At 64.9% G+C, this 57671-nt stretch carries 49 protein-coding genes, 2 tRNA genes, 2 rRNA genes and 1 riboswitch (1 of these 54 running past the window's edge); of the genes, 18 read left to right on the top strand and 35 right to left on the bottom strand.

Translation table 11 applies throughout. From position 1 onward, the window contains the following. Positions 1-540: the 3' portion of an alpha/beta fold hydrolase gene (locus ARADN35_RS0100275; RefSeq protein ID WP_010457825.1), read on the top strand. It extends 468 nt beyond the left edge of the window; 540 of the gene's 1008 nt are visible here — the last part of the coding sequence; the start codon falls outside the window, past its left edge; the stop codon is at positions 538-540. Positions 541-660: 120 nt separating this feature from the next. Here the strand turns inward: ARADN35_RS0100275 and rnr are convergent, their stop codons facing one another. Beyond that, positions 661-2991, bottom strand: coding sequence for a ribonuclease R (gene rnr / locus ARADN35_RS0100270; protein WP_010457823.1), 2331 nt, complete (start codon positions 2989-2991; stop codon positions 661-663). A gap of 19 nt (positions 2992-3010) precedes the next feature. Here rnr and ARADN35_RS0100265 point away from each other — a divergent pair. Further along, a tRNA-Leu gene (locus tag ARADN35_RS0100265) sits at positions 3011-3095 on the top strand. Between the two features lie 187 nt (positions 3096-3282). Beyond that, positions 3283-3367, top strand: a tRNA-Leu gene (locus ARADN35_RS0100260). 151 nt (positions 3368-3518) lie between these two features. Here the strand turns inward: ARADN35_RS0100260 and ARADN35_RS0100255 are convergent. Then, entirely contained in the window at positions 3519-6281 is a 2763-nt protein-coding gene (locus tag ARADN35_RS0100255) for a DUF349 domain-containing protein (protein ID WP_010457820.1), read from the bottom strand. 947 nt (positions 6282-7228) lie between these two features. Here ARADN35_RS0100255 and ARADN35_RS0100250 point away from each other — a divergent pair. The 4 genes from ARADN35_RS0100250 to ARADN35_RS0100235 all read left to right on the top strand — a co-directional run bounded on the left by ARADN35_RS0100250 (position 7229) and on the right by ARADN35_RS0100235 (position 11260). Continuing rightward, on the top strand, positions 7229-8068 hold the full coding sequence (locus ARADN35_RS0100250; protein WP_029412723.1) for a lytic transglycosylase domain-containing protein: 840 nt from the start codon (positions 7229-7231) through the stop codon (positions 8066-8068). A 90-nt stretch (positions 8069-8158) separates the two neighbouring features. Continuing rightward, positions 8159-8314, top strand: a riboswitch (ZMP/ZTP riboswitch). Between the two features lie 35 nt (positions 8315-8349). After that, complete coding sequence (gene glyA, locus ARADN35_RS0100245; RefSeq protein WP_010457815.1) at positions 8350-9594, top strand: serine hydroxymethyltransferase; 1245 nt, start codon at positions 8350-8352, stop codon at positions 9592-9594. Positions 9595-9615: 21 nt separating this feature from the next. Beyond that, the gene (gene nrdR / locus ARADN35_RS0100240) at positions 9616-10065 is read left to right on the top strand and encodes a transcriptional regulator NrdR (protein WP_010457813.1); all 450 of its coding nucleotides are present in this window, start codon (positions 9616-9618) and stop codon (positions 10063-10065) included. A gap of 292 nt (positions 10066-10357) precedes the next feature. After that, entirely contained in the window at positions 10358-11260 is a 903-nt protein-coding gene (locus ARADN35_RS0100235; protein ID WP_010457811.1) for a DMT family transporter, read from the top strand. Positions 11261-11298: 38 nt separating this feature from the next. On the opposite strand, the gene ARADN35_RS0100230 is transcribed toward ARADN35_RS0100235, so the two are convergent. Next, positions 11299-13116, bottom strand: a complete 1818-nt coding sequence (locus ARADN35_RS0100230) for a bifunctional metallophosphatase/5'-nucleotidase (protein WP_010457808.1) — start codon at positions 13114-13116, stop codon at positions 11299-11301. 193 nt (positions 13117-13309) lie between these two features. Then, positions 13310-14407, bottom strand: a complete 1098-nt coding sequence (aroC, locus tag ARADN35_RS0100225; RefSeq protein ID WP_010457806.1) for a chorismate synthase — start codon at positions 14405-14407, stop codon at positions 13310-13312. A 168-nt stretch (positions 14408-14575) separates the two neighbouring features. Between aroC and ARADN35_RS0100220 the strand changes: the two genes are divergently transcribed. Next, positions 14576-16810 carry a sensor domain-containing protein gene (locus ARADN35_RS0100220; protein ID WP_081474529.1) on the top strand — a complete coding sequence of 745 codons (2235 nt, stop codon included), beginning with the start codon at positions 14576-14578 and terminating at the stop codon, positions 16808-16810. 32 nt (positions 16811-16842) lie between these two features. Here ARADN35_RS0100220 and ARADN35_RS0100215 read toward each other — a convergent pair whose 3' ends face one another. Then, on the bottom strand, positions 16843-17295 hold the full coding sequence (locus ARADN35_RS0100215; protein WP_010457802.1) for a CBS domain-containing protein: 453 nt from the start codon (positions 17293-17295) through the stop codon (positions 16843-16845). 110 nt (positions 17296-17405) lie between these two features. On the opposite strand from ARADN35_RS0100215, the gene ARADN35_RS0100210 reads away from it, so the two are divergent. Continuing rightward, a complete protein-coding gene (locus tag ARADN35_RS0100210) occupies positions 17406-18719 on the top strand; it encodes an O-acetylhomoserine aminocarboxypropyltransferase (protein WP_010457800.1) in 1314 nt (437 codons plus the stop codon). A gap of 85 nt (positions 18720-18804) precedes the next feature. Continuing rightward, positions 18805-19623, top strand: a complete 819-nt coding sequence (locus tag ARADN35_RS0100205; protein WP_010457798.1) for an alpha/beta fold hydrolase — start codon at positions 18805-18807, stop codon at positions 19621-19623. A gap of 43 nt (positions 19624-19666) precedes the next feature. Here the strand turns inward: ARADN35_RS0100205 and ARADN35_RS0100200 are convergent, their stop codons facing one another. Continuing rightward, the gene (locus tag ARADN35_RS0100200) at positions 19667-20917 is read right to left on the bottom strand and encodes a DUF418 domain-containing protein (RefSeq protein WP_010457796.1); all 1251 of its coding nucleotides are present in this window, start codon (positions 20915-20917) and stop codon (positions 19667-19669) included. 123 nt (positions 20918-21040) lie between these two features. Between ARADN35_RS0100200 and ARADN35_RS0100195 the strand changes: the two genes are divergently transcribed. After that, positions 21041-21376, top strand: a complete 336-nt coding sequence (locus ARADN35_RS0100195; protein ID WP_010457794.1) for an Mpo1-like protein — start codon at positions 21041-21043, stop codon at positions 21374-21376. A gap of 96 nt (positions 21377-21472) precedes the next feature. Here ARADN35_RS0100195 and ARADN35_RS25580 read toward each other — a convergent pair whose 3' ends face one another. Continuing rightward, positions 21473-22768 (bottom strand): YihY family inner membrane protein, encoded by a 1296-nt coding sequence (locus ARADN35_RS25580; RefSeq protein WP_035198662.1) that lies wholly within the window; start codon positions 22766-22768, stop codon positions 21473-21475. Between the two features lie 21 nt (positions 22769-22789). On the opposite strand from ARADN35_RS25580, the gene ARADN35_RS0100185 reads away from it, so the two are divergent. From ARADN35_RS0100185 to ARADN35_RS0100175, 3 genes are all read left to right on the top strand, one after another. Continuing rightward, positions 22790-23248, top strand: a complete 459-nt coding sequence (locus ARADN35_RS0100185; RefSeq protein ID WP_010457791.1) for a DUF2069 domain-containing protein — start codon at positions 22790-22792, stop codon at positions 23246-23248. A 99-nt stretch (positions 23249-23347) separates the two neighbouring features. Beyond that, positions 23348-24772, top strand: a complete 1425-nt coding sequence (locus ARADN35_RS0100180; protein ID WP_010457789.1) for an FAD-binding oxidoreductase — start codon at positions 23348-23350, stop codon at positions 24770-24772. A 93-nt stretch (positions 24773-24865) separates the two neighbouring features. Beyond that, positions 24866-25333, top strand: coding sequence for a GNAT family N-acetyltransferase (locus tag ARADN35_RS0100175; RefSeq protein ID WP_010457787.1), 468 nt, complete (start codon positions 24866-24868; stop codon positions 25331-25333). Between the two features lie 185 nt (positions 25334-25518). Here ARADN35_RS0100175 and ARADN35_RS0100170 read toward each other — a convergent pair whose 3' ends face one another. From ARADN35_RS0100170 to ARADN35_RS25575, 15 genes are all read right to left on the bottom strand, one after another. Next, on the bottom strand, positions 25519-26007 hold the full coding sequence (locus ARADN35_RS0100170) for a GNAT family N-acetyltransferase (protein ID WP_010457785.1): 489 nt from the start codon (positions 26005-26007) through the stop codon (positions 25519-25521). After that, entirely contained in the window at positions 26004-26282 is a 279-nt protein-coding gene (locus ARADN35_RS0100165; protein ID WP_010457783.1) for a hypothetical protein, read from the bottom strand. The genes ARADN35_RS0100170 and ARADN35_RS0100165 overlap by 4 nt, the downstream gene beginning before the upstream one ends. A gap of 72 nt (positions 26283-26354) precedes the next feature. Beyond that, the gene (locus ARADN35_RS0100160; RefSeq protein ID WP_010457781.1) at positions 26355-27392 is read right to left on the bottom strand and encodes a PfkB family carbohydrate kinase; all 1038 of its coding nucleotides are present in this window, start codon (positions 27390-27392) and stop codon (positions 26355-26357) included. 31 nt (positions 27393-27423) lie between these two features. Continuing rightward, on the bottom strand, positions 27424-28917 hold the full coding sequence (gene xylB, locus ARADN35_RS0100155) for a xylulokinase (protein ID WP_010457779.1): 1494 nt from the start codon (positions 28915-28917) through the stop codon (positions 27424-27426). Positions 28918-29064: 147 nt separating this feature from the next. Further along, positions 29065-30000, bottom strand: a complete 936-nt coding sequence (locus ARADN35_RS0100150) for an AraC family transcriptional regulator (RefSeq protein ID WP_010457778.1) — start codon at positions 29998-30000, stop codon at positions 29065-29067. A 41-nt stretch (positions 30001-30041) separates the two neighbouring features. Continuing rightward, positions 30042-31433, bottom strand: coding sequence for a D-arabinitol 4-dehydrogenase (gene dalD / locus ARADN35_RS0100145; protein WP_010457777.1), 1392 nt, complete (start codon positions 31431-31433; stop codon positions 30042-30044). 19 nt (positions 31434-31452) lie between these two features. After that, complete coding sequence (locus ARADN35_RS0100140; protein WP_010457776.1) at positions 31453-32187, bottom strand: SDR family oxidoreductase; 735 nt, start codon at positions 32185-32187, stop codon at positions 31453-31455. Beyond that, a complete protein-coding gene (locus ARADN35_RS0100135; protein ID WP_010457775.1) occupies positions 32184-33236 on the bottom strand; it encodes an ABC transporter ATP-binding protein in 1053 nt (350 codons plus the stop codon). The genes ARADN35_RS0100140 and ARADN35_RS0100135 overlap by 4 nt, the downstream gene beginning before the upstream one ends. Positions 33237-33285: 49 nt before the next feature. Continuing rightward, a complete protein-coding gene (locus ARADN35_RS0100130) occupies positions 33286-34134 on the bottom strand; it encodes a carbohydrate ABC transporter permease (protein ID WP_010457773.1) in 849 nt (282 codons plus the stop codon). 17 nt (positions 34135-34151) lie between these two features. After that, positions 34152-35015, bottom strand: a complete 864-nt coding sequence (locus ARADN35_RS0100125; RefSeq protein ID WP_010457771.1) for a carbohydrate ABC transporter permease — start codon at positions 35013-35015, stop codon at positions 34152-34154. 146 nt (positions 35016-35161) lie between these two features. Further along, positions 35162-36493 (bottom strand): ABC transporter substrate-binding protein, encoded by a 1332-nt coding sequence (locus ARADN35_RS0100120; protein ID WP_010457770.1) that lies wholly within the window; start codon positions 36491-36493, stop codon positions 35162-35164. A 301-nt stretch (positions 36494-36794) separates the two neighbouring features. Further along, complete coding sequence (locus ARADN35_RS0100115) at positions 36795-37808, bottom strand: FecR domain-containing protein (protein WP_010457767.1); 1014 nt, start codon at positions 37806-37808, stop codon at positions 36795-36797. Positions 37809-37846: 38 nt separating this feature from the next. Then, on the bottom strand, positions 37847-38365 hold the full coding sequence (locus ARADN35_RS0100110; RefSeq protein ID WP_010457766.1) for a sigma-70 family RNA polymerase sigma factor: 519 nt from the start codon (positions 38363-38365) through the stop codon (positions 37847-37849). Positions 38366-38544: 179 nt separating this feature from the next. After that, positions 38545-40896, bottom strand: coding sequence for a TonB-dependent receptor (locus ARADN35_RS0100105; RefSeq protein ID WP_139019139.1), 2352 nt, complete (start codon positions 40894-40896; stop codon positions 38545-38547). A gap of 250 nt (positions 40897-41146) precedes the next feature. Further along, complete coding sequence (locus tag ARADN35_RS25575) at positions 41147-41647, bottom strand: hypothetical protein (RefSeq protein ID WP_010457762.1); 501 nt, start codon at positions 41645-41647, stop codon at positions 41147-41149. A 119-nt stretch (positions 41648-41766) separates the two neighbouring features. Between ARADN35_RS25575 and ARADN35_RS0100095 the strand changes: the two genes are divergently transcribed. The 4 genes from ARADN35_RS0100095 to xth all read left to right on the top strand — a co-directional run bounded on the left by ARADN35_RS0100095 (position 41767) and on the right by xth (position 44679). Next, a complete protein-coding gene (locus ARADN35_RS0100095) occupies positions 41767-42606 on the top strand; it encodes a thymidylate synthase (RefSeq protein ID WP_010457760.1) in 840 nt (279 codons plus the stop codon). Positions 42607-42709: 103 nt separating this feature from the next. Next, a complete protein-coding gene (locus ARADN35_RS0100090; protein ID WP_010457758.1) occupies positions 42710-43321 on the top strand; it encodes a DUF4337 domain-containing protein in 612 nt (203 codons plus the stop codon). 17 nt (positions 43322-43338) lie between these two features. Next, a complete protein-coding gene (locus ARADN35_RS0100085) occupies positions 43339-43827 on the top strand; it encodes a dihydrofolate reductase (protein WP_010457756.1) in 489 nt (162 codons plus the stop codon). A 75-nt stretch (positions 43828-43902) separates the two neighbouring features. Next, entirely contained in the window at positions 43903-44679 is a 777-nt protein-coding gene (gene xth, locus ARADN35_RS0100080; protein ID WP_010457754.1) for an exodeoxyribonuclease III, read from the top strand. A gap of 205 nt (positions 44680-44884) precedes the next feature. Here the strand turns inward: xth and ARADN35_RS0100075 are convergent, their stop codons facing one another. From ARADN35_RS0100075 to ARADN35_RS0100015, 13 genes are all read right to left on the bottom strand, one after another. Continuing rightward, positions 44885-45823 (bottom strand): ferritin-like domain-containing protein, encoded by a 939-nt coding sequence (locus ARADN35_RS0100075; protein ID WP_010457752.1) that lies wholly within the window; start codon positions 45821-45823, stop codon positions 44885-44887. Between the two features lie 190 nt (positions 45824-46013). After that, positions 46014-47660 (bottom strand): nitrogen regulation protein NR(I), encoded by a 1647-nt coding sequence (gene ntrC, locus ARADN35_RS0100070; RefSeq protein ID WP_010457750.1) that lies wholly within the window; start codon positions 47658-47660, stop codon positions 46014-46016. Positions 47661-47983: 323 nt separating this feature from the next. Continuing rightward, positions 47984-49006 (bottom strand): nitrogen regulation protein NR(II), encoded by a 1023-nt coding sequence (gene glnL / locus ARADN35_RS0100065; RefSeq protein WP_010457747.1) that lies wholly within the window; start codon positions 49004-49006, stop codon positions 47984-47986. Positions 49007-49101: 95 nt separating this feature from the next. Continuing rightward, positions 49102-49608, bottom strand: a complete 507-nt coding sequence (locus ARADN35_RS0100060; RefSeq protein ID WP_010457745.1) for a hypothetical protein — start codon at positions 49606-49608, stop codon at positions 49102-49104. 212 nt (positions 49609-49820) lie between these two features. After that, the gene (glnA, locus tag ARADN35_RS0100055) at positions 49821-51236 is read right to left on the bottom strand and encodes a type I glutamate--ammonia ligase (protein ID WP_010457743.1); all 1416 of its coding nucleotides are present in this window, start codon (positions 51234-51236) and stop codon (positions 49821-49823) included. Between the two features lie 174 nt (positions 51237-51410). Continuing rightward, entirely contained in the window at positions 51411-52232 is an 822-nt protein-coding gene (locus tag ARADN35_RS0100050) for a competence/damage-inducible protein A (protein WP_010457741.1), read from the bottom strand. Then, on the bottom strand, positions 52229-53167 hold the full coding sequence (locus ARADN35_RS0100045; RefSeq protein WP_081474532.1) for an EI24 domain-containing protein: 939 nt from the start codon (positions 53165-53167) through the stop codon (positions 52229-52231). Before ARADN35_RS0100045 ends, ARADN35_RS0100050 begins: the two co-directional genes overlap by 4 nt. A 38-nt stretch (positions 53168-53205) precedes the next feature. Continuing rightward, on the bottom strand, positions 53206-54219 hold the full coding sequence (locus ARADN35_RS0100040; RefSeq protein ID WP_010457737.1) for a sterol desaturase family protein: 1014 nt from the start codon (positions 54217-54219) through the stop codon (positions 53206-53208). A 78-nt stretch (positions 54220-54297) separates the two neighbouring features. Next, a complete protein-coding gene (locus ARADN35_RS0100035; protein WP_050812409.1) occupies positions 54298-55128 on the bottom strand; it encodes a polysaccharide deacetylase family protein in 831 nt (276 codons plus the stop codon). Next, complete coding sequence (locus ARADN35_RS0100030) at positions 55128-56111, bottom strand: YncE family protein (protein WP_010457734.1); 984 nt, start codon at positions 56109-56111, stop codon at positions 55128-55130. The genes ARADN35_RS0100035 and ARADN35_RS0100030 overlap by 1 nt, the downstream gene beginning before the upstream one ends. Positions 56112-56353: 242 nt before the next feature. After that, a complete protein-coding gene (locus ARADN35_RS0100025; protein ID WP_010457732.1) occupies positions 56354-57106 on the bottom strand; it encodes a 16S rRNA pseudouridine(516) synthase in 753 nt (250 codons plus the stop codon). Between the two features lie 88 nt (positions 57107-57194). Next, positions 57195-57307: ribosomal RNA gene (gene rrf / locus ARADN35_RS0100020) — 5S ribosomal RNA — on the bottom strand. 143 nt (positions 57308-57450) lie between these two features. Beyond that, a 23S ribosomal RNA gene (locus tag ARADN35_RS0100015) occupies positions 57451-57671 on the bottom strand; the annotation flags it as partial.

Raw genomic sequence — 57671 nt, 5'->3', positions numbered from 1 at the left:
GCCCTGCAGCACCCCGAACGCGTGGCCAGCGTGGCTTTCATCGGCGCACCCCACGGCATCCGGTCACCCCAACCGAGCGCCATGGACCGACTCATCGACGCCGGGCAACGCCCGCTGGTGGCCCACGATGCCGCCGCCTTCGACGCCATGATGGCCCTGGTGTTTGAAAAGCGCCCCTTCCTGCCCCACCCCATCCTGTACGCGTCCGAACAGGATGCGCTGCGCAACGCCACCTCCAACACGCGCCTGTGGGACGCGCAGCTGAAAGACCGCTACCTGCTGGAGCAGCACCTGGGCAAGCTGCAGCACCATCCCACCTTGGTCCTGTGGGGCGAGAGCGACCGCGTGTTCGACCGCTCTGGGCTGTTGCCGCTGCAAAAGCTGTTGCCCCAAGCCCATGCCGAAGCACTGCCCGGCATCGGTCACCTGCCCATGATGGAGGCGCCTGCTGAGACGGCACAGCGGTACGCCCGCTTTTTAAGCCCCCTTGCCCAACCCGCGCAGCCGGACCACAAGGGCTCCAGGGCAAGTATTCAATAAAAATAGCTGCTAGCGCTTGTGTATCAAGCGCTAGCAGCTATCAATTAGTGAGCAATTAATCTTGCAAGCCTGCGCGTCGGCGAGCGCCTCTTCGTGGGCTTTGCCGTGGTTTCGTCCTGGTCAGCCCCGGCGAGGCTTGCGCGCCTTGCCCTTGCTGGACTTGCCTGCGACCGCCTTCTTGACGGACGCTTTCAGGGACTGAATCGGTGACCGCGCCGCCCGCTCACGCGAGAGACCCGCTTGCTCTGTGGCGGACGGGGCTGCGCCCTTGTCGGCCTTGCGTCCGCCGGACCGGCCACCCGCCTTGCGGGCGCCACCGCCTGCTCCGTCGGAGCCCACACCCTTGTCCTTGAGCGCGCGACCGAGCAGTTCCTCGCCCTCACGCACCAGGCGGAAGTCGATCTTGCGGCCATCCAGATCCACGCGGCTGACCTGCACCCGCACGCGCGCACCGATGGCATAGCGGATACCGGTACGCTCGCCACGCAGTTCCTGGCGTGCCTCATCGAACTTGAAGTACTCGCCGCCCAGCTCGGTGATGTGCACCAGCCCTTCCACATACATCGCGTCGAGCGTGACGAAGATGCCAAAGCTCGTCGCTGCGCTGACCACGCCGCTGTATTCCTCGCCCAGGTGCTCGCGCATGTACTTGCACTTGAGCCAGGCTTCCACGTCGCGGCTCGCCTCGTCGGCGCGGCGCTCGTTGGCACTGCAGTGCAGGCCTGCGGCCTCCCAGGCTTGGGTGTCGCGGCTGGGCGGTGCCACATCCTTGCGGGGCTTGGTGCCGGGCGCTGCCACGCGGGCCGCCAGCCGTTTGGCCAGCTTGGCATGGGCTTCGCCGGGTGTGGGCAAGGACGGCAGCGCGTACTTCGTCTTGCTCAGGATGGCCTTGATGACCCGATGCACCAGCAGGTCGGGGTAACGCCGGATCGGGCTGGTGAAGTGCGTGTAGGCATCGAACGCCAGGCCAAAGTGGCCACTGTTGACGGGCGTGTAGATAGCCTGCTGCATGGAGCGCAACAGCATGGTGTGGATCTGCTGCGCGTCAGGCCGCTCTTTGGTGGCCTGGGCAATCGCCTGGAACTCGGCGGGCTTGGGATCATCGCCAATCGTCATGCCGACGGCCATGGCCTTGAGGTAGTTGCGCAGGATCTCCTGCTTCTCGGGCGTGGGGCCTTCGTGGACGCGGAACAGGCCAGGCTGTCCGCCCTGGGCGATGAAGTCGGCACTGCACACGTTGGCGGCCAGCATGGCCTCTTCGATGAGCTTGTGCGCATCGTTGCGGGTGCGCGGCACGATTTTTTCGATGCGACCGTTTTCGTCGCAAACGATCTGTGTTTCGGTGGTTTCAAAGTCCACCGCCCCCCGCTGCTGACGCGCAATCAGGAGGGCTCGGTACACATCGTGCAGGTTGAGCAGGTCCTTGACGCGGTCCTTGCGCTTGCTGGCCTCGGGGCCGCGCGTATTGGCCAGGATGGCCGCCACTTCCGTGTACGTGAAACGCGCATGGCTGAACATCACGGCCGGGTAGAACTGGTAGGCGTGCACTTCGCCCTTGGCGGTGACCAGCATGTCACAAACCATGCACAGGCGCTCCACCTCGGGGTTGAGGGAACACAGGCCGTTGCTCAGCTTCTCGGGCAGCATGGGAATCACGCGGCGCGGAAAGTACACGCTGGTGGCGCGGTCGTACGCATCGATGTCGATGGCGCTGCCGGTCTCCACGTAGTGGCTCACATCGGCAATGGCCACCAGCAGGCGCCAGCCTTTGCTGCGGCCGACCTGGGCAGGCTCGCAGTAGACGGCATCGTCGAAGTCGCGCGCGTCTTCGCCGTCGATGGTGACCAGGGGCACGTCGGTCAGGTCCACGCGGCGCTTCTTGTCCTGCGCGCGCACCTTGTCGGGCAACTCCTTGGCCTGCGCCAGGCACTCGGCGGAGAACTCGTGCGGCACGCCGTACTTGCGCACGGCGATCTCGATCTCCATGCCGGGGTCGTCCACCTCGCCGAGCACTTCGGTGATGCGGCCCACGGGCTGGCCAAACAGTGCGGGGGGCTCGGTCAGTTCAACAACGACAACCTGCCCAGGTTTTGCGGCGCCGGTGGCGCCTTTGGGGATCAGTACATCCTGGCCGTAGCGCTTGTCTTCTGGCGCCACCAGCCACACACCGCTTTCCTGCAGCAGGCGGCCGATGATGGGTTGCGGCGGGCGTTCGATGATCTCGGCCACGCGGCCTTCGGGACGACCACGGCGGTCCTGGCGCACGATGCGCACACGCACGCGGTCCTTGTGCAGCACCGCGCGCATTTCATTGGGGGGGATATAGATGTCGCCTTCGCCATCGTCGCGGATAACGAAACCGTGTCCATCACGGTGCCCCTGCACGCTGCCTTCAATCTCGTCCGACAAATGCGCGGACTGCGCGCCGGGGGTGGTTTTTTTGATATACAATCTTAGACTTTCCTGAAATGCCCAGGTGGCGGAATTGGTAGACGCACTAGTTTCAGGTACTAGCGAGTAACATCGTGGAGGTTCGAGTCCTCTCCTGGGCACCAAGTTTAACGACAACCTGCGAAGGTTTTCAAAATATCGAAGCCGCTGCAAACACAGCGGCTTTTTTATTTTCTGCATGCAGTTGTCCAATCCGGCCCCAGGAAGCCGAACAGACACATTTTTGAAAATTCTTTGGCAACTTGCCAGAAGCCTCAATTACTTGTTCTATAATTCGAGGCTTATCTGAAAGCCCAGGTGGCGGAATTGGTAGACGCACTAGTTTCAGGTACTAGCGAGTAACATCGTGGAGGTTCGAGTCCTCTCCTGGGCACCAAACATATAAAAAGCCGTTGCAATCGCAACGGCTTTTTTGTTTTTGGAATTCCTTTGGCGGATAACTCCTCCAGCAATCCCACCTTCGCCAAGCACGGCAACCGCCGAGCCTCAAGGGCATGCGCGCAAAAGCGCGCACGCCCCCATTCACATCACTTGCGCAGCAACGTCTTCAGCACATTCTGCAAACGGCGTGCACTCACCGCATCACTGGCACTGGCCAGCACGCGCGCCGCATCCTGACCCCAAGTCTGGGCAGGCGCAGGATCATTGCGGCGCGTGAGCAATTGCAATTGCAGCATGCGCCGGGCAGCAATGTGCTCAGCTGGCGTGGGAGCCTCGGCTGCCATCTCCAGACGCAGCAGCGCCTCGGACGCATCTCCCTTGGGAGCAGACGACAGCGCTTGCGCCCAGGCGCTGCGCACCGATGCAGTCACACCCGAGCCCAGATCCTGCGTACCAGGCACAAGCGCTGCATCGCGCTTCTCCCATGCCGTCAGCAGCTGAGTCAGCGCCTCTCCATGTGCCTGCGCCGCCAGCTTCTTCAAAGCCAGCTGGGCGTGCTCCATGGCTTCGCGCTGGGCTCGGAACGCCGTGTCACCCAGGCGAGGGCCTCGGTCCTCGAACGCCGGGCGATCGCCAAAACGGCCACCACGGTCCGCGCGATCGCCCATGCGGCCATCGCTGCGAGGACCCCGGGCACCGTCGCGGTCGCCGGGACGGGCATCACGACGCTCACCCGGGCGACCTCCACGGCCAGGAGCTGCAGGCGCGTCCTTCTTCATGCCAGGACGGTCATCACCACGCACCGCCACCACGGGTCGCGCTGCGGGCTTGGGCGCTGCAGGTGCCGTTGCGGGGGCCTCGACTGCCGCACCGTCACCACCATCGGGCGTTTCCGCAGATTCAGCCGATCCGTTTTCGACAGCAACAGGGGCAGAATCCGCCTGCGCGTCTGCATGCGACTGTGCATCCTTGTGCGCCGTGGCAACGGCTTCCGCCGCCTGCGCCTGACCGCGCAGCGCGGCCTCCAGCGCCTGCATGGCCGAACGGATCTGTTGTGCATCGCCGCTGGCGTTGGCGGCCTCCAGCGCCTTGGACGCCTCCAGCACCACGCGATCACGTGCGCTCAATTCGGTGACAGCACGCTCGCGGTCCGCCGACTTGCGGTTGAAGGCTTCATCAATGGGTTTACGGAAGGCATCCCACAGCTTCTGCTCGTGCTTGCGGTCCAGAGGCACCCCCTGCGCCTCAGCCTGCCAGCGCTGCTGCAGCGCCTTGACCGCATCGATGCGCAAGGTGGGCGCCGCACCAAGGGCCGTGGCCTCGTCGATCATCGCGTGGCGGCGGGCCAGGCTTTCCTTCTGCGCAGTTTCGAGTGGAGCTGCTGCCAGGGAAATCGCCTGCTTCCAAAGAGGTTGCAACTCCGCAAAAAGCTTCTCCCCCACATGGCCGCCTTCGCGCCAGCGATCACCAAACTGGTGGAGGGCACGGTTGACGGCCTTCCAGTCGCCGGAGGCAGCATGCTCGTGCGCCCATGCCTTGACTTCTTCGATCAGCGCCAGGCGCTGGGCCTTGTGCTCTGCCGCCTCGGTGCGGATCTTGTCCAGCCAAGCCTCCACCACCTTGTGCGCGGCATTGCAGGCTTCGTCGAATTTCTTCCACAGACCATGGTTGGGCGCCCCACCCTGGTCCGCCTGTTTCCATTGTTCACGCAGGTTGCGCAGGGTTTCCTGCATCTTGCGGCCGCCCAGGGCCTGGCCTTCAGGGCGGTTGAGCAAGGCCTCAGCCTTGGCCACCAGGTCTTCACGCACCTGGTCCGCACTCCAGCGTTGCCAGCCTTCCAGTTCACCCGCCGCCACCAGGGCTGCGTGGACCTGCTGCTCCAGGGCATTGTCGATGTGTTTGCCGTGCACCTTCAGCACAGCGCGCAGTGCGGCTGCAGCACCGGCACTGGCCTTGCCATGGCCCTCGGCAGTTTCCTTCTCGAGGACTGCCAGGGCTTCGCGCACGCCCTGCACAGCCTTCTCAACAACTTCGGGCGCCACCTTGGGCTTGGCCGCACGCGCAGGCTTGGCTGCCGCCGCTGCAGCAGCGGCCTCGGTAGGCAGGCCACGCGCTGCACGCAGCTCATCAGCCCAGACAGGCACAGGAGGCAACGGCGCGCCAGCATCCTCAGAAGCCGCCACAGCCTGGGCCACCGCGGGTTGAAATGCCTCCCATACCACCAACAACTGGGTGCGTGACGCATCGAGCAGCGGTGGAAACCGTGCTTCTACGCTTGCCCAGCTGGCATCGCCGGTCAATTCCTGCGCCTGTTCCTGCCAACGCGCCACATCGGCACGCAGCAGTTCGAGCGCAGCATGGGCGTCGCGCCAGGGCTTGGTAGAGAGCACTTCGATGCGCTGGGCCAGCAACACGGCCGCCTCTCGCTGCACTTGGACTCGGTGCTGCAGATCCTCAATGACCTTCACGCGGTCCGCGACCTGTACCTTGAGCAGCGACAACGGCTCGCGCGACAGCGGCGCGCCCGCCTTGGCGGCGTCGCGTTGCCATGCCAGGGCATCGGCAATGTTGAGTTTGGGGGCTGACAGCAGCGCCTGCGCCTTTTCCGCCCACTCGGCGGCAATGGCCTCCTGGCCCTTGGCGCGGCGGATTTCATCGAGGCGCTCACGCACCGCGCGCGCAGCGCCCTTGTCACGCCCGCTCAGTTCTTTGAAAACCTCCTGCAACTGCTCATGGGCCGGCTGGGTTGCCAGCCAGTCACGAATGCGGGAGGCGCGCTCGCCGGAGGTGGCGGCAGAAAAAGCGCCACCGGTCAACGCATCAAGCGGATGCGGCTCATGGGTTTTGGCCGGGGCCGGATTCACTTCAGGTGCGTCGGACATTTTGCTGCGGGAAAAAAATGGAAACATGGATCCAATGGATAACAAAGGCGGCCCCGGGCGCATTGCCTGAAGGCCTGCCCCGGCAACTGCGCTGCACGCGCGCCAGGACAACAAAGAAGCTATTTTCACCGGGTTTGGCAAACAGGCCGCAGCATGGCGGTGTGCCAAGCCCCGGGGGTGATCTGGCACAAGGCTTTGCCAGACGGGCTGACATGCTGCGGCCCCGCCAGGGTGCCGCCCGCTACTGCGGGCGAACTGCCGCTGCTCTAGGGAACAGCCCCCATTATCTATATATAAGGGCCAAGGGCCCAAAAAGCACGCCACACCACCAATAAGAAAGCCCGGCAGACAGTGCCTCATGGACTGCCTGCCGGGCTTGACGGCTGACACAACGGTCTTTGCCATCGGTCGCAATGCGGAGATGAAGGTCCACATGGCGAGGAGGCAAGGTATTGCCTCCAGGGGTTTGCCGTGGAAGCCGCATCTGCTGCACCAGGGCACTGCGTGCCCTCGGAGGGAGACTTGTCTTCGTCTGGCGATGCCTGAAATCTACAGGCAACGCAACCTTACCAAAGCTGCCGCTGCAACTCAAACTGGATTCTCAATGGCGAAAAGACCGGCGATTGAATTTGACACGTCCATGTAACAGGCATCCCCACAGACCTGGGCGCCAGACACGCACACACCTCCCAAAAGCTGTGATTTTTCACATGTTTTTCATAACTTAATGATCTTAAAAATTAATTTGTTAGTATTGACTAAGCATTTAGTGAACTTCTAGAATCCGCCAGCCCCGAAAACAGGCTAGTAAAAACCCCAACCTCGCTGCCGAACCCGGCTAAGTCAAAGCAGGCCCCAAGCACACCCAAGACGTGCGGCCTCACTTGATGGCGTACCAATCCAGGCGATCCGCCGAGACGAGACAGTCCCCGATGACTGCCCGGCTCACTGCGGCGCCTCAGAAAGGAAGAGCTATGACAGCGTCAGGAAAAATGATCTCCGGCGTACGGACCTTTGTGGCCGACGTGACCGAAGGTTTTCTTGAAATCACCCACAACAGCTTCGCCCTCATCGGCCTGACTGTCGCCTTTGTCGTGATCACCCTCACGGCCCGCCCGGACTTGCGCCAGGCTGGCGAAGCGCAATTGATGAACTGGCTGCAGGCCCGCCAGGTGGAAGTGCTTGGCATGCCCATCGAACCGGAAGCCAGCGAGCGCGCCACGGCAGGCAACCCCAAGGACCTGCCCAAAGAGCAGGCCGCAGTCGCCTTCTGGCTCAGCAAGAAGTACCGCGTGGCCCCCGAGCCGCTGAGCGTGCTGGTGGCAGAGGCCTATGAAATCGGCGCGAAGTCCAAGATTGATCCCACGCTGATCCTTGCCATCATGGCCATCGAGTCCAGCTTCAACCCGTTTGCACAAAGCGCCGTTGGCGCTCAAGGGCTCATGCAGGTGATGACCAATGTGCACACCGACAAGTACCAGAATTTTGGCGGGCACTTTGCAGCCTTTGACCCGGTGAGCAATCTGCGCGTGGGCGTGAAGGTCCTGCAGGAGTGCATTGCACGCGCCGGCTCGGTGGAGGGTGGACTGCGCTTTTACGTGGGCGCGGGCAACCTGGCCGACGACGGCGGTTATGCGGCCAAGGTGATGGCTGAGCATTTCCGCCTGCGGCAGGTCGCAGGCGGCCGCACCATGCCCACCACGCCACCTCCAAGCCTCTCCACACAAGCTCCCGTACAGGCCATTCCCGTCTCTGCACCGCCCGCAACGCCAGCAGCCAGCGGCGACAAGGTGGCCCTGCTCTCCGCGCTCTGACCTGGGCTTCTCGCACCGGGGGAAGCACACCTCCCCGGGGCACGCTCCTCAGCTCCCCGACACATTGGCGCACGCCACGTCAGCTACACTAGCGGTGTACGCGACTGGCGATAGGCGCGGCATCTGGACACAGGGTGCCGCCGCTGACGTGGAAACCGACAAGGGCTTGCCTCTTGTGAACCACTGGGAAGCGTGCCGCACGGGGTTCATCCCTTCTGCGTTCAGCCGTTCGCCTGGGCAGCCCTTGTTTCAAGGGACACAAGTTCATAGGACTGCCAATCATGTACGACCGCAATATTCTTGTCGAACAAACCGACCCCGAGCTGTTTGCCGCCATCCAGGCTGAAAACGCCCGGCAAGAGCACCACATCGAGCTGATCGCCAGCGAGAACTACGCCTCCCCCGCCGTGATGTGGGCGCAGGGCACGCAACTGACCAACAAATACGCCGAAGGCTACCCTGGCAAGCGCTACTACGGTGGCTGCGAGCATGTGGACGTGGCCGAGCAGCTGGCCATCGACCGCGTCAAGCAGATCTTCGGCGCCGAGGCCGCCAACGTGCAGCCGCACTGCGGCGCCTCCGCCAACGAGGCCGTGTTCCTGGCATTCTTGAAGCCCGGCGACACCATCATGGGCATGAGTCTGGCCGAAGGCGGCCACCTGACGCACGGCATGCCGCTGAACATGTCCGGCAAGTGGTTCAACGTGGTCTCCTACGGCCTGGATGCCAACGAAGCCATCGACTACGAAGCGATGGAGAAGAAGGCGCACGAAACCAAGCCCAAGCTCATCATCGCCGGTGCCTCGGCCTACAGCCTGCACATCGACTTCGCACGCTTTGCCAAGGTGGCCAAGGACGTGGGCGCGATCTTCATGGTGGACATGGCCCACTACGCCGGCCTGATCGCCGCGGGCGTGTACCCCAACCCCGTGCCGCACGCCGACGTGGTCACTTCCACCACCCACAAGAGCCTGCGCGGCCCCCGTGGCGGCATCATCCTGATGAAGGCCCAGCACGAGAAGGCCATCAACAGCGCCATCTTCCCCGGCCTGCAAGGTGGCCCGTTGATGCACGTGATCGCGGCCAAGGCCGTGGCGTTCAAGGAAGCGCTGCAGCCCGAGTTCAAGACCTACCAGGAACAGGTGGCCAAGAATGCCAAGGTGGTGGCCGAGACGTTGACCGCCCGCGGCCTGCGCATCGTGAGCGGTGGCACGCAAAGCCACGTGATGCTGGTGGACCTGCGCGCCAAGGGCATCACCGGCAAGGAAGCCGAGGCCGTGCTGGGCGCCGCCCACATGACCATCAACAAGAACGCGATCCCCAACGACCCTGAAAAGCCGATGGTCACGAGTGGTGTGCGCATCGGCACCCCTGCCATGACCACGCGCGGCTTCAAGGAAGAAGAAGCCCGCATCACCGCCCACCTGATCGCCGACGTGCTGGACAACCCCCGCGACGAAGCCAATATCGCCGCGGTGCGTGCCAAGGTCAATGCGCTGACCGCACGCTTCCCCGTCTACCGTTAAGCCAGGGACTCGGCAGCCACCATGAAGTGCCCCTTCTGCAGCCACCTCGAAACGCAAGTCGTTGAAACGCGGGTGTCTGAGGATGGGGTCTTCATCCGCCGCCGCCGCCAGTGCGGCGCGTGCGACAAGCGCTTTACCACCTACGAACGGCCGGAAGTGAACTTCCCGGCCATCGTCAAAAAGGACGGCCGGCGCATCGAATACGAGCGCGGCAAGCTGCTTGCCTCGTTCAACCTGGCGCTGCGCAAGCGCCCGGTCAGCACCGACCAGATCGACAGTGCCATCGAGCGCATCGAGGAAAAGCTGCTCAACCTGGGCCAACGCGAAGTGATCTCCAGCCGCATTGGCGAGCTGGTGATGCGCGAACTCAAGAAGCTCGACAAGGTGGCCTACATCCGCTTTGCCAGCGTGTACCGCAGCTTTGAAGACATCGACGACTTCCGCGCCATGGTCGATGAAGTGCGCAAGTAACCGGCACCTGCATTCGTATCTGCACCGGTGTTCGCCCTAGGGCCGGGCGATTTCAAGGATTTTCGCAATCCAGCGCTTCACCAGCAAGCGCTAGCAGCTACAAATAATATAGCAAACAAGCATCCACAGAAGATGGGTGTACGTCGGAGTGGGCCACCGCTGTCGCGTATGCCACACCGCAAAATACTCCTTTATTGATAGCTACCAGCGCTTTCTGAATCAGCGCCAGAGGCCAATTTGACTTAAAAATTGGCTTGGCATGCGCCGGCGCGCACCCCGCCAGTGCCCGACAATGCGCCCGGTGAAAACCCGCCACTTCCTGCAGCTGGTGCTGCTGTCCGCCCTGTGGGGCGCCTCGTTTCTTTTCATCCGCATTGCCAGCCCTGTACTGGGGCCCAACGTCATGGCCGCGCTGCGCATTGGCCTGGCCACGCTGACGCTCATCGGCATCATGCGGGTCGCCAACGAATCGTGGCCGTGGCGCCATTGGCGGGAGCTGCTCGGGCTGGGTACGCTCACGGTCGCGGTGCCCTTCCTGCTCTACTCATGGGCCGCCCTGCACCTGCCGGCGGGGTACAGCTCACTGCTCAACACCATGGCCGTTCCGTTCAGCGTACTGGCCGCTGCGTGGATGAAGGAGGACACGCTGAGCCTGCGCAAATGGCTGGGCTGCCTGTGCGGCTTTGCGGGCGTGGCCCTGATCGTGCAACTGGGCCCTATGGAGCCCACGCCAGCGCTGCTGATCGCGGCCCTGGGCTGCATCGTCGCTTCGGCCTGCTACGGCGTCTCGACCACCTGGATGAAGCGCGCCACCACCCGCATGTCGCCCCTGTCGATCGCCGCCGGCATTCACGCCGCGGCGCTGGTGTTGCTGCTGCCGGGTGCGGCCTGGAGCCTGCCCGAAGCGCACTTCACACCGGGCGCGCTGGCCGCTGTGGCGGTGATGGGCGTCGTGACCTCGGGCCTGGCCTACTGGCTCAACCTGCGGGTGCTCCAACATGTCTCGCCCGTGGCGGCCATGAGTTCGGCTTTCATGATTCCGCTGTTCGGTGTGGCCTGGGGCCACATCTTTCTGGACGAGGCATTGGGCACCGGGATGGTGTGGGGCGGAGCGCTGGTGCTGGTGGCCACCGGTCTGGTGACCGGCTTCAACCCATTGCGCTGGTTGGCGGCACTGCGCCCAGGGCGCAGCTAAGTGCCGGACAACACCGCCCAACCACCCGAACGGGCAGTTCAGCGGGCCACGCGGGAAATACGGTCGATGGCGGGCACCGGCACCGGACTGTGGGCGCGGAAGTAGGCCTCCAGTGCGTCCAGGTCCAGCCCACCCACCAGGCGGTCACGGCCTTGGGCCAGCACCGTGAAGTTGTCGCCACCGCTATCGAGGTAGCTGCTCAGCACCACGCGCACCAGCGCATCGTCCTGCAGCGGTGTGCCGTTCAGCGCCATGTGGCTGATGCGCGCACCCGCTGGCTGGGTGAGGTCGTAGCGGTACGAAAACCCTGCCGACGCCGACAACACCCGGGGCCGCTGCACGGTGTTGCTGCCGCTGGCGAACTGCTGTTCCAGCGCCGCCTTGACCTGCGCTCCCGTGAAGGTCTTGACGACCAGCTGGTTGCCGAATGGTTGCACCGCAAACAACTGGCCGTAGCGCACCAGCCCCTGTCCGTCGGGCACCAGGTCAGCGCGCAGTCCACCCGGGTTCATGAACGACAGCTGCGCCCCACCCTGCTCCGGTGCACGCGTGGCATGGAGCTGCGCGTCGGCCACCAGGTTCCCCAGCGCGCTTTCTAGCGATGGAGCCGGCGTGCGCCGCAGGGCCGCAACGGCCTGCCCCACGGGACGCTGGGCCAGCGGCACGGCGGCGGCGCGGTAGGTGTCGATGACCTTCTGCACCTGCGGATCGGCCGGAAAGGTCGGCACGGCCGAGGTGAGCGGCACGTACCCCTGGCTGCCGGTGAAAGCCTCGCCCTGCACCACCACGTTGCGCGCCGCCTTGTGCACCACGCGGCGCGTCCGGGGGTCTACCCGCAATTGAATGTCCGTGAGCAGCGTGCCGTACTGCCCGGCGCTGGTCAGCAGAAAGGGCTTGGCAGGGTTCACGCGGCTGTAGTCGCAGACATAGGCCTGGTGCGTGTGGCCCGAAACCACCACGTCCACGGCCGGGTCCAGCCGCTCCAGGATGGGGACGATGTCGCCGGAAAGGCCCGCGCAGCTCGTCTCCTGCACGCCGGCTGTGGTGCTACCGCCCTCGTGGATGACGACGGCGATCACATCGGCGCCCTGGGCCCGCAGCTGCGGAATCAGGGCATTGGCCGTGGCCGCTTCGTCCTCAAAGCGCAGGCCCGCAACGCCCGAGGGGCTGACCATGGTGGGCGTGGCCTGCAGCGTAAGCCCGATCACGCCCAGGGTGACCGTCACCCCACCCTCCGTGAAGCGCTTGAGCCCGGTGGCGGGCAGCAGTGTGCGCCCATCCTCGGTGCGCATGGTGTTGGCGGCCAGAAAACCGAACCGTGCGCCCGCAAAGGGCTGGCTGATCTGGCAGGGCTGGCGCGCAGTGAACTTCTCGCAACCCCCGTGCTGCAGGCGCAGCAGTTCGCGCCAGCCCCGGTCGAACTCATGGTTGCCCACGGCATTGAAGTCAATCTGCATGAGATTGACGGCCTCGATGGTGGGCTCGTCCAGGAAGAGCGAGGACACCAGCGGCGACGCACCCACCATGTCCCCTGCCGACACCACCGCATGGTGCGGCCCCCGGGCCTTGAGCGCCGCCATGGCACTGGCCAGGTAGGCCATGCCTCCTGCAGGCGCGGCCACGGGCCCTGACGGCCCCTGTACCCTGTGCGCCATGTGGGGCGGCTCCAGGTTGCCATGCAGGTCATTGAAGCCAATCAGCGTGATGTCGATGTACTCGGGCCCCTGCCCGCCCGCCAACGGCACGGCCGTGCCGCAACCCGCCAGCAGAGCCCCGAGCGCGCCCACCGCGGCAAGCGCCGACCCGCTGCGAGCCCAGCCCGATCCATTGAATGCCTGTGCCAACAACCTGCGCATGGGACTGCCTTGTTCAATCAAATAGGACTTACGCAAATCTGGATGCAACAGCCGCCTGGCCATGGAGCGAGCCGCATGCCTGAACCCAGTTTTTGCATAAGTCATGTCAAAGAAAAAAGGGCGCACATCGCTGCACGCCCCGCCATCACCTGCTTCAGCGCGCCCGGGCCCGCCCCGCAGCGCGCTGCACCCGCTACAGGAACGAGGCCTGGATGGGCGGCACGGGCGGCACCACATCGCCGCACTGGGCACGGTGGCGCAGGGCATGGTCCATGACGACCAGTGCGAGCAGCGCTTCGGCAATCGGCGCGGCACGGATGCCCACGCAGGGGTCGTGGCGGCCCTTGGTGACGACTTCGGTGCTCTTGCCATGCACATCGATAGATTCGCGCGGACTGATGATGGAGCTGGTGGGCTTGATGGCGATGCTCACCTCCAGGTCCTGCCCGGTGCTGATGCCGCCCAGCACGCCACCCGCGTTGTTGGTGCGAAAGCCCTGGGGCGTCATCGAATCACCGTGCATCGTGCCCCGGTGGGCCACGCTGGCAAAACCGGCGCCAATCTCCACGCCCTTCACCGCGTTGAGGCCCATCATGGCGTGGGCAATGTCGGCATCGAGCTTGTCGTACAGCGGCTCGCCCAGGCCCACCGGCACGCCGGTGGCCTGCACGCGGATGCGGGCACCACACGAATCACCGGCCTTGCGCAGGGCGTCCATGTAGTCCTCGTACTGCTGCACGTCGGCCACGGGGGCGAAGAAAGGGTTGCTGCGCACATGGTCCCAGCTCTCGAACGGGATGGCCAGCTCACCCAGCTGGGTCATGCAGGCCCGGAACTGGGCGCCGTACTGCTGGGCCAGCCACTTCTTGGCCACCGCACCGGCGGCCACCGTGGGCGCAGTGAGCCGGGCCGAAGAGCGGCCACCGCCGCGCGGGTCGCGGATGCCGTACTTGTGCCAGTAGGTGTAGTCGGCATGGCCGGGGCGGAAGCTCTCGGCGATGTTGCTGTAGTCCTTGCTGCGCTGGTCGGTGTTGCGGATCAACAGCGCGATCGGTGTGCCGGTGGTCTTGCCCTCGTACACGCCGGAGAGGATTTCCACCGCATCGGGCTCGTTGCGCTGGGTGACGTGGCGGCTGGTGCCGGGGCGGCGCCGGTCCAGGTCCGCCTGGATGTCGGCCTCGGTGAGCGGCATGCCGGGCGGGCAACCGTCGATCACGCAGCCGATGGCCGGGCCGTGGGATTCACCAAAGTTGGTGACTGCGAATAGGGAACCGAAGGTATTGCCGCTCATGGCGATGGATTATCCCAGAGCGGCGACCACCACCGGCTCGGCACAGGCGATGGAGCACCCTGCATCAAGGCCGGGTGCGAAATGTGGTGCAGACAAACACACGCCACAAACGCGCTTGGCATTGCAACGCGCGCTTGCTAGCATCAGTACCCGATCTTTGGGACGTTCATGCCCGTTTCAGCCCCGCACTCTTCCGATTCCCCATCCCACCCCGGCACCCCGCCGCCAGCCCCCCTGGCCGATGCCCCGTTGCGCCGGGCATTGGACGCCAGCGACAACGCCATTGTGATGAGCGACAGTGCCAGGCACGTGGTGTATGTCAACGAAGGGTTCACACGCCTGTTCGGGTTTAGCCCCTCCGAGGTCCTGGGCAAATACCTCAGTGATGTGCTGCTGGGCCCGCACTCCGACCCGGGGCTGCTGGGGGAAATCCGTGACGGCATCCACAAGCAGGGCGTCTTCCATGTCGAGACGCTGCTGTACAGCAAGGCCGGCCAGCCGCGCTGGGTGGCGATGATGATCAATGCCTCGGACGAGGCCTCGGGCGGGCCGGGCGGCACCATCACGGTGCTGACCGACATCACGCTCACCAAAATGCACGAAGTGCTGCAAAAGCGGGTGCTCGAGGGAATGGTCAACGAACTGCCGCTGGCAGACCTGATGACCCTGGTATGCCGCGAAGTCGAACGCATCGCCCCCGAAGTCACGGCATCCATCCTGGCCGTGGACGAGCGGGGCCTGCTCCGCCCGCTGGCGGCGCCGGGGCTGCCGCTTGCTATCAGCCAGGCGCTCGACGGAGCTCCCATCGGGCCCCGTGCGGGCTCGTGCGGTGCCGCAGCCTTCCGGGGCGAACCCGTGGCGGTCACAGACATTGCCACCGACCCCCTGTGGGCCGACTACCGCGCCCTGTTTGAGTCCAGTGGCATGCGGGCCTGCTGGTCCAGCCCGATCTGTGACCATACGGGAAAGGTGATTGGCACCTTTGCGTTCTACTTTCGGGAGCCGCGCGGCCCGGACGCGCTGCACCACCGGCTGGTGGACGTGTGCCTGCACCTGTGCGCGCTGGCCATAGAGCGCAACGCCACACGCGAGCGTATTCACCAGCTTGCCTTCTTTGACGAACTCACCGGGCTGCCCAATCGCGCCATGTTCCGCAGCAGTGCCGCACGGGCGCTTGCCAGTCTGCGGCAGGACAACCACCCCGGCGCGCTGCTGTTCATCGACCTGGACCGCTTCAAGCAGATCAATGACATACAAGGCCATGCCGCAGGCGACGCACTGCTGTGCGAGGTGGCCAAGCGGCTGACGCAATGCCTGCGTGCGCGCGATCTGATTGGCCGCTTGGCGGGTGATGAATTTGTGCTGCTGCTGTCCGAATGCACCACCGAGCAGGCCGTGCAGACAGCCCACCGCATGCTGCAAGAAATGGCACGCCCCATGGACATCCACGGACAGGCCCATGTCTGCCACGCCAGCATTGGCATTGCGATGTTTCCGGAAGATGGCGATGCGATCGACACACTCCTGCGCCATGCCGACCAGGCCATGGTCCAGGCCAAAAGCGATCACCGGCACAGCCTGCAATTGTTCAGTGCCGAAATGAACCGGCGCGCGCAGGAGCGCGCCGCCCTGGAACGTGCCTTGCGCCAGGCCCTGGCCGACCGCAGCCTCAGCCTGCACTACCAGCCCCAGGTGCTCAGCATTGCACCTGGCACCCTGCACGGCGTGGAAGCCCTGGCGCGCTGGCAACACCCCGAATGGGGCATGGTGCCCCCCACCCGGTTCATCCCCGTGGCCGAAGAAGCCGGGCTCATTCACCAGCTGACCCTGTGGCTGCTGGACGAAGCCTGTGCACAGCTGTCGACATGGCGTGCGGCCGGCCACAGCGTGCCCTGCGTGGCCGTGAACCTGTCGGGGCGCAGCTTCCACCAGGCAGAGTTTGCACAGCAGGTCTGTGATGCCCTGGAGCGCCACGGCCTGAGCACGGACGATGTGCTGCTGGAGATCACCGAAAGCGTGATGATGGACGCGCGACCGGTGACGCTGGCCAACATCGAGGCGCTGCACAACAAGGGGTTCAAGCTCTCGCTGGACGATTTCGGCACGGGTTACTCCAGCCTGAGCTACCTGCACCGCCTGCCCATCAGCGAACTCAAGCTGGACATGGCGTTTGTGCAAGACCTCACCACCAGCCCCACCGCACGCGCCCTCACGGTATCGGTACTCAGCATTGCCCACAGCCTGGGCATGGTGGTAGTGGCCGAAGGGGTGGAAACCAGCGGGCAACAGCAATGGCTGCAGGCCCACGGTTGCCCTGTCATGCAGGGCTATCTGTTTGGCAAACCCATGCCACCGGATGAGCTGGAGGCCTGGCTTGGCGCGCAGGTGCCGGGCCTGCGCTGAGAATAGAGCCCGGTACCCGGGCGACGCGGCGGTCAGCCGCTGCGGGATTCGTCTTCCGGCCAGTCGCGGATGTAGGCCTTGAGCATCTTGTTCTCGAAGTTCTGGCTGTCCACCACGGCCTTGGCCACGTCGTAGAAGCTGATCACGCCCATGAGCATCTTGCGGTCCATCACGGGCATGTAGCGCGCATGGCGGTCCAGCATCATGCGGCGCACTTCGTCCATGTCGGTTTCGAGCGTGCAGGTCAGGGGTGCATCGTCCATCGCCGTGCGCACCAGCATCGTTCCCACGCTGCCGCCGTTCTTGACCACGGCCTGGATCACCTCGCGGAAGGTGAGCATGCCCACCAGGTCTCCATGCTCCATGACCACCAGCGAGCCGATGTCGCGCTCGGCCATCAGGGCCACAGCGCCCGCCAGCGGCTCGTCGGGCGAGGCGGTGTACAAGGTGTTGCCTTTGACGCGAAGGATGTCGCTGACTTTCATGGTGCTGGGTCTCCGAGAGGGCAAGAGCAGCGCGGCAGGCGCTGTAGACAATTTGCTACCAAATATAGCCCACAATGCCCGGCTGAATTGACAACATGGGAGACACACAGATGCCCGGCTACTCCGACCCCGGCTTTGACACGCTGGCCCTGCACGCTGGCGCCAGCCCCGACCCCGCCACCGGCGCACGCGCCACCCCCATCCACCTGACCACGTCGTTCGTCTTTGAATCGAGCGACCATGCGGCCTCGCTGTTCAACCTGGAGCGCGGCGGCCATGTCTACAGCCGCATCAGCAACCCCACCAACGCGGTGCTGGAGCAACGCGTGGCGGCGCTGGAAGGCGGCGTGGGCGCCATCACTACCGCCAGCGGCCAGGCGGCCCTGCACCTGGCCGTGGCCACGCTGATGGGCGCCGGCAGCCACATCGTGGCCAGCACAGCCCTGTATGGCGGCTCGCAGAACCTGCTGCACTACACGCTCTCGCGTTTTGGCATCGAGACCACCTTCGTGAAGCCCGGCGACATCGACGCCTGGCGCGCCGCCGTGCGGCCCAACACCAAGCTGTTCTTTGGCGAGACCGTGGGCAACCCGGGCCTGGATGTGCTGGACATCCCCACCGTGTCTTCAATAGCCCATGAGGCCGGTGTGCCCCTGCTGGTGGACTCCACCCTGACCTCGCCCTGGCTCATGAGGCCGTTGGAACATGGCGCCGATCTGGTCTACCACTCGGCCACCAAGTTCCTCTCGGGCCACGGCACTGTGGTGGGGGGCATCGTGGTGGATGGCGGCAGTTTTGACTGGGACGGCCCCAAATCCGCCGGCAAATTTGCCGAGCTGACCCAGCCCTACGACGGCTTTCACAACATGGTGTTCACCGAAGAAAGCACTGTGGGCGCCTTCCTGCTGCGCGCACGCCGCGAGGGCCTGCGCGACTTTGGCGCCTGCATGAGCCCGCACACGGCCTGGCTCATTCTGCAGGGCGTCGAGACCCTGCCGCTGCGCATGGCGCAGCACATGCGCAACACCGAGAAGGTGGTGGAATTTCTGGCCGCGCAGCCCTTTGTGTCACGCGTGGGCCACCCCATGCTGGCATCGCACGGAAGCCATGCGCTCGCGCAAAAGTTGCTGCCGCGCGGCGCAGGATCGGTGTTCAGCTTTGACCTCAAGGGCAACCGCGAACAGGGCAAGAAATTCATCGAAACCCTCAAGGTCTTCAGCCACCTGGCCAATGTGGGCGACTGCCGCAGCCTCGTGATCCACCCAGCCAGCACCACCCACTTCCGCATGACCGACGAGGCCCTGGCCAGCGCGGGCATCACCCAGGGCACCATCCGGCTGTCCATTGGCCTCGAAGACGCCGATGACCTGATCGACGACCTCAAGCGCGCGTTGAAAGCCGCCGAGAAAGCAGTAAACCCATGAACCCCCACGCTCATCACTTCGTGTATTCGCTGCCCCCCAAGGGGGCGCAGGCCTCCCTTGGGGCGGCCCGGCGGGAGTCCTGACCATGCACCTCCAAGTCAACGGCGCTGCCATCTATTGCTACACCGGCGGCAAGGCATTTGATGCCGCCAAGCCCACGGTGGTGTTCATCCACGGCGTGCTCAACGACCACAGCGTGTGGGCCCTGCAAAGCCGCTACATGGCCAACCATGGCTGGAACGTGCTGGCCATCGACCTGCCGGGCCACTGCCGCAGCGGCGGTGAAGCGCCCGCATCGGTGGAACAGGCGGCCGACTTCATTGGCGCACTGCTCGATGCCGCAGGCGTGCAGCGCGCGGCGCTGGTGGGGCACAGCTGGGGTTCTCTCATCGCCATGGAAGCCGCCGCGCGGCTCAAGGACCGCGTCAGCCACCTGGTGCTGGTGGGCACGGCCTTCCCGATGAAGGTGTCGCCCGCCCTCATCGAGGCCTCGCAGAGCGACCCCGAAAAGGCCCTGCGCATGGTCAACGTGTTTTCGCGCAACACGCTGGCGGCGCCCCCGTCGGCGCTGGGGCCGGGCACCTGGGTGTTTGGCGCCAGCATGGCGCTGGGCCGCAAGGTGCTGCGCAGCAACCCGGCCGTCAACGTGTTCCACCGGGGGTTTGTGGCCTGCGACAGCTATGCGGGGGGCGAGGCCGCCATGGCGCAACTCACCTGCCCGGTGCTGTTTGCGCTGGGCGCGCAGGACCAGATGACCGCGCCCAAGGCCGCGCAGGGTTTGATCAGTGCTGCACGTGCAGCGGGCAAATCGGTGCAGGTGGCAAACCTGCCGGTGGGCCACCACCAGATGACCGAGGCACCGGAAGAAACGCTGTTCGCGCTGCGCGATTTCCTGGCCCGCTGATCCCGCAGAGGCAATACACGCCGCTGGCCTGCCGCACCGCAGGTCAGCGTGCGCCACGCCGCCAGACAGGCCACTGCCAGAGCGTGAAGGCCCGCAGCAGCCACTCCACCGGGCCATAGGCATGCATGGCCATCCAGCGGCGGCTCCACGCCAGCTGGGTGGCGTACAGCACCAGCACGCCCAGCACCACCCACCCTGGCGACACCTGGCCCACCAGCGCAAGGCCATAGGCCGTGAAGACCAGCGCCCCCACCAGCGACTGCAGCAGGTAGTTCGACAGCGCCATGCGCCCCGCAGGCTCCAGCACCGCGCCCAGCCGCTGCCCGGCAGGGCCGCGCTGCAGAAGCCACAGCAGCAGCGCAACGTAGCCGAACGTGAGAAACGGCGCGGTGGCCAAATCCACCGCCAGCGCGGCCAGGCCCACCTGCTCGGGCTGCTGGGCCCCGCTGGCCCCAGACTGCACCGAGGCATAGAACAACGCGCCCGCCACACCCACAGGCAGGCAGCACGCCATCCAGCGGCGCAGCCGCGCAGGCTGCCGCGCCACGGTGGCCAGGTAGCCGGTGCGGTGCGCAGCCAGCCCCAGCAGGAACATGGCCAGCGCACACGGGCCCTGCACGAATACCAGCACAAACCACACGCCCTCGGCCATGTCCCGCCCACGCTGCGCAATGGCCTCCAGGGCACTGGCGCGATACGCCTGCGCGGCCTGCTGCGCCTTCGCGTGCAGCTCGGCCAGGGGCAGGTCCGTCGGCGGCACCTGTGCCACCAGCCAGGCCAGCAGGCCCCAGCCCCCGGCAGTGGCGCCCAGCAGCGCCAGTGCCAGCACCACCGCCGTGGCCGGGCGCACGCCCCGCCACGCGAGCAGCAGTAGGCCCAGCAGCGCGTAGGTAACCAGGATGTCGCCCGCAAACAGCAGCCACGCATGCCCCAGCCCCAGTAGCAAGAGCCCCAGCAGGCGCCGCAGAAAGCGCGGAACAAAAGCGCTGCCGGCGCGCTGGGCGGCGTCCATCTGCAGCGCAAAGCTGTAGCCGAACAGCAGCGAGAACAGCAGGTAGAACTTGGTCTCGAAGAGGAAGCTCACCAGCCACCGCACAGCGTGGTCCACGGGCCGCGAGAAGGCCGGGTCGGACACCCCCACGCCAAAGTAGGTAGAGGCAAAACTGCCCGCATTGACCATGAGGATGCCCAGCAGCGCAAAGCCGCGCAGTGCATCGATGGCGTGCTCGCGGCCCACTGACGGGGCACTGCCAGGTGGGGTGGTGGTGGATTCAAGGGAAGTCATCATGGCCATAGTGGCAGAACCTGTTCAAGGACAGCCCGCAACAACCCCTGTCCATCACGGCACAGCATTTTTTGGGGCCTGGGCGTATAAAGCGATTGGCACCGGGGCAGTCCCGCCCACAAGGAGACAACGATGGACATCAGTGCACCCCACACCCCCACCGACCCGCGCACCTTCAAGCGCTTTGCCGACTTCTACCCTTTCTACCTGAGCGAGCACAGCAACCGCATCTGCCGCCGGCTGCATTTCGTGGGCTCCACGCTCACCCTGGTCTGCATGGCCATGCTGCTGGCCACGGGCAAGCCGCAGTACCTGCTGTACGGGCTGCTGTGCGGCTACGGCTTTGCCTGGGTGGGTCACTTCGGCTTTGAGAAGAACAAGCCCGCCAGCTTCAAGCGGCCGCTCTACAGCTTCATGGGCGACTGGGTGATGTACAAGGACATCTGGACGGGGAAGGTGCCGTTCTGAAGCGGTGATTCGCCACAGCTGCCACGGCGATAAATTCAAGTAAAAACAGGCCCTAGCGCTTATCCAACAAGCGCAAGCAGCTATATTTTCGATAGCTTACACCGACCCTGCCCGCAGCGCGCCCTGGGCGGGGTCAGCGCCAGCACCCGGCTGCAGCACATCCTCCAGCAGCAATCCGTCCAGCCGGGCCTGTGACCACAGCGGCTGTAGGCTCTCGGCGCGCTCCAGCAGCAGGCGCTGCACCAGCGGTGCGAGGGGTGTCGCGCCCGGGTTGGCCAGCAGCACATAGCGGGGCTCGGGCACATCCGATGCGTCCACGGCCGCATCGTTGACCTGGCCCACCCAGTCCAGCGCGGTCAGCGCCTCCAGCACCGGGGCCAGCTGCAGCACGTCCACCCGCAGCAACTGGGCGAGCTGGCCGGGGCGCAGGCCTTTGAGGGGCTGGTGGCGCACGCGGTGCAGCTGCTGCAGCACCTCCACCGCCAGCTGAAACGTCCAGCCCGCCACCGTGCTGCGCCGCGCCACACCGGCCAGCAAACTGGGCAGGTAGGCCGTGACCACCGCCCCCAGCAGCACGATGACCCAGGCCACATAGATCCACACCAGCAAGATCGGCAGCGTGGCAAACGCGCCATACACCACCGAATAGGTGGGCACCTTGCCCAGGTACAGCGCCAGCACCTTTTTGGCCAGCTCGATGCACACCGACACGAACAGCCCGCCCGTCCAGGCATGCCGCCATTTGACCGGCGTGTTGGGCACATAGTGGTACAGCGACGCCATGCCGCCTGCGAGCACCACGAACTGGATCGAATCGAACAGCAGCTGCACACCATCGGGCAGGCGCTTGACCAGCCCGCCCGAGGCCGACATCACATACGACGTGAGCGCCAGGCTGGCCCCCATGAGCAGCGGGCCGAGCGTGATGGCGGCCCAGTAGATCAACACCCGCTGCCCCAGCGGCCGCAGCCGCTGCACGCGCCAGATGTCGTTGAGGGTGCGGTCGATGGTCAGGATCAGCGCCAGCGCCGTCGCCAGCAAGATGCTGAAACCGGCCACCCCCAGGCTGCTGGCCTTGGCTGCAAACTGCGTGAGGTAACCGAGCACCTGGCGCGAGATGCTGTCGGGCACCAGGCTGTTCACCAGCCAGCCCTGCAGCGCATCCTGCAGCTTGCCGAAGATGGGGAACGCCGTGAACACCGCCAGTGCCACGGTGAAGAAGGGCACCAGCGCCAAAATGGTGGTGAAGGTGAGGCTGCTGGCGGTCAGGCCCAGGTGGTCTTCGCGGAACCGCTCGCGCAAGGTCTGCGCAGTGGTCCGCCAGGGAAAGTGCGACAGCTCGGTCATCAGCGCTTCGGTGCGCGACGCTACTGTCTGTAAGGAAAAGGGCATGGCCGATATGATGCCACCCCAATGACTGCCTCCCCCGCCGCTCCCGCCGCCCCAGCCGCCGCTTCCGCGCCCGCGCTCCCCTCCGACAACTCCGTGGCCGCCACGCGCTGGGTGGCCACCGGCTGCCTGCTGGCGCTGATCGCGCTGTGCCTGGCCTGGGAGCTGGTGATGGCACCGCTGCGCCCCGGCGGCTCCTGGCTGGCGCTCAAGGCGCTGCCGCTGTGCATTCCGCTCGCCGGCGTCCTCAAGAACCGCATGTACACCTACCGCTGGGTCAGCCTGGTGATCTGGCTGTATTTCACCGAAGGCGTGGTGCGCGGCTGGAGCGACAAGCCGCCCTCGCAATGGCTCGCCTGGGCCGAGGTGGCGCTGTGCCTGGTGCTGTTCACCGCGTGCACGCTGCACGTGCGGCTGCGCCAGCGCAATGCGAAGGCCGCGGCAGCAGCAGCGGCAGTCCCTGCGGCCACATCGGCGCCCTGATGGCTGTCAATGCATGTTGATGCCATCGATGCCGTGAACACCCTGGATGCTGCTGCCACCGCTGCCACACCCTTTTCCTGACTTTGAAAAAGCTCTGCCATGACCACTTTGCTTGACACCCTGCGCACCCTTGTCGGCCCCGCCCATGTGATCACCGAAGGCGACCTCTCTGCCTGGGAGCAGGACTGGCGCCGCCGCGTGCGCGGCAAGGCCCTGGCCGTGGTGCGCCCCGCCAGCACGCAGGAAGTGGCCGCCGTGGTCAAGGCCTGCGCCGCAGCGGGCACCTCCATCGTGCCGCAAGGCGGCAACACCGGCCTGGCCGTGGGCTCCACACCCGACGACTCCGGCACGCAGATCGTGCTGAGCCTCACGCGCATGAACGCGGTGCGCAGCGTGGACACCGACAACCTGACCATGACCGTGGAAGCCGGCTGCATCCTGCAGAACCTGCAGGACGTTGCGCAGAACGCGGGTGTGCTGTTTCCCCTGTCGCTGGCGGCCGAGGGCAGCTGCACCATCGGCGGCAACCTGGGCACCAACGCGGGCGGAACGCAGGTGGTGCGCTATGGCAATGCACGCGACCTGTGCCTGGGCCTCGAAGTGGTCACCGCCCAGGGCGAGGTGTGGGATGGCCTCAAGGGCCTGCGCAAGGACAACACCGGCTACGACCTGCGCGACCTGTTCATCGGCAGCGAAGGCACGCTGGGCATCATCACCGCCGCCACGCTCAAGCTCTACCCCGAGCCCGCAGCACGCCTCACGGCCTGGGCTGCCGTGCCGTCGATGGAACACGCCGTGGCGCTGCTGGGCTTGGCGCACAAGCAGCTGGGCGCGGGCCTCACGGGCTTTGAGGTGATGGGGCAGTTCGCGCTGAGCCTGGTGGGCAAGCACATGCCACAACTGCGCGTGCCGTTTCTGGGCGACGAGAACGCGCCCTGGTGTGTGCTGCTCGAAAACTCCGACAGCGAATCCGAGGAACATGCCCGCGCCCGTTTCGAAGCGCTGCTGGAGACCGCGTTCGAGCTGGGCTGCGTGACCGACGCCGTGGTGGCCGAGAACCTCACCCAGGCCAGCCAGCTCTGGCACATCCGCGAAAACATTCCGCTCGCGCAGGCCGAGGAAGGCCTGAACATCAAGCACGACATCTCCATCCAGATCTCGCGCATCCCCGCCTTTGTGGCGCACACCGATGCGGTGCTGCAGCGCGAAATCCCCGGCGTGCGCCTGGTCAACTTTGGACACCTGGGCGACGGCAACCTGCACTACAACGTGCAGGCGCCCGCGGAAGGCGATGCCAAGGCCTTCCTGCGCGACCATGAGCAGCATGTGCACCACCTGGTGTACGAGGCCGTGGCCGAGTTCGGCGGCTCGTTCTCGGCCGAGCATGGCATTGGCGAGCTCAAGGCCGACAAGCTGGAGAAGTACCAATCGCCCGTGGCGCTATCGATGATGCGCGCCATCAAGCAGGCGCTGGACCCGCAGGGGATCATGAATCCCGGGCGGGTGCTGCAGCCACGCGCCTGACAGACGGTGGCCCCACAAGGCCACAGCCCCCGCACATCCCTTGCGCCCCCTGTTCACCGCCCATCCGCAACCCTTTCCAGGAAGGCCCGTCCCATGACCGCTACCGTTTCCGTGCGCCCCGTTCAGTCCGAAGACTACGCCGCATGGCGGCCGCTCTGGGATGGCTACAACGCGTTTTACGGCCGCTTTGGCGCCACCGCGCTGCCCGAACACATCAACGCAACCACCTGGCAGCGCTTGCTGGACCCGGCAGAGCCCGTCTTCTGCCTCGTGGCGCAGGACACTGCGGACGGCAAGATCCTCGGACTTGCGCATTACCTTTTTCATCGCAGCACGACACGCATCGATCCGATTTGCTACCTGAGCGACCTGTATACCCAGGAAGCCGCACGGGGCCGGGGCGTGGGGCGTGCGCTCATCGATGCCGTCTACGACGCGGCACGCGTGGCCAGATCGTCCCGGGTGTACTGGCAGACCTACGAAACCAATACCACCGCGCGAGTGCTGTACGACAAGATGGCCAAGCACCACGGGTCCATCGTCTACGCGCAGGAACTCTGATCAACGCCTGCCAGCCATGCCGAGATTTACTATTAAAACAATAGCTTCTTGCGCTTACGCATCAAGCGCCAGAGCCATTTTTTATCAAAATTCTCACTTCCAACGACGACCACAACCCTGATGAACAGGGCACTCGGCGGGGTCGTGGCTCTGGGCATCGCGTTCCACGCGGCCCAGAGCGCTCTTCAGAACACCTTGCGCATCGGCTGCGCCTGCAGCCCTGCCCAAGACTGCACTGCACCTGCGGGTTCATAGCCATTGCGGCGGTAAAAAGCCTCCGCCGTGCGCGTACTCTCCAGCTCCAGGGCCGCCAACCCCAACTCTCGCGCACGGGCCTCGGCCTCACGCAACAAGGCGCGGCCTACGCCCTGGTGCAAGGCCTCTGGCACCGCATAGCAAAGCGCCAGCGTGGTCCGCGTCAGCAGAGCAAAACCCACCATCGCCTCCCCGCAGTACGCAGCCCACGCCGTTGCATCTGGCGCGGTGATCCACGCGGCCAGGTTCTCCGGGGTCTTGTTGGCCAGCCATGCATTGAGGATGGTGGTGTCGTGGTGGTGGTCGAGAGCGCAGCAGTGGGTGATGGATTGACGGACTACGGTGCAGGCGGCCTGTGCTGCATCGCAGCCGACCGGTACGACGCAGGGTGCGTGGGGCGCCTCACCAGAGGCCGTCATGCTGCTGAGCCCCATTGCGCCACGTGCACCAGCCCCACCGCCAGCACTGCATAGAACAGGAAGCCCACCATGTACACCCCGTTCGCGGTCACCACACGCTGGCCGTCACGCCGAAACGACAACGCCCCTGCGGGTGCAAAGATGCGGGCTTCCTTGTTGCGCGCGTTTTCCGTGCGCCAGCGGCCCAAGCTGAGAACGCGCACCAACAGCGCACCGGTATACACCAGCAGCACCTCCACCACCGACCACAGCATCGCAACCACAAACTCTGTCATCTGCATCCTCCGCAAATTTGCGAGGGGAAATGATAAACGGCCCGAAGATAAGAACGTCTGCGGTCCCGTTACTCAAGCTGGGTCTTGGGCTGCCGGATGCAGCCGACTCCACTCGTTCGCAGCCTCCCACCCCGGTGGAACACAACCCTGCTCCATCACGCACAGGCTCGCGCTGGCCAGCGCGTGGCGCAGCGCGTGCTGGCACGTTTCAGCCGTCAAGCTTGCGACGAAATGCGCAAAACTCTCCGCGCCACCGGCAGCCTGCGCCTGCCGCAGCAGGTGAGCCAATAGCCCCGCCAGAAAGCTGTCGCCCGCGCCCACGGTGTCCACCACCTGCAGCGGCTGGGCCTCCTTGGCAAAACACTGTGCGCCGTTGCGATGCAGCAGCCATGCACCATCCCCGCCCAGCGTCAGTGCCAGCAGGTGGGCCTGGGGGTTGGCGGCCAGCAGGTGGCGGGCGCGGGCCAACGCGTCGGTGCCGGGCACGGCAAGGTGGTCCAGGTCTTCGTCGCTGGCCTTGATGATGTGGGCGTGGGCCAGCGCGGCGTGCACCGTGGTGCGGTAGGCCGCCAGGTCGGGCATGACGGAGGGGCGCAGGTTGGCATCGACCACCACGCAGCGGCCTGCTGCGCGCTGGGCTTCGAGCCAGGGCTGGTAGATGGCGGTGTCGCGTACGTCCAGCGCCAGCGCGCCGGTGCACACCAGTTGCAGTGTTGGCAAGGCGGTGCAGGCATCGTCCAGGCCTTGTGCCGACACGGCGCGGTCCGCCACGCCTTCGCGGTAGAAGGCGTAGTCGGGGTGGCCGTGTTCATTGAGGTTGACCACGGCCAGTGATGTGACTTGTTGCACCGGCTCGGGCTGGGCGAGCAACACGCCGTCGGCGGCCAGCTGCGCGGCCAGCTCGCGGCCAAAGCGGTCGCGCGACAAGGGGTTGAGGTACTGCGTGCCCACGCCCTGCCGGGCCAGCGCGCGGCACAGGTTGTACAGCGCACCACCCAGGCACGGCAGGTAGCTGCCGTCGGGGCGGCGGATGAGATCGATGAGGGCCTCGCCTGCGATGGCGGCCTGTATGGGAGCCGTGGCCTGGGAAGTGTTGTGTACCGAAGTCATGGTGGATGTGAAGAGGATGCGGACAGCAGCGTCAGAACTGCGATTGCAGTGCCGGGTATAGCGCGACAAAGCGGGCGTAGCGCTCGGCCAGCAGGGCTTGTTGTGCGGGCTGGGGGCTGAAACTGGCGTCGGCGGCCAGGGGCTGACACCAGTGGGCTTCGTCGCCACCGCAGGCCATGGCAGCCAGGCGGGCGGCGCCCAGGGCAGCGGCGGCGTGTGCGCCCTGGGGGCGCTGCAGCGGGCAATCCAGGGCGCTGGCCAAGAGCTGCGCCCAGGGGTTGCTGCGGGCTCCGCCGCCGACCAACGCCAGGGCGGGATCGCCATGCCCCGCAACAGCGACGACACTGCCCTGCCCCACCCCAGCGGCGCGCATGGCGTTGAGGCCATCCAGCAGGCCAAATCCCACGCCTTCCATCACGGCGTAGGCAAGGTCGGTGGCGTCGTGTTCGGTGCGCAGGCCCATGAAGACACCGGTCGCAGCCGCACTGTTGTGCGGCGTGCGCTCGCCGCTCAGGTAGGGCAAGAACAGCGGTGCCTGTGCCTGCCGGCTGGCGGGCATGGCGCCCACGGCGTCCGACAGTTGTGCCTCATCGCCCCGCCCCGTGAGCCGCGTGACCCAGCCAAACGCACTGGCTGCGCTGAGCATGACGGACATGTGGTGCCAGCGCTGCGGCAGCGCATGCGCAAAGGCGTGCACGGCGCGTTCGGTGGCAGGTGCAAAGGCATCCGTCACACGAAAGACCACACCCGAGGTCCCCAGCGACACAAAGCCCTGGCCCGTGGTGCGGGCGCCCACACCCACGGCGCTGGCGGCGTTGTCGCCCGCGCCTGCCGCCACCACCACCCCATCACCCAAGCCCCAGCGGCGCGCCACATCGCCGCGCAAGGTGCCGGTGGCCGCGCTGCCCTCGGCCAGCAGCGGCATGTGCGATGCATCGAGCCCCGAGGCCTGCAGCATCGCCGGGCTCCAGGCGCGGGCCTGCACATCCAGCCACAGCGTGCCGGATGCGTCGGACATGTCGCTCACCGCATCGCCGGTGAGCTGCAACCGCAGCCAGTCCTTGGGCAGCAGCACGGTGCGGATTTGTGCAAACACCTCTGGCTCGTGCGTGCGCAGCCACAGCAGCTTGGGCGCGGTGAAGCCGGGCATGGCGAGGTTGCCGGTGATCTGGCGCGAGGTGGGCACAGCCTGCTCCAGTGCGGCGCATTCCGCACTGGCGCGGCCGTCATTCCACAGGATGGCGGGGCGCAGCACGTTGGCCTGCGCACCCAGCACCACGGCGCCGTGCATGTGGCCCGACAGCCCCACACCACGCACCTGCGCCCACGCGGCAGGCGCCTGCGCGCGCAGCTGCGCCACGGCGGTTTCTACCGCGGCCAGCCAGTCTGCCGGGTGCTGCTCGCTCCAGGTGGGCTGGGGGCGGTATTGGGCCACGGCAGCGTCGGCAGTGGCGATCACCGTCTGCGTTTCGTCGAGCAGCAGGAGCTTGACACCCGAGGTGCCTAAATCGATTCCGAGGTACATGGATGATGGGCAAATGTCAGTGGATCAAAGTGAAAGCAATGCCCCTGCAGCTTGCAACGGGAGCGCTCCAGGCCAGGGACGCCCAGCGAGGGCTACTTCGCAGCAAGGGCGTCGCCCCCTTTTCAAGGGGAAGGTGCTGCAAGCGACTCAGGGGGACTTTCCATACCGCCCCACCCCCTGCTTGCGGTACTCGCTCGGCGTCATGCCCTTGATGTCCAGAAACCGGCGGTTGAAGTTGGCCATGTTGTTGAAGCCCACGTCGTACGCAATGTCGGTGATGTAGCGGTCCGTTTCCATCAGCAGCTGGCAAGCACGGTTCACGCGCACCAGGTTCACGAAGTCGGTGAAGGTGTTGCCAGTGGCGCGGCGGAAGAAGCGCGAAAAACGGCTTTCCGTCATGCCCAGCTCCTGCGCCAGGTCGGCCGCCGAGAGCGGGTCGGCGAGATGGTCGGTGATGCGGCTCACGATGGCGTTGATCTGGTCCAGTTGCGCATCGTTGTCCTCGCTTTGCAGCTGCGTGCTCGACAGCAGGCGAAAGTCGGTGCAGCGCGCCAGGTCGCTCATGAATTCGCAGAACGCGCCGAACCGGGCCAGCCCCTGGCGCGCCTTGATGCGGTGCCAGTGGTCTTGGGCCTGCGCTTCCATGCCAAAGAACTCCACGCCGTGGCGCGCGCGCTCCAGCAGAGGCAGCACCTCGCGCAGCTCGGGGATGGTTTCGCTGCTGGCCACCAGCGGCGCGTGCGAGAACTGGATCACCAGGTCGCGCAGCGGCACGCCCCCTTCGGGCAGGTCCATGCTGATCCAGTTGTGCGGCAGGCGCGGCCCGGTCAGCACCAGGTGGCCGGGCTGGAACTGCCCGATCCAGTCGCCCACGAACACCTTGCCCGACGTCGCGGTGATGAGGTGCAGCTCGTACTCATCGTGGTAGTGCCAGCGCGCCAGCGGCGTGGGAAACCCGTGTGACAGGCAGCGGATGAAGCCCGCCGTCTCGGGCGACTCGTAGCCCAGCGCGGGCGAGCGCACATAGTCGTGCTCCAGCTCGGGTTTGGTCTGGCGCGGGGCAATGGGCGTTTTCACGGTCATGGCAGTGGGTAGGCGGACAGTCCGTTGAAGTTACACCAGCATCAGGCCTGCGCACGGTCCGCCACAAAAACCAACACGCGGGCGTAGGCTTTGCGCAGGGTTTCCACCAGCTTCGGATGGCTGGCCATCTCGCCCCACAGCGTCGTGTCGGCCGCAAACGCGGCGACCGGGTCGGCGGCGTCGCAGATGGCGTGCGCCACGGCCGGGTCCATGGCCTGGTCCTGGTAGGTGTAGGGGATCTGCCCCGCGTGCCAGCGCTGCAGGTAGGCCAGGAACAGCGCGGGCAGCATGGCCACGCTGTCAAACGGCGCGCTCTGCGCCAGCTTGTCGCGGATGGTGGGCGCGATCATGCCGGGGATCTTGGAGAACGCGTCCATGGCCACGCGCTGGTTGGTGTCTGCGATGGCGGGGTTGCCGAAGCGGTCCAGCACCACGTCGCGGTAGGCCTGCAGGTCGATGGGGCATGGCAGCAACACGGGGATCGCATCGTCGGTGACGTAGTCATAGGCCATCTGCCGGATGGCGGCATCGTGCGTGCCTTCGTGGATGTACTGGTAGCCCGCCAACGTGCCGGCCCAGGCAATGCAGCTGTGGGTGGCGTTCAGCAGGCGGATCTTGGCCTCTTCGTGCGCCTGCACCGACTGCACCATCTCCACGCCCACGGCCTCCCAGTCGGGCCGGCCGGCGATGAAGTGGTCTTCGATGACCCACTGGATGAAGCTCTCGCCCATCAGCGCCGCCTTGTCGTCCCAGCCGGTGGCTGCCCGCACGCGCTCGGCCACGTCGGGCGTGGGGCGTGGGGTGATGCGGTCGACCATGGCGTTGGGGCTGCTGGTGTGCTGCACCACCCAGGCTTTGAGCTCTGCGTCGCCCAGTGCATCGATGAACTGCAGCAGGCCACTGCGCGAGCGGTCGCCGTTGTGGCGCAGGTTGTCGCAGTTCATCAGCGTGACGGGGCCGGCGCCCGAGGCCATGCGCGCGCGCAGGATGCTGACGAGGCCGCCGTAGATGGTGTGGCCGGCCTGGCCGGCTTCCACGGCCGCGAGGTCGGCGCGCAGGTCGGCAAACGTGGACCAGTCGAGCTGGTTCTGGGCATCGAGGTAGTAGCCCGCTTCGGTCACCGTGAAGCTGATGATGCGCGTGGCGGGGTCGGCGCCTGCAGCGATCAGCGGGGCCAGGTCGTTCTGGTAGGGGATCACGCGCTGTATGGATTCGATGACGGTGTAGCTGCGCTCGCCCTGGGGCGTGACGGTCTCCAGCGTGTAGCGGCCGCCCTGCGCCTGCAGGGCCGCGATGGTGTCGGCCATGTCGGGGCGCAGGTTGCCGCCCGCGATGGCCCAGCCCGTGTCACCTTGCTGGCGCAGCTGGTGAACGTAGACGGCCTGGTGGGCACGGTGGAAGGAGCCCAGGCCCAGATGCAGGATGAAATTCATGGTGCGTGAAGACGGGTATTCAGAGATCAAAATTCGTGGGCATCATCACGACGTCGCGGATGGTCATGCCGCGCGGGCGGGTGAGCATGAAGAGCACCACGTCGGCCACTTCGGAGGCCTCGATGAGGCTGCCGCTGGCCTTGGCCTCGGCGAGCTTTTCCGCGGGCCAGTCGGCCAGCAGCGAGGTGATGACGGGCCCGGGCGAGATGGAGCCCACGCGAATGCCGTGCTTGAACACCTGGCGGCGCACGGTCTGCACAAAGCAGTTGACCGCCCACTTGGACGACGCGTAGACCGGCTCCCACGGCGTGGGGAAATGCGCGGCCAGCGAGCTGGTGACGATGATGTCGCCCCGGCCGCGCTCGATCATGTGGGGCAGCACGTTGTGCACGTTCTTCATCACCACGTTGACGTTCAGGTTCAGCATGCGGTCGATGGCATCAGGGTCGGCATCCACCAGGTCGCCGCCCACATACAGCCCGGCGTTGGCGTGGAAGATGTCGAGCCGCCCCGCGAGCGCCAGCGTGCGCTGCAGCAGACTGGCGCACTGCTGGGCATCGAGCAGGTCCAGCACCAGCGGCAAGGCGCTGGGGTCGATGGCGGCGCATGCCTTGGCCAGCGCGGCCTCGTCGCGGTCGATCAGCACCACGCGCGCGCCGGCATCGGCCATGGCTTTCGCGCTGGCGAACCCGATGCCCGAGGCAGCGCCGGTGACCGCCGCCACCTGCCCTTGCAAAGTCTGCGTGGCACTCATGCTGCGTGGCCCGCCACGACGCGGCCGGCGGTGTCGAACCAGTGCGCGTGCGATGCATCGATGTCCAGGCTCACCGCATCGCCTGCACGCAGGCCCGTGCGGTCGTTCTGGCGCGAGACGAACTGCGCGCCGCCGGGCGTGCTGACGTAGATCAGCGTCTCGGCGCCCAGCGCTTCGATCAGGTCCACCTGGCCGCCCACGGGCGTGGCGCCAGTGTGGCGCACGGTGATGTTCTCGGGGCGCAGGCCGATGGCGCCCACGGCGGCGCCGTCGCGGGCCGTTGGGGCCTGCTGCTGCACGGGCTGCGGCAGCTTGTCAACGGGCACCACGTTCATCTGCGGCGTGCCGATGAACTGGGCCACGAACTGGTTGGCGGGCTTGTCGTACAGCTCCAGCGGCGTGCCCACCTGCTCGATCACGCCGTCGCGCAGCACCACCACGCGGTCGGCCAGCGTCATGGCCTCGACCTGGTCGTGCGTCACGTAGATGGTGGTGGCGCCCAGGTCGCGGTGCAGCTTGGCGATCTCCACCCGCGTCTGGCCGCGCAGCGCTGCGTCGAGGTTGGACAGCGGCTCGTCGAACAAAAATACCTTGGGCGCGCGCACGATGGCGCGGCCGATGGCCACGCGCTGGCGCTGGCCGCCCGACAGCTCCTTGGGCGTGCGCTGCAGGTAGCTGGTGAGGTTGAGGATGCGCGCGGCGTTCTGCACCTTGTCGTCGATCACCTGCTTGTCGACCTTGGCGAGCTTGAGCGCGAAGCTCATGTTCTCGTACACGCTCATGTGCGGGTACAGCGCGTAACTCTGGAACACCATGGCCAGGTCGCGCTTGCTCGACGGCTGGTCGGTGATGTCGCGGCCGTCCAGCATGAGCGAGCCGCCGTCGATGGCTTCGAGCCCCGCGATCAGCCGCAGCAGCGTGGATTTGCCGCAGCCCGACGGGCCGACGAAGACGATGAACTCGCCCTGCTGGATGGTGAGGTTGATGCCCTTGATGGCGCGGTGCTCACCAAAGAATTTTTCGATGCCGCGCAGTTGAAGGTAGGCCATGGAATCAGGTTCCTGAAATCTTGATTGCGTTAGATAGGAAAGCAGCGCGTTACTTCACGGCACCGAAGGTGAGACCCTGAACGAGCTGCTTCTGGCTGAACCAGCCGAACACCACGATGGGCGCAATGGCCATCAGCGACGCGGCGGACAGCTTGGCCCAGAACAGGCCTTCGGGGCTGGAGTAGGACGCGATCAGCGTGGCCAGCGTGCCGGCCTTGGCGGCGCTGAGGTTCAGGCTCCAGAAGGCTTCGTTCCACGACAGCACCAGGCACAAGAGGCCGGTGGACGCCAGGCCGCCCATACCCAGGGGCAGCAGCACCAGGCGCACCTCTTGCCACAGCGTGGCGCCGTCCATGCGCGCGGCCTCCAGGATCTCGTGCGGGATGTCCTTGAAGTGCGAGTACAGCATCCAGACCATGATGGGCAGGTTGGACAGCGCGAACACGATGATCAGCGCGAGCTGCGTGTCGAGCAGGTGGCTCTTTTGCGCCAGCACGTAGATCGGCACCAGCGCGCCCACGGCGGGCATCATCTTGGTCGACAGCATCCACATGAGGATGTCCTTGGTGTACTTGCCCTTGAAGAAGGCCATGGCATACGCCGCTGGCGCGGCCAGCATCAGCCCCACCAGGGTGGACAGCACGCTGGTGATGACCGAGTTCTTGGCGTACAGCAGGTAGTCGCTGCGCTCTTGCACTTCATGAAAGTTCTCGAGCGTGGGCGTGAAGACGAACAGCGGCGGCACCGCGATGGCCTGCAGCTCGGTCTTGAAGGCGGTGAGGAACAGCCATCCCAGCGGAAAGAACAGCAGCAGCGCCACGCCCCAGGCGGCAGCGGTGCGCAGGGCCAGCAGGCCCAGCGGAAACTTGGAACGGCGTCGTGTGGTGGTTGCAGTCATGTGCGTTGCCTCTTGTCTTATTTGTCGAGGTTCTTGCCGACCATGCGGATCAAAAACACCGCTGCGATGTTGGCCAGCACGACTGCAAACAGCGCCCCGGCCGAGGCCACGCCCGCGTCGAAGTTGAGCAGCGCCTGCTTGAAGATCAGGAAGGTGACGTTGGTGCTCGCATCGCCCGGCCCGCCGGCCGTGGTCGTGTAGATCTCGGCAAAGATGCTGAGCAAAAAGATGAGTTCGATCATGACCACCACGGCCACCGAGCGGCCCAGGTGCGGCACGTACAGGTAGCGCAGCTGCTGCAGGTAGTTGGCGCCGTCCATGCGCGAGGCTTCCAGCTGCTCGTGGTTCATGCTCTGCAGCGCGGTCATGAAGATCAGCGTGGCGAACGGCAGCCATTGCCACGACACCATGACGATGACGGAGAACAGCGGGTGGTCGGTGAGCCAGTCCACCGGCGCTGCGCCAAAGAAGATCCACACCTGCGCGAGCACGCCATAGATGGGGTTCATCATCATGTTCTTCCACATCAGTGCATTGACCGTGGGCATGACGAAGAACGGCGAGATCAGCAGCACCCGCACGATGCCCCGGCCCGGAAAAGGCTCGTTGATGAGCAGCGCGATCGCCACGCCGAAGAACACCGTGATGAGGATCACGCTGCCCAGCAGCAAGATGGTGTTGAACACCGCTGCGCCGAACGATGGGTCGGTGACGAAGTACTCGAAATTCTCCAGCCCCGCAAAGCCCGTCTGGTCGGGCTGCATGAGGTTGTAGCGGATGAGCGAGAAGTAGATCGTCATCACCAGCGGCACGATCATCCACAGGAAGAGCGTGGCCATGGCTGGCGTGAGCAGCAGGCGGGGGAGCAGGCGGCGGTTCATGGGAGCCTCAGAAAAAAGTCCAGCGGGAATAGGCGTTCAGTCGGCGTCGCGAGCGGGCCGAGGCGGGGTCGCTGTACCGCAGCCGTACTCTCGTACGGCGAGGAACACCGGCCCCGGATCGGCCCGCGCAGTAGCCGAACGAATGCCTATTTGTAGTAGCCAGCCTTCTTCATTTCGCGGTCAGCCGACACCTGCGATGCCTTCAGTGCCGCATCCACCGTTGTCTTGCCCGCCAGTGCCGCGCTCATCTGCTGCCCCACCGCGATGCCGATGGCCTGGAACTCGGGAATCGCCGCGAACTGCACGCCCACGTACGGGCTCTTGGGCAGGGTCGAGTCGGTCGGGTTGGCCGAGTCGATCGCGACCTTTTCGGCGGCGGCAAAGCGGGCGGCCTTCTGGAATTCAGGCGATGCGTAGGTGCTCTTGCGCGTGCCGGTGGGCACGTTGGCCCAGCCGTTGGTCTTGGCGACCAGCTGGATGTAGTCCTTGCTGGTGGACCAGGTGATGAACTTCTGCGCTGCGTCGACCTTTTTCGAACCGGCCGGAATGGCCAGGTTCCACGACCACAGCCAGTTGGCACCCTTGGGCGTGTTCATGGTGGGGGCCTGGGCAAACGCCATCTGGTCGGCCACCTTGGACTGCTTGGGGTCGCTCACGAACGACGCTGCGATGGTCGCGTCCACCCACATGCCGCACTTGCCGGAGTTGGTCAGCGCCAGGATCTCGTTGAAGCTGTTGGCCGACGAGCCGGGCGGGCCGTAGTTCTTGAGCAGGTCCACGTAGAAGGTGATCGCGTCCTTCCAGGGCTTGGATTCGAGCTGCGGCTTCCACTGCATGTCGAACCACTGGCCGCCGAAGGTGTTGACCAGCGTGGTCAAAAACGCCATGTTGTCGCCCCAGCCCGGCTTGCCGCGCAGGCAGATGCCGTACACGCCGTTCTTGGGGTCGTGCATCTTGGCGGCCAGGTCCTTGATCTGCGGCCAGGTGGGACGCTCGGGCACCTGCACGCCGGCCTTGTCGGCCAGGTCCTTGCGGTACATGAGCATGGAGCTTTCACCGTAGAACGGCGCGGCGAACAGCTTGCCGTCGATGGACAGGCCGTTGCGCACGGCGGGCAGCAGGTCGTCCACGTCGTAGGCGGCGTCGGTTTTGAGCTCCTGCAGCCAGCCCTTCTTGCCCCAGATGGGCGCCTCGTACATGCCGATGGTCATCACGTCGAACTGGCCGCCCTTGGTGGCGATGTCGGTGGTGACGCGCTGGCGCAGCACGCCTTCTTCGAGCGTGACCCACTTGAGTTTGATGTCGGGGTTCGCCTGCTCGAAGTTCTTGCTGAGCTTTTGCATCTCGATCATGTGGCCGTTGTTCACGGTGGCGATGACCAGTTCGGTCTGCGCGCTGGCGGCGCCGCACAGCGACAGGGCCAGCGCAGCAGCCAGGGCGAGGCGCTGGGGAGCAACAACACGGGGGGAATGTGGCATCGGAATGTCTCCTTCGTAATTGGTATGGGATCGACCGTTCAACGCCAGTGCAGGCATACGGCATTGACGAACTGAACGATACCGATGCTGCAATGCTCGATTGGTACTGCAATCGTCATCACAAATACTAATTTGCACCAGATACTCAGGATTTATACCTAGAGCTGTCAATTGGGTATCTGGTTCTGGATTTTGGCGCTTGCTACCCGCGATTGCCTCCAGAGACATTTACTATCAAATATATAGCCGCTAGCGCTTATACATAAAGCGCCAGAGGCCAATTTGACTCATATTTCCCTGATCACTTCGACATACGCGGCTGCAGCGTGACCCACCAGCGGGTGATGTAGGCAACATCCACCGGCACCGCCGCCGTCAGGGCCAGCAGCGCTTGGTCGGTGTCGGCCAGCGGCAGTGTGCCGGTGACGCGCAGGCCTGCAATGGCAGGGTCAACGCCCAGATGGCCGGGACGGTGGCGCGCCAAAGTGGCTACCACCTCGGCCAGCGGCTGGTTGTCCACCACCAGCATGCCGTCCTTCCACTCATCGGCGTCTGTCCGCGCCGTGATCGACTCCATCTGGCCGCCGTGCAGACGCAGGGCCTGCCCGTTGGGCACGATGCGCTCTGACGTGCACAACTCCACCGGCGTGATGGCGCAACGTGCCGGGCGTGCTGCAACGGCGGACTGCAATACGGTGACCTCGGTGCCGCCGTCCTTGCTGGTTGCACTCTCGCCCCTTGCCCAGCGACGCACGACGAAACGCGTGCCCAGCGCACGCAGGCTGCCGTCCTCGGTCACCACGACGAGAGGCCGCTGCTCGGCGGGGTTGGCATGGCTGGTTTCCACCGCCACCTCACCCGCGCGCAGCCGCACTTCGCGCATGTCTTTGTTGAATGCGATGTCCACGGCGCTGCGGGTGTTCAGGTGCAAGACCGTCTGGTCCGCCAGCACGATGGTGCGGCGCTCGCCCGTGCCCGTGTGGTGGTCGGCCAGCAACTGGCTCACGGGCTGAAAATGGTTCAGCATCGCCGCCCCGCAGGTGACGGCCAGTGCCACCCCCAGTGCGGCGCGCACGGCACGCGCCGGTGCCCGCGTGCGGCGCAGCACGGCAGTGCGTGCAGAGGGCCCCCCTGCGGCAGAGAGCTGGTGATGGATCTCGCCCAGCTGACGCCAGGCGCGGGCGTGGTCCGGGTGTGCAGCCAGCCAGTCATTCAGCGCCTGTGTGTCAGCCGGTCTGCGGGCACCTTCGCCCCCGCGCAACTGCCACGCAATGGCCGCATCGAGCACAGCGGGCGGCACCGGGAGGTTGTCCATTGCGTCCCCGGACCCAAGGCCGGGCGTCCCAGCAGCGCTCACTGCGGCGCACCGAAGCGCAGGCGATAGGCATGGCGCATCGCGTTTTCCAGCAACTGCCGCACACGCGGCACCGACACCTGCAGTTGTTTTGCGATCTCGGCATGCGTGAGGCCATCGAGGCGGCTCATCAGCCAGGCAGCGCGCGTCTTGGGGGTCAAGCCCTGCATCAGCACGTCCACCGCCTTCAGCATCTGCATGGCAGCCAAGCGCTCTTCGGGCGAAGGCTGCAGTACCTCAGGCTGTAGCGCCAAGTCAGCCAGGTAGGCGCGCTCCAGCTCGCCACGTCGCCAGAAGTCCACCAGCAGGCCCCTGGCCACAGTGGTGAGATAGGCCCGCGGCTCGCGCAGGACTTCGTTGCCCTCCGCCGACGTGGGGCGCGCCAGCAACCTCACAAACGTGTCCTGCGCCAGATCGGCCGCGTCGTGTGTGCAACGCAGACGCCGCCGCAGCCAAGCCTGCAGCCAGCCGTGGTGTTCGCTGTAAAGACTGTGCAGGGGGTGCTGGGCTGCGGACATGACGACAATGAGAATGATTCTCGATTATATAATCAATCCCCCGGAAACATGCCCTTCGTCAACGCCCCCGGCCAGCGCGCCAACCCACCTCCACCACCCCCGCGCGAGGCGCTAACTTCCCCTTGCTGACCTGCGCCTAGACACCCGTCCAACGGGGCTCCCGGGCGCCACTCTTCACATCAGAAGTCGACACTGGCCGACAGTGCCAAGGTTCGCGGTGCGCCTACCGACAATTGGCCCGATGACGCCGTGGCCGATGCCCAGTAGGCGCGGTCCAAAGCGTTGGTCAACTGTGCGCGCAATGTCAGCGTCCGCCCAACAGCCTGCATCCGGTAGGCTGCGCCCACGTCCAGGCGCGTCCATTGCGGAATGCCCAGCGCATTGTTCGCCGTCACGCTCTGCCGCCCGGTGTACAACACGCCGCCGCTCAGCGTCAGGCCCGGCACGGCGGGCACATCCCAATCGATGTGGGCGTTGGCCTGCACACGCGGTGCCCCCACGGCTCGGCGGCCGTCGTTGGCGCCGCCTGCCGTCCGGCGCTGCCTCGCATCCAGCAGCATGAGCCCCGCCATCAGGCGTGTGCCCCGCGCCACCTGGCCAAATGCATTGAGTTCGACACCCCGGTTGCGCTGTTCGCCATCGATGCGAAAGACGGGCAAGCCGCCGCCGCCCGCCACCGGCACGCTGATCGCGCTGGGCTGCTGGATCTGGAACAACGCAACGGTCGCGCCCCAGTCCTGAAAATCAAACTTGCCGCCGACTTCGTTCTGGCGCGCGACGTAAGGGGCAAAGATTTCGCCCGCGTTGGCGGTGCCCACAGGCGCCACCGGCCCCTGGGACAGGCCCTCGATGTAGTTGCCATAAAGCGTGACCCCCGGCCGCAGCTTGAACGCAAGCGCCGCTGCTGGCGTCGCGCGGCGCTGGTCGTAGACCGGCAGCGTGACGGCACCACTGGCCCCGTAGTTGACGTTGCCGACCGTCTGCATGCGCACGCCCAGCGTCAGTTGCACCCGCTCATCCATGAACGACATCGTGTCGGCCAACGCCACGCTGGACAGCCGCTGGCGGTTCAGCAGCAGCGGCTCTGTGGAATACGTCGACAGATCAGGCTGCGGCACAAACACCGGCGTGTGGATGTTGGATGTGCCCGTGGCCACCGTGTGCGTCAGGTTGTAGCGCACCTGGCGCAGGGTGCTGGCACTCAACACCACGCGGTGGTTGACCGCACCGGTGTCGACGCTGCCGCGCAGCCCCACTTCGCCGGTACGCGAATTCACGTCGTCAAAGAAATACAGGTTGCGCTCGGTGAATGTCCCATCGGCGCGCGTGATCGCGGGAATGCTGACCAGCAGGTCTGTCGGGTTGTTGCGAAAGCCGGCCGCCACATAGGCGGTGAGGTTTCGGGTCAGCTCCACTTCGCCACGCAACGCGCCATGGAGCGACTCCAGGCCGACATAGCCCCAGGGCTGGGCAAAGTTGGTCCCTGCCCTGGGCGCCGAGGGCACGGATGTCAGCCCCGCAGCCACGCTGGCTGCACGCATCGGCGCACGCGAGGTCCGCTTGAGAGAGCCCAGGTCGACGCTGAGCTTGACGCCGTCGCCGCGATAGTCCAGCCCCGCAGCCAAGTGGCTGATGCGCGCGCCCTGCCGGTCGGTGGCCGTATCGCCGTCGCCATGCACGGCATTGACGCGCAGGCCCAGCGCCTTATCAGGGCCGAAGCGGCGCCCGACATCCACGTGGCCCTGCACATAGCCTCCTGTTTCATAGCTGGTGATCAGGCGCGTCAGTGGTTCGTCACCTGCGCGCTTGGGAACCAAGTTGATCACGCCCCCGAGCGAAGCACTGGGCGAAACGCCCGACAGCAATGCGCTGAGCCCGCGCATCACCTCCACGCGCTCCACGCCTTCCAGCGACGTGAAGGTTCTCGGCGCGATGCCGTAGAGCCCATCGAACGCGATGTCTCCCGCGCCGAGCGCGAAGCCACGCATCGTGAAGCTGTCGCTGTAGCCCCCGCGCGAAGACCAGTCACTGCGCACCGACGCCTCATTGACCAACAGGTCGCCGAGCGATTTGGCCTGCTGCTGCTCGATGACTTGCGCGGTGTAGCCCGCCACGGAAAACGGGGTGTCCATCAGGTCCTGGTTGCCCAGCAGGCCGATGCGGCCCCCTCGCGCAACCTGCCCCCCGGCAAAAGCGGGCGGCAGGTCGCCAGCCCGATCCGCACTGGCGGTGACGCGCACGGCGGGCAACGTGGTGCTTGAAGCATCGGGCATGGTGGGCGTGGCGGGCCCGGGTCGCAGCGTGTAGCCCCCTCCGCTGATCGCCAGCAGTTCGAGCCCCGAGCCAGCCAAGGCCTGGCGCAGTGCCGTGGCCGCATCCAGGCGGCCTCGCACGGCGGTGGCACGCCGCTCGGCGACCAGAGCGGCATCCATGGTCAGGGCCAAACCGGCATCACGCGCGATGCGGTTCAGGGTGGCCGCCAGCGGGCCTGCAGGCAAATCGTAGTCACGCAGAGCCGCAACGTCCGACATGACTTGCGCCTGCGCCACGCCATGTGACAGAAACGGCCAGGCGAAAGCGATCAGCGTTGCCAATGCCAGAGGCCTGGCACGAAACGGCGGACGGGAAAGAGGGGCAAGACAGGCAGGCAAGGCAGGCTCCGGCAGTGAGGTGGATGGAACAAATGAGTTACTTCAACCTTCTTGCCGTTTGCGCGCGCAAAAGTGAGAGGGGGTCTCCGGCTTTTTTTCGCCGCTGCCCAGTGGCACCCCAATCGCTGGCTTATCTGGGGATGGCCTGCATCATCGTGCGCACACTGGCGGGCAGCGGTATCGAGACACCGTGGTCTTGCACGTCCCACTCCTCACCGCCGGTCAGCAGCCATACGCGCACACCATCCACCGCCGGGTTGAGAATGACGGCGGCAGCTTCTGCGCCATCCGCTTGCGGCGGGGGGCTGGCAATGAAGAGCAAGTTTCCGTCTTGCTGCAGCGGTCCGCTGCCACGCAGGTTCTCCAGCAGCACTGGGTAATTGATCTCGCCCATCAGGCCACGCAGCCGCTGGGCCAAGGGCCCGGTGCGCAAGAAATCCACCCCGTCCGAGGGTCGGCGGCCCACCTGGTTTTGTACGCTGGCCCACGCGCTGGCGGGCTGGGTGGCCTTCACCGGCGCGGCAGTGGGGGCTGCGACAGGAGCGGTACCGCCACATCCAGACAGCGTTGCCGCCAGGCACAGCGCAGCCCACAGCGGGAGATGCAAAACGACAGACAGGGGCTTGCGCATGGTCCGGGAGTCCTTGAGGGAAGTGCGATCGGAACGCGAGCTTAGCGGGTCCGGGGGTCTCGACCGGCGCGCCGTGGCGGCTCGCCCTAAAATCGCCCTTTTCGCCCCCGCCCTGCTTCATGACCGCCCACGCCCACCCCGTCCGCTCCCAGTACGAAGACTTCATGCGCCATGTGTTCACGACCGGCGTGGAGAAATCCGACCGCACGGGCACGGGCACCCGCAGCGTGTTCGGCCACCAGATGCGGTTTGACCTGAAAGAAGGCTTTCCGCTGGTCACGACCAAGAAGGTGCACCTGCGGTCCATCATTCAGGAGCTGCTGTGGTTCCTCACGGGGTCGAGCAACAACAACTGGCTGAAAGAACGCGGCGTCACCATCTGGGACGAATGGGCGCGCGAGGATGGCGATCTGGGCCCGGTGTACGGCGTGCAGTGGCGCAGCTGGCCCACGCCGGACGGCGGGCACATCGACCAGATCAGCGACGTGATCCAGACGCTCAAGACCAACCCTGATTCGCGCCGCATCATCGTGAGCGCCTGGAACGTGGCCGAGCTGAACAAGATGGCGCTGATGCCTTGCCACGCGTTCTTCCAGTTCTACGTGGCGCCAGCGCAGGAGCCCGGCGGGCGCGGCACGCTGTCCTGCCAGCTATACCAGCGCAGTGCGGACATCTTTTTGGGCGTGCCGTTCAACATTGCCAGCTACGCCCTGCTCACCCACATGGTGGCGCAGCAGTGCGACCTGGATGTGGGCGACTTCATCTGGACCGGTGGCGACTGCCATATCTACAGCAACCACCACGAGCAGGTGCAGACGCAGCTGGCGCGCACGCCCTACCCGTACCCGGTCTTGAACATCCAACGCAAACCCGACAGCATCTTCGACTACCAGTACGAAGACTTTGAAGTGGTGGACTACCAATGTCACCCGGCGATCAAGGCCCCTGTCGCCGTTTGACCAGCCAACAGCCCTCTTTGGTACCCCACACCTCTTGAGCCCCAGGGGCAGGCGCAACAGCGCCTTGCCCGCATCCACCCACCACCACCACGAGCTTTTATCCATGTCTTCCGGCGGATTTCACGTACACGGCCCCCACGACCACGCAGTGGAGCATGCCACCCACGGCCACGGCGACCACACATCGGACCATGGCGCTGAAGGCGGCAACGGCTCGTCCATGAACAAGATCGCCATGTTCACCGCCATCGTGGCGACAGTGGGCGCGATCTTTTCGTACATGGGCGGCGCCACGCAGGCCAACGCCGGGCTGCTCAAGAACGACGCGGCCATCAAGAAGACCGAGGCCTCCAACCAGTGGAATTACTTCCAGTCCAAGAGCACCAAGCAGTCCCTGGCCGAACTGGCCCGCGACCTGGCGCCCGATGACCGCAAGGCCGGTTACCAGACCAAGGTGGAGCGCTACGAAACCGAGAAAAACGAGATCAAGGTCGTGGCCGAAAAACTCGAAGCCGACGCCCACGAATTCGACCGCAAGAGCGAGGCGCAAATGCACCAGCACCACCGCTGGGCACAGGCCACCACGGCGCTGCAGGTGGCCATTGCTCTGGCCGCCATCGCGCTGCTGACCCGGAAAAAATGGCTGGAATACGGCATGTACGGCGTGGCCGCCGTGGGCCTGGGCGTGGGCGCCCTCGCCGCCTTGCACATCTGAAGCCTGGAGGCCCCAACATGCCCGTGCACATCATCTACGCCCGCGCTGCCAACGGCGTCATCGGCAAGGACAACCGTCTGCCCTGGCACATCCCCGAAGACATGGCGCATTTCAAGCAGCTCACCCAGGGCTGCCCGGTGGTGATGGGCCGCAAGACCTGGGACTCGCTGCCCCCGCGCTTTCGCCCCCTGCCCGGGCGCACCAACATCGTGGTCACGCGCCAGGCCGACTGGCAGACCGACGGCGCCGTGCGCGCTGCCAGCCTGCAAGACGCGCTGCAGCAGGCCACGGCCGGCCAGACTGTGTGGGTGATCGGCGGCGCTCAGATCTACGCAGAGGCCCTGCCCCTGGCCGACTGCCTGGAAGTGACCGAGATCGACCAGGACTTCGACGGAGATGCCCACGCGCCCACGCTGGGCGCGGAATGGGCAGAATCTGCACGCAGTCGCCACGTCAGCACCAACGGGCTGCCGTTCAGCTTTGTGACCTATGTGCGTGCGGGTTGATGCTGCATTTGGCTCAAGTAGCTCATTAATTAATAGCAATTAGCGCTTGCCTATCAAGCGCTGGAGGCCAAAAACATGCAAATCTCGACCTGGAACGTCAACTCCCTCACCGTCCGGCTGCCCCAGGTGCTGGCCTGGCTCGCGGCCAACCCGGTCGATGCACTGTGCCTGCAGGAGCTCAAGCTCACCGACGACAAGTTTCCGCACGACGCGTTCAAGGAAGCGGGCTACGACACCGTGACCTTTGGCCAGAAAACCTACAACGGCGTCGCCATCCTGAGCCGCCACCCGATGCGCGACGTGGTGCGCAACATCCCCGGGCACACAGATGAGCAGGCCCGCGTCATCGCAGCCACGCTGGACACCCCGGACGGCGCGCTGCGCCTGGTGAACTGCTACTTCGTGAACGGCCAAGCCCCGGGCACGGAGAAGTTTGCCTACAAGATGCTATGGCTTGCAGCCCTGCACCGCTGGCTGCGCGAAGAGCTGCTGGCCCACCCGCGTCTGGCGCTGCTGGGCGACTTCAACGTGGCGCCCGAAGACCGCGATTCGTTCGACCCCGTGGGCCTCAAGGACACGATCCACCACACGGTGGAAGAGCGCCAGCACTTCCAGGACCTGATTGGCCTGGGCCTGACAGACACCTTCCGCATGTTCGAGCAGCCTGAGAAAAGCTACTCGTGGTGGGACTACCGCATGCTCGGGTTTCAGAAGAACCGGGGGCTGCGCATCGACCACATCCTGGTGAGCGATGCGCTGCGCGCCAGCGTAACCGCCTGCACGGTGGACCGCGCCCCACGCAAGAACCCGCAACCCAGCGACCACGCGCCCGTGGTGCTCACCATGGCGTAACAGCCCCTGGCGACGCAACCCGCGCGGCAACCAGCTGGAAGCCCGGCCTACACAAAAGGCTGCAAGGAAAATCCTTGCAGCCTTTTGTTTTTGGGGAATCGCCGCGCAAGAAAGCTGCACCCAGAAATCCCTATGGTCTATGACCTACGACTTGCGACGCGCCGCGAGCCCCTGAACGGAACCCCAGCGCGCAAGCCGTGCCCGATCAGCTGTTGGCGAAAGTGTCGCGCAGGCCACGTACTTCATCGTGGTTGCGCTGCGCGCCCTGGGATTGGCGCTCTACCAGGGCCCGCACATCCAGCGGCAGGGTGGCCTTCAGGGCCTTGCGGTAGCGGGCCACGGCAGCGTCCTCGCCGCGTTCGCACTCCTGCAGCACGGCCTTGTCATCGTGCACAGACAGGGCGGACTTCACCGACACCCAGCCCCGGTGCAGCGCGCCCGCCACGGTGCCACCCGACGCGGGTTCTCCACCCAGGCGGCGGACCTCGTGCTCCAGTTCCACGGCGGCAGCCGCACATTCACGCGCATGGCGCTGGAATACGCCCTTGAGTTGCGCAGAGTCTGCGTGCTCGGCGCAGGCGGTGAAGCCGTATTCACCATCGCGGGACGACTCCAGCAGGTCGTTGAGCACATCGACCACGTCTTCGTTGTCCGCGATATCCATGGGGCGGTCGTCGTTCAGGCTGGAGCGTGCTACCCGTTCCCAGGCAGCGCGGGCTGCAGGGCGGGCATCCGTCCAGGCCAGGCCATCCGAATGGCGCGCACGCCAGTCATCGGCAAGGCGGGGTTCCACGGCCTCGAAGTCGCCTTCGTAGCGGCTCACCGAAGACCAGCCCAGCTCGTAGGCGGGGCGGTATTGTTCATAGGTGCGGCCACCCACGTAGTAGGGCTCGCGGTGGAAACTTTCGCGCCAGTAGGCATCTTCCTCGGTGGGGTTGACCGCCTCGGCGGCAGCCTTGCCCGCCAAGCCCCCGGCGACAGCACCAGCCACGCCGCCAATGGCTGCGCCGACCGGGCCGCCGAAGGCACCCGCAGCGGCACCCGCCGCCGCGCCACCCAGGGCAGCACCCACCCCGGTGCCGACGGGATGGGAACCCGGTTCGTTGGTCAAAGGGTCACGGTTGGCATCGTTGAAATCCGACATAGAAGCTCTCCGGTTGGTTGACAGTGCCTTCATTGTTGAAGTCACTTCCGGAGGGCCGAGTCGGCCCATGGAGGGCCTGCTTGTAGGACATCGGGAGGTCGGCCTGCACCGCATACACCAGAGCAGGCGCACCCGAAAACTACAAATTTAATAGCTGCTAGCGCTTTACCACCAAGCGCCAGGTGCCATTTCAGGCTTCATCGGGGGCATCCAGCCCCAGTTCCTGGATCTTGCGTGTGATGGTGTTGCGGCCAATGCCCAGGCGCTGCGCGGCTTCCATACGGCGCCCGTGCGTGGCGGTGAGCGCCGTGCGGATCAGGCGCGACTCGAACCGCCGCGTGAGGGCATCCCACACCTCGGGCTGCCCACCCGCCAGCAGCTTCTGCGCCTCGGTCTCCAGCGCCTGCTCCCAGGTAGCAGCGGGGCCAACGGCAGCACCACCCATTCCCGCAGCCACAGGGACCTCGGCGGAGGGCCAGTGTGGCGCAGCTCCAGGGGCAGGCACGCCGCCCACCGGTGGCTGCGCGGTGGCAAAGGCTGGTTGCAGCCCCCCGACCATTTCCACGGGCGGTGCAGGCACCGGGGCAGGAGCGGCCTGCACGGCTGCGACCGCCGCAGCAGCCGGCTCGCGGCCGGGTCGCGGTGCAGGCTGGTAAAGGGGCGCTTCCAGCACCTCGGGCGGCAGGTCCTGCAGCGAGATGACCTGGGCGGGCGCCATCACCGTGAGCCAGTGGCAGATATTCTCCAGCTGGCGCACGTTGCCCGGAAACGCGAACTGCTCCAGCCGTGCGATGGCAGAATCGGCAATGCGCTTGGGCTCCACGCCGAGCTGCCGCGCGCTTTGCTGCAGGAAGTGGCGCGTGAGCACGGGCACGTCTTCATGCCGCTCGCGCAGCGCGGGCAGCCGCAGGCGGATGACGTTGAGGCGGTGGAACAAGTCCTCGCGGAACCCACCCTCCTTCACGCGTTTTTCCAGGTCCTGGTGGGTGGCAGCGATCACGCGCACATGGGCCTTCACGGCCGCATGGCCACCCACACGGTAGAACTGGCCGTCCGACAGCACGCGCAGCAGGCGCGTCTGCAGGTCGAACGGCATGTCGCCGATTTCATCGAGGAACAGCGTACCGCCCTCGGCCTGCTCGAAGCGGCCGCGCCGCTGCGTCTGAGCACCGGTGAAGGCGCCGCGCTCGTGGCCGAAGAGTTCGGATTCCAGCAGATCCTTGGGGATGGCTGCGGTGTTGATGGCGACAAAGGGCCCATCGGCGACCGGCGAATGCTTGTGCAGCGCACGCGCCACCAGTTCCTTGCCCGAGCCCGATTCGCCGGTGATGAGCACCGTGACCTGGCTTTGGCTCAGCCGGCCGATGGCGCGGAAAACATCCTGCATGGCAGGCGCCTGGCCCAGCATTTCCGGGGCTTCCGCCTGGCGCTCTTCGGTCACTTCCTCGCGCTGGCTTTCTTCCACCGCGCGGCGGATCAACTCCACCGCCTTGGGCAGGTCGAAGGGCTTGGGCAGGTATTCAAAGGCGCCCCGCTGGAAGGCCGACACGGCGCTGTCCAGGTCGGAGTACGCCGTCATGATGATGACGGGCAGGCCGGGCTGCAGTTCGCGGACTTTCTCCAGCAGTTGCAGGCCCGAACCGCCAGGCATGCGAATGTCGCTCACCAGGACCTGGGGGCCCTGCCGCGCAGGGTCGCCGGGGGTGATGTCGGCCAGCGCATCGAGCACTTCGCGGGGGTGCGTGAAGCTGCGCGTGGGCAGGTTCTCGCGGGCCAGGGCCTTTTCGAGGACGAAGCGGATCGAGGGGTCGTCATCTACTATCCAGATCGGCTTCATATGTTTTTCTTACCTTCCCTGTGGTTGCGTGTCAGGGACCATCGTGCGCTGCCAAGAACCTGTTCAATATCTTTTTGGAGTCGCACAAGTGCTTTGCCGGGATGGAATGCTAGGCGCGGTGCGCCGCCGATAGCCCGTGCTATCGGCAAACTCCGCAACGCCGCAGACCGCCCGGCAAGGCACTTGCCCGAAGGGTTGGAGTGCAATCGGGCGATTGGAAGCCTCGACTGCTTGCATGGGCTTGAGCCCATGCGGCGCATTCGAAGCATCCACTCATCCCGATTGCACTCCAATGCGACCTCCAAAAAGATATTGAACAGGTTCTAGGGCAAGGGAATCAGGATGCGGAAGTCGGTGCGACCCGGTACGCTGTCGCATTCGATCAACCCATGATGGCGCTGCACGAAGGTTTGTGCCAACGTGAGCCCCAGCCCTGACCCGCCATCCCGACCCGATACCAGAGGGTAAAAAATACGCTCCTTGATCGCGTCGGGCACGCCCGGTCCGTTGTCGATGACATGCAATTCCAGTGCCAGCCGATAGCGCTGGCGACCAAACGTTACTTGTCGGGCCACGCGGGTGCGCAGTGTGATCGTCGCCTCCCCCTCAGCAATGCGCTCGGTCAGCGCCTGGGCCGCGTTCTGCACGATGTTCAGCAGCGCCTGGATGAGCTGGGCACGGTCACCCCGGAACTCGGGGATTGAAGTGTCGTAGTCGCGCAGAACCTTGAGGCCCTGCGGGTATTCGACCAGCACCAGGGACCGCACCCGCTCGCACACCTCATGGATATTGACGTCGCCCACGAGGTGCGGGTGGCGGTGCGGCGCCAGCAACCGGTCCACGAGGCTTTGCAGGCGGTCGGCCTCGTGGATGATGACCTGGGTGTATTCCGTCAGTTCGCGGCTTTCGAGTTCCATCTCGAGCAGCTGTGCAGCGCCGCGAATCCCGCCCAGCGGGTTCTTGATCTCATGGGCCAGGTTGCGGATCAGCTCCTTGTTGGCCTGTGCCTGGTCCAGCAAGCGCTCTTCACGGTCCTGGCGGGCCTGCTGCTCCAGTGGCCACAGCTCCACCAGGATTTCGCCAACCTGCTCGGCGTCGGCCACGCTCACATGCACGGGCACCGGGTCCTGGTGCTGGCGCTTGAGGCTTGCTTCATACCGCAAGGCCGCAAAGTCCTTGCCCCGGGCACCGGCGAGTGCCGTCTGCAGCAAGGCGGGGTCGGTGAAGAAGGTGGAAAAGTCCACGCCCTCCAGGGTCCGGCGCGACAGGCCCAGCGCATTCTCCAGCGCCGCATTGGCGAATTGCACTGCGCCATCGGCGCGCAACACCGCCACCAGAGTGGACATGAGGTCCAGCGAATGAAAGCGCCCCGTGTCGGAGGTCGGGGCTTCAGCAAAGGGCGAGGAACTCACAAGCGTGCCAGGCTAGTAAAAAAGGGGGGTCAGTTGGCCGGAAGACGGGCGATTTCGCGCTTGATGCCTGCGATATCACTCTCGCTGCGTGCCACGCTGGCCTTGAGTTCTGCCGTACGTTCCATGTAGCGCTGGGGGTTGCGCAGATCCAGCGCATTGCGCTCAGGCGCGCCGCCGTTGTATTCCTTCACCAACTCGGCATGGCGTGCCTCGGCCTTGCGCAGCTCGGATTCGAGAATGGCCCGGGCATCGGCATCGCGGGCCTTTTGGTCGTTGTTGTTGACGCGGGGCGCAGACGGTGGCGACGCCGGGGACGCTGTACCCGCCCCCGCTGCAGGGGCTGCCGCAGCGGCGCCCGCGGGCCGGGTGCCCTGGACCACGGTGACATTGCCCCCCTCTACCAGCTTGCAGCCGCGCTCCTTGGCCTGCTGGGCATTGTTGGTGTATTCGTTGCCACAGCGGTAGATGCGGTCTTGCGCCCACGCGGCGGGAGCCGTCGCGGCGATCAGTAACAGGGTGATGAGCGTTTTCTTCATTCGGTTTCCTCGCACTGCCATGCAGGGGTTCGGGGGAGTATCCCCCAATCGCCACGCATCGCCAATCCAACACCAGCGGCCCCGGACGGGCCTTTGTACAAGGATGCAACGGCCCAGCCACTGGTTCCGTTTCAAAAGCCCCAGGTCCTTGTGCGCAATAAAAAAGGCGGCCTGGGCCGCCTTTTGGAGAGTAATTGCCTTCTGGCAGGCAATTACAGGGAGTAGTACATGTCGTACTCGACAGGGTGAGGAGCCATGCGGAAACGCGTGACTTCGCCCATCTTGAGGTCGATGTAGGCATCCAGCATGGAGTCGGTAAAGACGCCACCCTTGGTAAGGAAACCACGGTCCTTGTCCAGATAGTCCAGCGCTTGGTCCAGGCTGTGGCACACGGTAGGCACCAGCTTGTCTTCTTCGGGCGGCAGATGGTACAGGTCCTTCGTGGCGGCTTCGCCCGGATGGATCTTGTTTTCCACACCATCCAGACCCGCCATCATCAGTGCCGAGAAGCACAGGTAAGGGTTGGCCGATGGATCGGGGAAACGCGCTTCGATGCGGCGGCCCTTGGGGTTGGCCACATACGGAATACGGATCGAGGCCGAGCGGTTGCGGGCCGAGTAGGCCAGCTTCACAGGGGCTTCGAAACCGGGCACCAGGCGCTTGTACGAGTTCGTACCTGGGTTGGTGATGGCGTTCAGGGCACGTGCATGCTTGATGATGCCGCCGATGTAGTACAGCGCGAAGTCCGACAGGCCGGCATAGCCGTCGCCTGCGAACAGGTTCTTGCCGTCCTTCCAGATGGACTGGTGCACGTGCATGCCGGAGCCGTTGTCGCCAGCGTAAGGCTTGGGCATGAAAGTGGCAGTCTTGCCGTAGGCGTTGGCCACGTTCCAGACCACGTACTTCAGGACCTGGGTCCAGTCGGCGCGCTCGACCAGCGTGCTGAAACGCGTGCCGATTTCGTTCTGGCCAGCGCCTGCCACTTCATGGTGGAACACTTCGACCGGAATGCCCAGGGATTCGAGGATCAGGGACATTTCAGCGCGCATGTCTTGCGTGCTGTCGACGGGAGGCACGGGGAAGTAGCCACCCTTGACGGTGGGACGGTGGCCGCGGTTGCCGCCTTCGAGCTTGGCACCCGAGTTCCAGGGGGCTTCGTACTCTTCGATCTCGAACATGACCTTGCCAGGTTCGTTGGACCAACGCACGCCGTCGAAGATGAAGAATTCTGGCTCTGGGCCGAAGAACGCGGTGTCGCCCAGGCCGGAGGCCTTCAGGTAGGCTTCAGCGCGCTTGGCGATGGAGCGTGGATCGCGGTCGTAGGCCTTGCCGTCACCGGGTTCGATCACGTCGCACTGCAGGAACAGCGTGGTTTCTTCAAAGAAGGGGTCGATGTTGGCGGTGCTAGGGTCGGGCATGAGTTGCATGTCCGAGGCTTCGATGCCCTTCCAGCCGGCTACCGAGGAACCATCAAATGCATGGCCGGACGTGAACTTGTCTTCGTCGAAGTGGGAAACTGGCACGGTCACGTGCTGTTCCTTGCCACGGGTATCGGTGAAACGGAAGTCAACGAACTTGACTTCGTTCTCCTTCACCATCTTCATCACGTCTGCAACGGTCTTGGCCATCAGGTTCTCCTGGATAAAGCGCTTGTTGAAAAAAGGAATTTGCCGAAATAAAAGCAGTTTGCGTGCCAGCCGGGTGCAGCCGCCGCACTATGAAGGAGCACTACGGACTGCGAGCCGATGGGGCATCCATCGGATTGCACCAATACAGTGCAATCCACCCATTGAGACCAGACATCACAAGTTGCGCACCAATTCGGGGCCACAGTTCGCACCAAATTCGTGCAGTCCGTTTTTCAGATCCAGCCATGCGGCCGGAACCAGGGAAGCAGGACCTTTGACGCCCAGTTCGATGTGCCGCCCGTATTGTGGATGATCCACGCTGGGCAAACTGAACACCCGGACCTCGGGGTGCGTTTTTTCGATGTGCTCCATGAGGGGTGTCAAAGCCGCCTCCATCGCCCCATAGACCACCACCGACTGCTCGGTCTGCGGTGTGCGATTGAAAAACGCCGCGTAGTGGTGGTCCAGCACCCCTTCGATCATGGGCCAGGCCATGACGGGGAAGCCGGGCACGAAATGCACCGTTCCACCGCCCTCCCCATCGCAGCTGAAGCCGGGGATCTTGTTGTAGGGGTTGGGAATGATGCGGGCGCCTGCTGGAAACACCCCCATGTTGAGCCGGTGGACGTTGTCAGCGCGGTCCGGTTCGTACAGCACACCCTGCTCCCGCGCGACGTCCTGCATACGTTCACGGATCAGCGCCTCAGCTTCAGTGTGCAGTACGAGCTCCCGGCCCAGCGCGCGCGCCGCGCACTGGCGTGTGTGGTCATCGGGCGTGGCCCCAATGCCGCCGCAGGAAAACACCACATCGCCCGAAGCGAAGGCGCGCTGCAAGGTGGCCGCAATGCGATCCGGGTTGTCGCCCACATAGTCGGCATAGGCCAGCGAAAGCCCGCGCGCTGACAGCAGTTCGATGACCTTGGGCATGTGTTTGTCAGCGCGCTTGCCGGACAGGATTTCATCACCCACGATGATCAAGCCGAAGGTAGGGGTCATGGTGTAGGGGTTCCGTTGACAGGAGACTCTGGGGCGGGAAGATGAGCTGGTGCCGGCGCCACAAGCGCCTGCGTGGCATGCACCGGCTGCCTTGTTTCGACAGCCGCTACGGTAGGGACGTCAGCGGGTGCCCTGCTGTCGCCCTCTGCCCGCAAACGTTCGAGCGCCGCCAGACAATAGTGCGTGAACCACAGCGACGAAAAGGCAAAAACCAGGGTGTAAATCCAGATCGCCAGTGGCACGAGAATAAAGAACGCTGCGGCAAAAACCACGCCCGAGGCCCACACGATGCTGGGAGCAGCCCCCAGATAGCCCGTCAGGATGCCAATGCCCAGCAGGCTGCTGCGATGGCGGCGGAAAAGCTCCTGCCGCTCCTCCTTGCTCGCATGCTCGGCCAGCGCATCAAACGCCATCACGCGGTAGGTCAGCCAGCCCCAGATCAACGGGGGCAGAATGAGCACCAGCGGCGGTACCAGCCACAGGGGCACCGATACCACCAGGGCAATCAATGCCAGCACCGTGGAGCTGACCGACCAGGCGACGCTGGCGATGAACGACCCACCCTTCTTGCGCTCCAGCATCGGGAAACGCCGATCGGCCACCAGGGCCACCAGCGCAGGTGTCATTAGCACCGCCACCACCAGCAGCGAGACCACCACCAACGCGGGCGCCACGGCCAGAACCACCATGAGGGGAGCCACGACCGAGGTGATATCCCCCAGCCCCCAACCCTGCAACCAGTTCCAGAAGCTGGCCAGGAGCGAAGAAGCATCCAGCAGCGTGCGCATGCCCTGCACGGCCCCATCCCAGTACAAATAGCCCAGCCCCAACGCCAGCGCCACCATCAGCAGCAACGGCAAGACGGACAAGGCCACCACGCGGGGCCGCAGGCAATAGGCGGCGGCGCGCCAGAAAGAATCGAGCAAGAGTCCCATGCCGGCAAGCATACCTTCTTGACCGCGGGGAGAGGCTTTCAAGCCTTGCCCAGCAGCCTCAGCACCCCCCGCCATTGCTGGGACCAAAAGCCCCCGCCATAGTCCCTCAACCGCCCGTCCGGCCCCGGCTCCACCTGATCGCGCACCCCCGTGGGATCAAAACGCAATTCAAAATTGGCAGTGCGCATCAGCATGTCCCACCAGGGTAGCAATACGCCAAAGTTGTGTCCCCCCAGGACCACGCGGTACTTGGCACCTTGCGCCGCGGCAGCCTCCCCCAACAGTGGCTTGACGGTTTCGTGGCCTATTCCAACGCTGTGGTGCAGCCGGTGAAAACGCGGGCTGATCCACAGCCGCTCGCCCCAGTGGCCAAACCAGAGCCGCACATTGGCGTGTTGAAAGCTCTCGCTGAGCTGCGTAATGGCCACAATTGCGATGAACTGCCCAGGCGCCACCCCGATGAGCTGCGCCACCACCACCAGAATGGTGTCGCGCAACAGGTCATCCAGCAGATGGTTGCGGTTGTCGCTCCACATGGTCATCTGGCGCTGCGCATGGTGCAAGGAATGCAGGCGCCACCACCATTCAAAGTGGTGCTGCCCACGGTGAATCCAGTAGTCCACAAAGTCAAACACCACCAGGTACAGCAGCAGACTGACCCAAGGCACATCGGTAAAGCCGGGCCAGAGGCCATCCAGCTGGAAGGTGCTGACGCCCGCCACCCGCAATGTACCGAAGAGAGAGTCCGTCAGCGGGTCCACAGCGAGGAAGAGGCCCAGGCGGAACAGCCCCAGCCGGTGAATCAGCGTGTAGAGAATATCGGTGCGAATCGTTGCGCGGTCGGTCACGGCCTCCACCGGCCGCCAACGCTGCAAAGGACCGATCACCGCAGCGATCACCACCAATTGCAGCAGGCCCACAAGAATCCAGCCCGCGGCCTCATAGCCGCTTTCCAGCTGGTTGCCCAGCCCCATGGTGAACATCACTGGCTGCAACAGGCTTTCAAAAAGCCACTGCTGAGCCGCATCAAAACCGTTACCTAGCCAACCCATTGCATCATGCTCCGTCTATCTCACCACACATGCCCGCGCCCCGGGCGGCATTCGCGACCATGTACTGCGCCAACCCTGTCAACGGCCTGCCAAAGGCGCGTAATCGGGATGCTCTCGCAGTGTCCGAAAGCAAAATCCGCGCTCCTTGAGTCCGGCGATCAGCGGCTCCAGCACTGCTGGCGCCCAGGGGTCCTTGCGCGACCAGATCCCCAAATGTGCAAGCAGGATGTCGCCACTGCGCACATCCCGCAAAGCCTTGCTCAGCAGCGCCGTATTGCTGGCCTTCTCACTGGGCAATTCATCCCCCAGGAATCCTGCCGGTGACCACCCCACATGCGTGTACCCACATGCATGGGCGCTGGCAAGCAACTGCGGCGAAGTCTTGCCACCCGGGGCGCGAAACAAGGGCAAGGGTGTCTTGCCGGTCACGAGCTTCAACCGATCCGCTGCCCGGGCAATCTCCTTGCAATACCCGGCCGCTGTCAGCACAAAATCCTGCCCCTCGCGCGGTCCGGCCGAAGGTCGAACCCGGAAAGAGGGGGCCTGCGCTGTCCCCAGATCGGCTCGCCAGTAGGTGTGATCCCAGGTGTGTGATGCAAACTCGTGGCCCTCTGCAGCCCGGGCCCGCCACCAGGAAGCCCAGTGTTCTCCAAGGCTGCCATCCCCTTCCTGGGTACGCTCGTTGGCAGCGAAGAATGTCACACGGACTTGCTGGCGCGCCAGAACGTCTGCCACCAAAGGTGCCACGGCCATGTGGCCGGTGTCGAACGTCAGGTAAATGGGCTTGTTACAGTCTTTTTGGGCACTAGCGCTTGATACAAAAGCGCTAACAGCTACAAAACATATAGCAAAATGAGCTCGCCAAGCCTTTTCCTGGCAATGTGCGGGTGCCCCGACACCGTGGCCCATCAGCGGGGCGCGTGCTGCAGCGTCCATACGCCATGGGGGGACTTTCCCACCGTGACTTGCCGCACGACCTTCTTGGCCTCCGTGTCCACTACAGAAAGCTTGCGCGCCCAGCGGGAGCTTACGTAGATGAAGCGGCCGTCGGCCGATACTTCCATACAGTCCGGCCCACCGGGCACGGGGTAAGTTTCGACCACCTGCTGGGTGGTCATGTCGATCTTGCTGATGGAGTTGGCGACCCGGTTACTGACATACAGATGCCGCCCATCGCCCGCTGCACGAAAGGCGTGGGCGCCGTTACCCGTCTTGATCTTCTTGATGCTCAAGGGCTCGCGCCCCGAGACATCAAACACCTCGACGCTGTCACTGCCGGTCAGGCCCACAAAAAGGCGCTTGTCGTCTGCGCTGCCATATACGTCTGCAGGCATGGCACCCGTTTTGGTGCGCCACTTGATCGTCTGTGTTGCGATATCGATGGCCACCAGCTCATCGCTGTCCTGCATGGTGGAATACACCGTGGTGCTGCGGCTGTCGATCCACAAATGGCTGGGTGTCCGGGAGGTGGCCACCCGCTGGACGAGGTTCAACTCCTTCCCATCCCAACGGTAGAAATCCACGTGATTCAAGCGATTGGCCGCTGTAATGAACCACTTCATGTCCGGAGTAAACCGCAGATGGTAAGGGTCCACAATGCCCCGGACCGTGCGTTGAACCTCTGCGGTGCGCGGGTCCAGGAACGTCAGAGTGTCCCCCAGCGCGTTGGCCACAATGATCGACTTCTCATCAGGCGTGAGGTAGAGATGGTGGGGCTCCTTGCCAGTCGGGATGCGGGCCGTCTCGGTCCAGGTCACCGGGTCAATGACACTGACATTGGCTTCGAGGGAGTTCAGCACAAACAGTGGAGGGGCGGCAGCCAGCGCCCCCCCTATCGAGATCCACAACCCACCCAAGACAGCGCACGCACGTGCAATCGAGAAAATCTTCACAGAACCACTTTCAACAGAGCCCAAGAGTGTAGCTCTGCCCCTGCCAATGCCCAGCGGAAGAACACGTAACATCCTTGACGTAGCGCGGATTCCGATCCGTCAACAGGGTTCGAATCGCCTGATGGAGTGCCCAGTCCATCCCATCGAGCAGTCAGCATCTAGGCTTCTGCCATCTTCGGCGCATGCGGTGGTCTCGTATCGCTCCCCCGACACTCGGTGCGGTGACGGCTTAGCCCAATCCCTCAACTCGACTGGGTCAGCAAGCTCAAGTCCTCGTGGCTGAGCCACTTCCATTCCCCGGGCTGCAGATTGGCGGGCAACTCCATGGCCCCGATCCGCGACCGATGCAGGCCTTCCACACGATTGCCCACAGCAGCCAGCATGCGCTTGACCTGGTGGTACTTCCCTTCTGTCAGCGTGAGATTCAGCTGATGGCTCGCTGTCTGTTCACAAGCGGCCGCCTTCACCGGTTTGGGGTCGTCGTCCAAAACCACCCCCGCCAGCAAGCTCGATATCTGCTTTTCGTCCACCGGATGTTTCGTTGTGACCTGGTACACCTTGGGTACGTGTTTCTTGGGGGAACTCATGCGGTGGATGAATTGCCCATCGTCGCTCAACAGCAGCAGTCCCGTGGTGTCCTGGTCCAACCGCCCCACCGCCTGCACCCCTTGCACCGCACTTTTTGTAGGCCGCTGCCGCAAAGGTGCTGGCAGCAAGGTGTAGATGCTGGGATAGGTCGAGGGTTTTTGAGAGCACTCTGTGCCTGCCGGCTTATGCAACAGCACATAGGCTTTGGAGTAATACGGCCAATCAACACCCTGAACGCGCAGTTGAAGACCTTCGGGCTCCAGCTCAGCCGTCGCATCAGCACATGGCAAGTATTCCTGCGTATCGGATTGCGATTCACACACAAACACCCAGCCCTGCTGAACCAGCCCTGCACAGACACGGCGAGTGCCAAAACCTTGGGAATACAAAATATCTTGGAGCTGCATAGCAATGGGCAGGAAAAGAAAATTCTTGAATCACAAAGCAAAACGCCCTCCTACTCGAACGAGTAGAAGGGCGGTTTGGGCTGTAAGAGCCTGACGATGACCTACTTTCACACGGGAACCCGCACTATCATCGGCGCAAAGTCGTTTCACTGTCCTGTTCGGGATGGGAAGGAGTGGGACCAACTTGCTATGGTCATCAGGCATAACTTGGTGCTGGGCTGTTCATGGAACAGCCTGGCGAATTCATAGAGTTTGGAATCAGATTTTGTGTCTTTTGACTGCGTCAACTTGGCATAACAATCTTTGAGCTTTTCACACTTTCGTGTGTTGGCTATCAAAGTTATAGGGTCAAGCCGCACGAGCAATTAGTATCAGTTAGCTTAACGCATTACTGCGCTTCCACACCTGACCTATCAACGTCCTGGTCTTGAACGACTCTTTAGGGGGCTCAAGGCCCCGGCAGATCTCATCTTGAAACGAGTTTCCCGCTTAGATGCTTTCAGCGGTTATCTCTTCCACACTTAGCTACTCGGCAATGCCACTGGCGTGACAACCGATACACCAG

Source organism: Acidovorax radicis N35, from assembly GCF_000204195.1.
GTDB lineage: Bacteria > Pseudomonadota > Gammaproteobacteria > Burkholderiales > Burkholderiaceae_C > Acidovorax > Acidovorax radicis.
The sequence above is the reverse complement of the archived record's forward strand: the minus strand, read 5'-3'. Positions and strand labels throughout refer to the sequence as shown.

Bases quoted from the DNA above. Each gene is read 5' to 3' on its own strand.
- ARADN35_RS0100075 (WP_010457752.1), bottom strand. From the start codon at position 45,823: ATGTCGGATTTCAACGATGCCAACCGTGACCCTTTGACCAACGAACCG.
- ARADN35_RS0100105 (WP_139019139.1), bottom strand. From the start codon at position 40,896: ATGTCGGACGTTGCGGCTCTGCGTGACTACGATTTGCCTGCAGGCCCG.
- ARADN35_RS0100250 (WP_029412723.1), top strand. From the start codon at position 7,229: ATGACAGCGTCAGGAAAAATGATCTCCGGCGTACGGACCTTTGTGGCC.
- ARADN35_RS0100230 (WP_010457808.1), bottom strand. From the start codon at position 13,116: ATGCGCAGGTTGTTGGCACAGGCATTCAATGGATCGGGCTGGGCTCGC.
- ARADN35_RS0100210 (WP_010457800.1), top strand. From the start codon at position 17,406: ATGCCCGGCTACTCCGACCCCGGCTTTGACACGCTGGCCCTGCACGCT.
- ARADN35_RS0100115 (WP_010457767.1), bottom strand. From the start codon at position 37,808: ATGGACAACCTCCCGGTGCCGCCCGCTGTGCTCGATGCGGCCATTGCG.
- ARADN35_RS0100215 (WP_010457802.1), bottom strand. From the start codon at position 17,295: ATGAAAGTCAGCGACATCCTTCGCGTCAAAGGCAACACCTTGTACACC.
- ARADN35_RS25580 (WP_035198662.1), bottom strand. From the start codon at position 22,768: ATGCCCTTTTCCTTACAGACAGTAGCGTCGCGCACCGAAGCGCTGATG.
- ARADN35_RS0100175 (WP_010457787.1), top strand. From the start codon at position 24,866: ATGACCGCTACCGTTTCCGTGCGCCCCGTTCAGTCCGAAGACTACGCC.
- ARADN35_RS0100255 (WP_010457820.1), bottom strand. From the start codon at position 6,281: ATGTTTCCATTTTTTTCCCGCAGCAAAATGTCCGACGCACCTGAAGTG.
- glnL (WP_010457747.1), bottom strand. From the start codon at position 49,006: ATGTCCACTCTGGTGGCGGTGTTGCGCGCCGATGGCGCAGTGCAATTC.
- xth (WP_010457754.1), top strand. From the start codon at position 43,903: ATGCAAATCTCGACCTGGAACGTCAACTCCCTCACCGTCCGGCTGCCC.
- ARADN35_RS0100150 (WP_010457778.1), bottom strand. From the start codon at position 30,000: ATGACCGTGAAAACGCCCATTGCCCCGCGCCAGACCAAACCCGAGCTG.
- ARADN35_RS0100220 (WP_081474529.1), top strand. From the start codon at position 14,576: ATGCCCGTTTCAGCCCCGCACTCTTCCGATTCCCCATCCCACCCCGGC.
- ARADN35_RS0100200 (WP_010457796.1), bottom strand. From the start codon at position 20,917: ATGGCCATGATGACTTCCCTTGAATCCACCACCACCCCACCTGGCAGT.
- ARADN35_RS0100170 (WP_010457785.1), bottom strand. From the start codon at position 26,007: ATGACGGCCTCTGGTGAGGCGCCCCACGCACCCTGCGTCGTACCGGTC.
- ntrC (WP_010457750.1), bottom strand. From the start codon at position 47,660: ATGAAGCCGATCTGGATAGTAGATGACGACCCCTCGATCCGCTTCGTC.
- ARADN35_RS0100095 (WP_010457760.1), top strand. From the start codon at position 41,767: ATGACCGCCCACGCCCACCCCGTCCGCTCCCAGTACGAAGACTTCATG.
- ARADN35_RS0100165 (WP_010457783.1), bottom strand. From the start codon at position 26,282: ATGACAGAGTTTGTGGTTGCGATGCTGTGGTCGGTGGTGGAGGTGCTG.
- ARADN35_RS0100125 (WP_010457771.1), bottom strand. From the start codon at position 35,015: ATGAACCGCCGCCTGCTCCCCCGCCTGCTGCTCACGCCAGCCATGGCC.
- glnA (WP_010457743.1), bottom strand. From the start codon at position 51,236: ATGGCCAAGACCGTTGCAGACGTGATGAAGATGGTGAAGGAGAACGAA.
- ARADN35_RS0100160 (WP_010457781.1), bottom strand. From the start codon at position 27,392: ATGACTTCGGTACACAACACTTCCCAGGCCACGGCTCCCATACAGGCC.
- ARADN35_RS0100090 (WP_010457758.1), top strand. From the start codon at position 42,710: ATGTCTTCCGGCGGATTTCACGTACACGGCCCCCACGACCACGCAGTG.
- aroC (WP_010457806.1), bottom strand. From the start codon at position 14,407: ATGAGCGGCAATACCTTCGGTTCCCTATTCGCAGTCACCAACTTTGGT.
- ARADN35_RS0100140 (WP_010457776.1), bottom strand. From the start codon at position 32,187: ATGAGTGCCACGCAGACTTTGCAAGGGCAGGTGGCGGCGGTCACCGGC.
- ARADN35_RS0100130 (WP_010457773.1), bottom strand. From the start codon at position 34,134: ATGACTGCAACCACCACACGACGCCGTTCCAAGTTTCCGCTGGGCCTG.
- ARADN35_RS0100035 (WP_050812409.1), bottom strand. From the start codon at position 55,128: ATGGGCCACGGTGTCGGGGCACCCGCACATTGCCAGGAAAAGGCTTGG.
- ARADN35_RS0100040 (WP_010457737.1), bottom strand. From the start codon at position 54,219: ATGGGTTGGCTAGGTAACGGTTTTGATGCGGCTCAGCAGTGGCTTTTT.
- ARADN35_RS25575 (WP_010457762.1), bottom strand. From the start codon at position 41,647: ATGCGCAAGCCCCTGTCTGTCGTTTTGCATCTCCCGCTGTGGGCTGCG.
- ARADN35_RS0100110 (WP_010457766.1), bottom strand. From the start codon at position 38,365: ATGTCCGCAGCCCAGCACCCCCTGCACAGTCTTTACAGCGAACACCAC.
- xylB (WP_010457779.1), bottom strand. From the start codon at position 28,917: ATGTACCTCGGAATCGATTTAGGCACCTCGGGTGTCAAGCTCCTGCTG.
- ARADN35_RS0100235 (WP_010457811.1), top strand. From the start codon at position 10,358: ATGCGCCCGGTGAAAACCCGCCACTTCCTGCAGCTGGTGCTGCTGTCC.
- glyA (WP_010457815.1), top strand. From the start codon at position 8,350: ATGTACGACCGCAATATTCTTGTCGAACAAACCGACCCCGAGCTGTTT.
- ARADN35_RS0100185 (WP_010457791.1), top strand. From the start codon at position 22,790: ATGACTGCCTCCCCCGCCGCTCCCGCCGCCCCAGCCGCCGCTTCCGCG.
- nrdR (WP_010457813.1), top strand. From the start codon at position 9,616: ATGAAGTGCCCCTTCTGCAGCCACCTCGAAACGCAAGTCGTTGAAACG.
- ARADN35_RS0100205 (WP_010457798.1), top strand. From the start codon at position 18,805: ATGCACCTCCAAGTCAACGGCGCTGCCATCTATTGCTACACCGGCGGC.
- ARADN35_RS0100045 (WP_081474532.1), bottom strand. From the start codon at position 53,167: ATGGGACTCTTGCTCGATTCTTTCTGGCGCGCCGCCGCCTATTGCCTG.
- ARADN35_RS0100195 (WP_010457794.1), top strand. From the start codon at position 21,041: ATGGACATCAGTGCACCCCACACCCCCACCGACCCGCGCACCTTCAAG.
- ARADN35_RS0100180 (WP_010457789.1), top strand. From the start codon at position 23,348: ATGACCACTTTGCTTGACACCCTGCGCACCCTTGTCGGCCCCGCCCAT.
- ARADN35_RS0100025 (WP_010457732.1), bottom strand. From the start codon at position 57,106: ATGCAGCTCCAAGATATTTTGTATTCCCAAGGTTTTGGCACTCGCCGT.
- ARADN35_RS0100120 (WP_010457770.1), bottom strand. From the start codon at position 36,493: ATGCCACATTCCCCCCGTGTTGTTGCTCCCCAGCGCCTCGCCCTGGCT.
- ARADN35_RS0100060 (WP_010457745.1), bottom strand. From the start codon at position 49,608: ATGAAGAAAACGCTCATCACCCTGTTACTGATCGCCGCGACGGCTCCC.
- ARADN35_RS0100050 (WP_010457741.1), bottom strand. From the start codon at position 52,232: ATGACCCCTACCTTCGGCTTGATCATCGTGGGTGATGAAATCCTGTCC.
- ARADN35_RS0100085 (WP_010457756.1), top strand. From the start codon at position 43,339: ATGCCCGTGCACATCATCTACGCCCGCGCTGCCAACGGCGTCATCGGC.
- ARADN35_RS0100135 (WP_010457775.1), bottom strand. From the start codon at position 33,236: ATGGCCTACCTTCAACTGCGCGGCATCGAAAAATTCTTTGGTGAGCAC.
- dalD (WP_010457777.1), bottom strand. From the start codon at position 31,433: ATGAATTTCATCCTGCATCTGGGCCTGGGCTCCTTCCACCGTGCCCAC.